40 protein-coding genes (1 of these 40 running past the window's edge) are annotated in these 57,671 nt (G+C 43.8%); 26 read left to right on the top strand and 14 right to left on the bottom strand.

Going from position 1 to position 57,671, the window contains the following annotated elements; translation table 11 throughout:
• The first annotated feature begins 185 nt into the window (after positions 1 to 185).
• Genes ACED60_RS11405 through ACED60_RS11415 form a run of 3 tightly spaced genes read left to right on the top strand, consistent with a single transcriptional unit; the run spans position 186 to position 3,271 of the window.
• Positions 186 to 734 (top strand): ECF-type riboflavin transporter substrate-binding protein, encoded by a 549-nt coding sequence (locus ACED60_RS11405; RefSeq protein ID WP_009845837.1) that lies wholly within the window; start codon positions 186 to 188, stop codon positions 732 to 734.
• A gap of 6 nt (positions 735 to 740) precedes the next feature.
• Positions 741 to 2,435 carry an ABC transporter ATP-binding protein gene (locus ACED60_RS11410; protein ID WP_371727549.1) on the top strand — a complete coding sequence of 565 codons (1,695 nt, stop codon included), beginning with the start codon at positions 741 to 743 and terminating at the stop codon, positions 2,433 to 2,435.
• On the top strand, positions 2,432 to 3,271 hold the full coding sequence (locus ACED60_RS11415) for an energy-coupling factor transporter transmembrane protein EcfT (RefSeq protein ID WP_012600180.1): 840 nt from the start codon (positions 2,432 to 2,434) through the stop codon (positions 3,269 to 3,271). Before ACED60_RS11410 ends, ACED60_RS11415 begins: the two co-directional genes overlap by 4 nt.
• A 152-nt stretch (positions 3,272 to 3,423) precedes the next feature.
• Here the strand turns inward: ACED60_RS11415 and glgB are convergent, their stop codons facing one another.
• The 3 genes from glgB to ACED60_RS11430 all read right to left on the bottom strand — a co-directional run bounded on the left by glgB (position 3,424) and on the right by ACED60_RS11430 (position 10,590).
• Positions 3,424 to 5,604: a 1,4-alpha-glucan branching protein GlgB gene (gene glgB / locus ACED60_RS11420; protein ID WP_017100917.1), complete on the bottom strand. Its 2,181-nt coding sequence runs from the start codon at positions 5,602 to 5,604 to the stop codon at positions 3,424 to 3,426.
• A gap of 175 nt (positions 5,605 to 5,779) precedes the next feature.
• The gene (gene malQ, locus ACED60_RS11425; RefSeq protein ID WP_009845841.1) at positions 5,780 to 7,960 is read right to left on the bottom strand and encodes a 4-alpha-glucanotransferase; all 2,181 of its coding nucleotides are present in this window, start codon (positions 7,958 to 7,960) and stop codon (positions 5,780 to 5,782) included.
• A 176-nt stretch (positions 7,961 to 8,136) separates the two neighbouring features.
• Complete coding sequence (locus ACED60_RS11430) at positions 8,137 to 10,590, bottom strand: glycogen/starch/alpha-glucan phosphorylase (RefSeq protein ID WP_009845842.1); 2,454 nt, start codon at positions 10,588 to 10,590, stop codon at positions 8,137 to 8,139.
• Between the two features lie 566 nt (positions 10,591 to 11,156).
• Here ACED60_RS11430 and malT point away from each other — a divergent pair.
• The 7 genes from malT to sstT all read left to right on the top strand — a co-directional run bounded on the left by malT (position 11,157) and on the right by sstT (position 20,418).
• Positions 11,157 to 13,865 (top strand): HTH-type transcriptional regulator MalT, encoded by a 2,709-nt coding sequence (gene malT / locus ACED60_RS11435; RefSeq protein WP_371727610.1) that lies wholly within the window; start codon positions 11,157 to 11,159, stop codon positions 13,863 to 13,865.
• A gap of 589 nt (positions 13,866 to 14,454) precedes the next feature.
• Entirely contained in the window at positions 14,455 to 15,375 is a 921-nt protein-coding gene (locus tag ACED60_RS11440) for a DUF368 domain-containing protein (RefSeq protein ID WP_371727550.1), read from the top strand.
• A gap of 203 nt (positions 15,376 to 15,578) precedes the next feature.
• Positions 15,579 to 16,019 carry a hypothetical protein gene (locus ACED60_RS11445; RefSeq protein WP_009845845.1) on the top strand — a complete coding sequence of 147 codons (441 nt, stop codon included), beginning with the start codon at positions 15,579 to 15,581 and terminating at the stop codon, positions 16,017 to 16,019.
• A complete protein-coding gene (locus ACED60_RS11450; protein ID WP_371727551.1) occupies positions 16,016 to 16,612 on the top strand; it encodes an SCO family protein in 597 nt (198 codons plus the stop codon). Before ACED60_RS11445 ends, ACED60_RS11450 begins: the two co-directional genes overlap by 4 nt.
• Positions 16,613 to 16,726: 114 nt before the next feature.
• Positions 16,727 to 17,185: a copper chaperone PCu(A)C gene (locus tag ACED60_RS11455; RefSeq protein ID WP_009845847.1), complete on the top strand. Its 459-nt coding sequence runs from the start codon at positions 16,727 to 16,729 to the stop codon at positions 17,183 to 17,185.
• Between the two features lie 502 nt (positions 17,186 to 17,687).
• Entirely contained in the window at positions 17,688 to 18,752 is a 1,065-nt protein-coding gene (rsgA, locus tag ACED60_RS11460; protein ID WP_371727552.1) for a ribosome small subunit-dependent GTPase A, read from the top strand.
• A 448-nt stretch (positions 18,753 to 19,200) separates the two neighbouring features.
• On the top strand, positions 19,201 to 20,418 hold the full coding sequence (sstT, locus tag ACED60_RS11465) for a serine/threonine transporter SstT (RefSeq protein WP_009845849.1): 1,218 nt from the start codon (positions 19,201 to 19,203) through the stop codon (positions 20,416 to 20,418).
• 283 nt (positions 20,419 to 20,701) lie between these two features.
• Here sstT and ACED60_RS11470 read toward each other — a convergent pair whose 3' ends face one another.
• From ACED60_RS11470 to ACED60_RS11480, 3 genes are all read right to left on the bottom strand, one after another.
• Positions 20,702 to 21,952 carry a tetratricopeptide repeat protein gene (locus ACED60_RS11470; protein WP_371727611.1) on the bottom strand — a complete coding sequence of 417 codons (1,251 nt, stop codon included), beginning with the start codon at positions 21,950 to 21,952 and terminating at the stop codon, positions 20,702 to 20,704.
• A gap of 325 nt (positions 21,953 to 22,277) precedes the next feature.
• Positions 22,278 to 23,207 (bottom strand): LysR family transcriptional regulator, encoded by a 930-nt coding sequence (locus tag ACED60_RS11475; RefSeq protein ID WP_017101554.1) that lies wholly within the window; start codon positions 23,205 to 23,207, stop codon positions 22,278 to 22,280.
• A 26-nt stretch (positions 23,208 to 23,233) separates the two neighbouring features.
• Positions 23,234 to 23,674 carry an Lrp/AsnC family transcriptional regulator gene (locus ACED60_RS11480; protein WP_009845852.1) on the bottom strand — a complete coding sequence of 147 codons (441 nt, stop codon included), beginning with the start codon at positions 23,672 to 23,674 and terminating at the stop codon, positions 23,234 to 23,236.
• Positions 23,675 to 23,815: 141 nt separating this feature from the next.
• Between ACED60_RS11480 and ACED60_RS11485 the strand changes: the two genes are divergently transcribed.
• Positions 23,816 to 24,400: a LysE family translocator gene (locus ACED60_RS11485; protein WP_009845853.1), complete on the top strand. Its 585-nt coding sequence runs from the start codon at positions 23,816 to 23,818 to the stop codon at positions 24,398 to 24,400.
• Between the two features lie 54 nt (positions 24,401 to 24,454).
• On the opposite strand, the gene ACED60_RS11490 is transcribed toward ACED60_RS11485, so the two are convergent.
• Complete coding sequence (locus ACED60_RS11490) at positions 24,455 to 24,844, bottom strand: DUF1294 domain-containing protein (protein ID WP_017101556.1); 390 nt, start codon at positions 24,842 to 24,844, stop codon at positions 24,455 to 24,457.
• 377 nt (positions 24,845 to 25,221) lie between these two features.
• On the opposite strand from ACED60_RS11490, the gene pulA reads away from it, so the two are divergent.
• The 3 genes from pulA (at position 25,222) to ACED60_RS11505 (ending at position 33,469) form a co-directional block, all read left to right on the top strand.
• Positions 25,222 to 28,935, top strand: a complete 3,714-nt coding sequence (gene pulA, locus ACED60_RS11495) for a pullulanase-type alpha-1,6-glucosidase (RefSeq protein ID WP_371727553.1) — start codon at positions 25,222 to 25,224, stop codon at positions 28,933 to 28,935.
• A gap of 256 nt (positions 28,936 to 29,191) precedes the next feature.
• Entirely contained in the window at positions 29,192 to 30,958 is a 1,767-nt protein-coding gene (locus ACED60_RS11500; protein WP_371727554.1) for an alpha-amylase family protein, read from the top strand.
• Between the two features lie 333 nt (positions 30,959 to 31,291).
• Positions 31,292 to 33,469, top strand: coding sequence for an NERD domain-containing protein (locus ACED60_RS11505; protein ID WP_371727556.1), 2,178 nt, complete (start codon positions 31,292 to 31,294; stop codon positions 33,467 to 33,469).
• A gap of 336 nt (positions 33,470 to 33,805) precedes the next feature.
• Here ACED60_RS11505 and ACED60_RS11510 read toward each other — a convergent pair whose 3' ends face one another.
• Positions 33,806 to 34,462, bottom strand: a complete 657-nt coding sequence (locus tag ACED60_RS11510) for an HNH endonuclease (RefSeq protein ID WP_102258243.1) — start codon at positions 34,460 to 34,462, stop codon at positions 33,806 to 33,808.
• Positions 34,449 to 35,699, bottom strand: a complete 1,251-nt coding sequence (locus ACED60_RS11515) for an AAA family ATPase (RefSeq protein WP_371727557.1) — start codon at positions 35,697 to 35,699, stop codon at positions 34,449 to 34,451. The genes ACED60_RS11510 and ACED60_RS11515 overlap by 14 nt, the downstream gene beginning before the upstream one ends.
• 746 nt (positions 35,700 to 36,445) lie before the next feature.
• Between ACED60_RS11515 and ACED60_RS11520 the strand changes: the two genes are divergently transcribed.
• From ACED60_RS11520 to ACED60_RS11530, 3 genes are all read left to right on the top strand, one after another.
• Entirely contained in the window at positions 36,446 to 37,312 is an 867-nt protein-coding gene (locus ACED60_RS11520) for a DMT family transporter (RefSeq protein WP_371727612.1), read from the top strand.
• On the top strand, positions 37,306 to 37,830 hold the full coding sequence (locus tag ACED60_RS11525) for a MerR family transcriptional regulator (RefSeq protein WP_371727558.1): 525 nt from the start codon (positions 37,306 to 37,308) through the stop codon (positions 37,828 to 37,830). Before ACED60_RS11520 ends, ACED60_RS11525 begins: the two co-directional genes overlap by 7 nt.
• A gap of 255 nt (positions 37,831 to 38,085) precedes the next feature.
• Positions 38,086 to 38,331, top strand: a complete 246-nt coding sequence (locus ACED60_RS11530; protein ID WP_041473027.1) for a hypothetical protein — start codon at positions 38,086 to 38,088, stop codon at positions 38,329 to 38,331.
• A 134-nt stretch (positions 38,332 to 38,465) separates the two neighbouring features.
• Here ACED60_RS11530 and ACED60_RS11535 read toward each other — a convergent pair whose 3' ends face one another.
• Positions 38,466 to 39,383 carry a LysR family transcriptional regulator gene (locus tag ACED60_RS11535; protein WP_371727559.1) on the bottom strand — a complete coding sequence of 306 codons (918 nt, stop codon included), beginning with the start codon at positions 39,381 to 39,383 and terminating at the stop codon, positions 38,466 to 38,468.
• Positions 39,384 to 39,577: 194 nt separating this feature from the next.
• Here ACED60_RS11535 and ACED60_RS11540 point away from each other — a divergent pair, with 194 nt between their 5' ends.
• The 3 genes from ACED60_RS11540 (at position 39,578) to ACED60_RS11550 (ending at position 45,667) form a co-directional block, all read left to right on the top strand.
• On the top strand, positions 39,578 to 41,209 hold the full coding sequence (locus ACED60_RS11540; RefSeq protein ID WP_371727560.1) for an alpha-glucosidase: 1,632 nt from the start codon (positions 39,578 to 39,580) through the stop codon (positions 41,207 to 41,209).
• A gap of 367 nt (positions 41,210 to 41,576) precedes the next feature.
• Positions 41,577 to 42,755, top strand: a complete 1,179-nt coding sequence (gene malE, locus ACED60_RS11545) for a maltose/maltodextrin ABC transporter substrate-binding protein MalE (RefSeq protein WP_009845865.1) — start codon at positions 41,577 to 41,579, stop codon at positions 42,753 to 42,755.
• Positions 42,756 to 42,805: 50 nt separating this feature from the next.
• Positions 42,806 to 45,667: an amylo-alpha-1,6-glucosidase gene (locus ACED60_RS11550; protein WP_371727561.1), complete on the top strand. Its 2,862-nt coding sequence runs from the start codon at positions 42,806 to 42,808 to the stop codon at positions 45,665 to 45,667.
• A 116-nt stretch (positions 45,668 to 45,783) separates the two neighbouring features.
• Here ACED60_RS11550 and ACED60_RS11555 read toward each other — a convergent pair whose 3' ends face one another.
• From ACED60_RS11555 to ACED60_RS11565, 3 genes are all read right to left on the bottom strand, one after another.
• Positions 45,784 to 46,611, bottom strand: a complete 828-nt coding sequence (locus tag ACED60_RS11555) for an alpha/beta hydrolase (RefSeq protein ID WP_371727562.1) — start codon at positions 46,609 to 46,611, stop codon at positions 45,784 to 45,786.
• A gap of 163 nt (positions 46,612 to 46,774) precedes the next feature.
• Positions 46,775 to 47,656 carry a MalM family protein gene (locus ACED60_RS11560; protein WP_371727563.1) on the bottom strand — a complete coding sequence of 294 codons (882 nt, stop codon included), beginning with the start codon at positions 47,654 to 47,656 and terminating at the stop codon, positions 46,775 to 46,777.
• Positions 47,657 to 47,734: 78 nt separating this feature from the next.
• Positions 47,735 to 49,138, bottom strand: a complete 1,404-nt coding sequence (locus ACED60_RS11565) for a carbohydrate porin (RefSeq protein WP_012600159.1) — start codon at positions 49,136 to 49,138, stop codon at positions 47,735 to 47,737.
• A gap of 432 nt (positions 49,139 to 49,570) precedes the next feature.
• Here ACED60_RS11565 and glgX point away from each other — a divergent pair, with 432 nt between their 5' ends.
• The 3 genes from glgX to ACED60_RS11580 all read left to right on the top strand — a co-directional run bounded on the left by glgX (position 49,571) and on the right by ACED60_RS11580 (position 54,447).
• Positions 49,571 to 51,544: a glycogen debranching protein GlgX gene (gene glgX / locus ACED60_RS11570; protein ID WP_371727564.1), complete on the top strand. Its 1,974-nt coding sequence runs from the start codon at positions 49,571 to 49,573 to the stop codon at positions 51,542 to 51,544.
• Positions 51,545 to 51,807: 263 nt separating this feature from the next.
• Positions 51,808 to 53,550: a diguanylate cyclase domain-containing protein gene (locus tag ACED60_RS11575; RefSeq protein ID WP_371727613.1), complete on the top strand. Its 1,743-nt coding sequence runs from the start codon at positions 51,808 to 51,810 to the stop codon at positions 53,548 to 53,550.
• A gap of 153 nt (positions 53,551 to 53,703) precedes the next feature.
• Complete coding sequence (locus tag ACED60_RS11580) at positions 53,704 to 54,447, top strand: tRNA (adenine(22)-N(1))-methyltransferase TrmK (RefSeq protein WP_371727565.1); 744 nt, start codon at positions 53,704 to 53,706, stop codon at positions 54,445 to 54,447.
• Between the two features lie 149 nt (positions 54,448 to 54,596).
• Here ACED60_RS11580 and ACED60_RS11585 read toward each other — a convergent pair whose 3' ends face one another.
• Entirely contained in the window at positions 54,597 to 55,541 is a 945-nt protein-coding gene (locus tag ACED60_RS11585; RefSeq protein WP_017100296.1) for an acyltransferase, read from the bottom strand.
• A gap of 341 nt (positions 55,542 to 55,882) precedes the next feature.
• Between ACED60_RS11585 and ACED60_RS11590 the strand changes: the two genes are divergently transcribed.
• The 3 genes from ACED60_RS11590 to ACED60_RS11600 form a co-directional block, all read left to right on the top strand.
• Complete coding sequence (locus ACED60_RS11590) at positions 55,883 to 56,686, top strand: ferredoxin--NADP reductase (protein WP_371727566.1); 804 nt, start codon at positions 55,883 to 55,885, stop codon at positions 56,684 to 56,686.
• A 62-nt stretch (positions 56,687 to 56,748) separates the two neighbouring features.
• Positions 56,749 to 57,081: a DUF1971 domain-containing protein gene (locus ACED60_RS11595; protein ID WP_371727567.1), complete on the top strand. Its 333-nt coding sequence runs from the start codon at positions 56,749 to 56,751 to the stop codon at positions 57,079 to 57,081.
• 224 nt (positions 57,082 to 57,305) lie between these two features.
• Positions 57,306 to 57,671, top strand: partial view of a 2-hydroxyacid dehydrogenase gene (locus tag ACED60_RS11600; protein ID WP_012600151.1) — the 5' end (the start) only. The gene runs 627 nt beyond the window's last position; the window shows 366 of its 993 coding nt (coding positions 1-366); it begins with the start codon at positions 57,306 to 57,308; its stop codon lies off the right edge, out of view.

The raw sequence follows: 57,671 nt of genomic DNA on the forward strand, positions 1-57,671 counted from the left end.
ATGATCTTATTCTTCGTGCCGGTTAATTAGAATGCGGGGTTCATGACGCGCTTACTTCCCTTATGGAAGGGTTCTACTGTATAATGCGCGCCTTATTTTTTATATTTGCCCAAAAAACGTTCTCATTGAGACGCATATTAATAATGGCGAATATTATGCTTTATTTTCAGTATTCGAGGTTATCTATGAACTTTTCAGCTAAAACAGTCGTCGTTATTGCTATTGGCGCGGCACTGTACGGCATTGGTGGTTTACCTATGTTTGGTGTCCCAGTGTTTGCTAACACGACATTGAAACCAGCAATGGCAGTCCTAGCACTGTTTTCTGTTTTGTTTGGCCCTATTGTTGGCTTCTTGGTTGGCTTTATCGGTCACTGGGTAACGGATTTGTTCGCAGGTTGGGGGGTATGGTTAACTTGGGTATTAGGCTCAGGTATTGTCGGTATGGTTATCGGCTTATTCCCAATGATGACTAAGAATCGCCTTCAACAAGGTGAACTACCAATGAAAGATTTTGCACTGTTCGTGGTACTTGCCCTTGCGGGTAACGTTGTGGGTTATGGTAGCTCTGCGTTCCTAGATACCATCCTATACGCAGAACCGTTTACTAAAGTCTTCACTCAACTGTCTATCATCGCTGCGGGCAACACTATTCTTATCGCAGTGGTAGGCTTCCTGATCCTAAAATCAGTCGCTAAACGTAACAAACAAAGCCGTAACCTGACCGAGGCATAAACGCTAATGACTATAGCATTTTCGAACTTCTCTTTTAGATATGAGTCGCTGGATAAACCGACGCTAAAAAATATCAATCTAAGGATAGAGAAAGGAGAGAAAATCGTCATTATTGGACCAAGTGGTAGTGGTAAATCTACGCTAGGTCAGTGTCTCAATGGTCTGATACCTCATGCAATTAAAGGTGAGGTCTCTGGTTCTTTAGAGATCAACGGCAAGAATGTCTCTGAGTTTTCAATGCACGACTATACCGAGCAAGTAGGCACAGTATTGCAAGATACTGACAGCCAATTTGTGGGGTTAAGTATCGGTGAAGATATTGCGTTCGCATTAGAAAACCAGTTGATGTCGAACATTGATATGTACCCGTTAGTTAAATCGACTGCAAAAATGGTCGACCTAGCGGATATGCTTGATCGCTCTCCTCATGACCTTTCAGGTGGTCAAAAACAGCGAGTATCATTAGCAGGTATTTTAGTCGATGATGTCGATATCTTGCTGTTTGATGAGCCTTTAGCAAGCCTTGACCCTAAAACGGGCAAAGCAACGATTGAGATCATCGACCAACTTCATAAAGAAACCAACAAGACTATCGTGATTATCGAGCATCGCCTTGAGGATGTTCTGCATCGCGATATCGATCGTGTGATCTTAATGGAGCGCGGTGAAATAGTCGCGGATATGACTCCGGATGACATCTTAGCGTCCAAGTTACTTGAGACGCACGGTATTCGTGAACCTCTCTACTTATCTGCACTTAAAGCAGCGAAAGCCCCTCTGACTAACGAAGATAAACTTTCAAACCTCAAAGCTTTGGATTACAAAAGATTCCGCCCAGCAGTTCAAGCTTGGTTTGCTGAGCGCCCAGCACCGGTAGCAGAGAAACAGTACCAGCCTTTGCTCGAAGTTCATGGCTTAACTTATTCTTACGACGGTGAAAAAAATGCACTCGAAGATGTGAGTTTCAAAATTGGTAAGGGCGAGTTTGTCTCGATTTTGGGCAAGAACGGTTCGGGTAAATCCACTATCACCAAACTCATCATGGGTGTAATAGATGCTGATTCAGGTTCTTCCTATCTAAATGGTCAAGACTTATCTGAACTTTCCATCTTTGAAAGAAGCCAAAAAGTCGGCGTGGTCATGCAAAACCCGAATCATATGATCTCACATCATATGATTTTTGATGAGATTGCTTTTGGTCTTCGTAACCGCGGTATGGCAGAACAGCTGATCACAGAAAAAGTAGAGAACGTTCTTGAGCTTTGCGGGTTAAGTAAGTTCCGCCACTGGCCCATTGAAGCTCTGAGCTATGGTCAGAAAAAGCGTGTAACGATCGCGTCTATCTTAGTGTTGGTGCCTGAACTCCTCATATTAGATGAGCCAACAGCAGGCCAAGACTACCGTAACTACACATCGATGCTGGCATTCATCCAAAAGCTTAACCGAGATTTGGGCATTACTGTTGTGATCATCTCACACGACATGCACTTGGTTCTAGAATACACCACACGTTCGATCGTAATCGCAGACAGTAAGTTAATTGCTAATGCAGCCATGACGGAAGTGTTTAGTCAGCCATCGCTTTTAGAACATGCGAACCTTTGTACTACCAGCATTTATGAACTTGCGACTATGATGAAAATCGACGACACCAACGCTTTTATGCAGTACTTCATCGACGACGAGAGAAGCTCGCTATGAATGCATCAAAAGTAAAATTTGGCATCAATTACATTGATACTAAATCACCGTTACACGCACTGAACGGCATCACTAAATTTGTACTTTTTCTTGCTTGGGTCACTGTGGTTTTAACTACGTTCGATCTGAGATTGATTGCGTTGCTTATTGTGACTGGTTTATTCCTGCTAAAGCTTACCAATGTGCCTGTGCGCGTTTATAAGCCTTTGTTATTGGGAACGGTGAGTGTATTAAGCCTAAATGCTTTGTTCATGTATCTGCTTGCTCCACAGCAAGGTACAGAGCTCATCGGCAGCGAGACTCTATTGCTGACACTGCCGGGTAACTACTCGTTGAGCCAAGAGACTCTGTTTTATTTAATCACTGTCACGCTCAAATACATGAGCATGTTCCCGATAGCGTTAATATTCGTCTTTACCACGCACCCGACCGAGTTTGCCGCAAGCCTCAACCGTATTGGCGTTCCATACAAAATCGCCTATGCGGTCAGCTTAACACTGCGTTATTTACCTGAAGTTAAAAAAGACTTCATCAATATCATGCATGCTCAACAGGCTCGTGGCGTTGAACTATCGAAGAAAGCACCTTTACTCACTCGCATCAAAAACGTAGCTAAGGTTCTAGGTCCGCTCATTTTTTCTAGCTTAGACCGTGCAGACGAGATTTCAAACGCAATGACGTTACGAGGTTTTGGCAGACATAAGTCACGGACTTGGTATAGCTATGCGCCTTTGAAACGTATCGATTATGTTTGGCTAATGGTTATCGCCTTTATCGTTGTGTTAGCGATCGTAAAGCGTGTTTTAGAACCACAATTATTCTGGTATCCATTTTAGGTTTTTCATTGAAAGCGTCGCTTAAATAACGTGCTGTATAATGTTCTACTTAACGAAATTCAAGCCGTTTTAGAGTGAAAATCGAAACAAAAAAAGGGAGCCTCAGGGCTCCCTTTGTCGTCTTTGTGATCACTTACTTACTGTGATTGTTATTAGTTTAATTTGTAAAACACCGTTGATAGTGGTGGCAAACGCAGCTCAATCGACGTGTCCAAACCTTCGCTTGCTATTGATTCAACCTGAGCAACCTGCTTCACTTCAAAACCGCTGCCTGCGTAATCAGCCGAGTCAGTATTCAGCAATAGCGAGTACTGGCCTTGGGCTGGAACACCTAAGCGGAAACGCTCATGAGGAACGGGCGTAAAGTTAGAAACAACCAATACTCGTTCACCCAACTCACTAATACGTTCATGAGCTAAGATACTTGCTTCAGCAGAATCTTGTAGACGCCATTCAAAACCTTTCGGGTCGAAATCAAGATCGTGCATTGCCGCCTCAGAGCGGTATAGATTGTTCAAATCTTTCGTTAAGCGTTGAACACCTTGATGGCGTTCATATTCCAACAAGAACCACTGCAGTTGATCATCATGATTCCATTCAGCCGTTTGACCGAATTCAGCGCCCATGAAGTTCAGCTTTTTACCCGGTTGTGCATACATGTAACCCATGTAAGCGCGTAGGTTAGCCGTTTGCTGCCACTCATCACCCGGCATCTTGTTGTGGATAGAGCCTTTACCGTAAACCACCTCATCGTGAGACAGAGACAATACGTAGTTTTCGCTGTGAGCATAAACCAACGGGAAGGTAATCGTATCGTGGTGATATTTACGGTTGATTGGATCTTCTTGAATGTAAGACAAGCTATCGTGCATCCAACCCATGTTCCACTTAAAACCGAAGCCTAAACCGCCCATAAAGGTTGGTGCTGAAACACCCGGGAAAGCCGTCGATTCTTCAGCAATTGTCATCGCATTCGGGAAGTGTTTGTACACTTCTTCGTTCATCCACTTAAGGGTCGCGATGGCGTCGTAATTTTCATTGCCGCCGTCTACATTCGGAATCCATTGATCATGGCTACGCGAGTAATCGAGGTACAACATCGAAGCAACAGCATCAACACGAATGCCATCGATATGGAATTGTTCGAACCAGTACAATGCATTTGCTACTAAGAAGCGACGAACATGCTCTTTACCTAAGTCGTAAATGTACGAGTTCCAATCTTGGTGCCAACCACGGCGTGGATCTGGATCATGGAACAAAGGCGTTCCATCAAAGTTAGCTAAGCCGTGATCATCACTTGGAAAGTGTGCAGGAACCCAGTCCAGAACAACACCTAAACCGGCTTGGTGACATTGGTCGACGAAGAATTTGAAATCATCTGGAGAACCAAAACGACTTGTTGGCGCAAACAAGCCTATTGGCTGATAACCCCAAGAGCCGTAAAACGGGTGCTCTGAAACCGGCATCAACTCTACGTGTGTGTAACCCAGATCCGTTAGATATGGGATTAGCTCTGCCGCTAGCTCACGGTAGTTTAGGAATTCACCTTCAGCATTGCGCTTCCAAGAGCCGGCATGCAATTCATAGAATGAAAGTGCTTCTTTGCGCTTTTGCGTCACCGGGCGATTCTGCCATTGAGAATCTTGCCACTGGTAGCGAGCGTGATCGTAAGTCACAGATGAAAATGATGGGTACTGCTCAGAGTAGAAACCCCATGGGTCAGCTTTATGTGGCAAGCCTTCGCCATCAGGCCCTTTTAATTCAAACTTGTATTGTGCGCCTTCTTCCAGATCAGGAATAAATAAGCCCCACATACCATAATCTAGACGCTGCATTGGGTGGCGACGACCATCCCAAGCGTTGAAGTTACCCACCAAGCTAGCCGCTGTTGCATGCGGTGCGTACACCAAGAAACGCGTGCCTGAAATCGTCTGTCCATCACGCTCTAGCGTAATAAACTGAGCTCCCATGTGATGATACATATCTTTAGGTGTATGAAGATCCTCATAACTCGCGTACAGATCATGGTATTGGTATGGATCATCGATGATCTGCTCTACTCCATTCCAATCAACCGCAAGCTTGTAGTGAGTAAAACGTAAGTCTCTTTCTTGCTTAAGAATGAAACCACTTTCACCCTCTCGCGCTAACTTAATACGAGGTTCCTTTCCAACAATCAACTCGACTTTATCTGCCCCAGGAATCCACACTCGTAATGAACCTTGTTCAGAAGGTAAGTATGGCCCTAAAAACGCAAATGGGTCTGTGAAGCAAGCCTGTGATAGTTGGGTATATATTTGTTTTTGCTTTGAAATCGAACTTAGTTCCAAAACGCTTCTCCCTAACCAAACATCCAAAAAACATAATACAAAAATGCCCGCTATTAGTGCGGGCAATATAACGACGGTTTATTCTACCAGATGAGCATTCAATATTGAGTGACCGAGGTTGTAGTTTCGTACGGCGTAAGCAAAAAACCACCTCTGTTCAAGCCACTCGACTCCATTACTTAGCTGCTTTTTCTCGTACGTCAGTTAGCTTAGAGGCGATACGATTCACGCCTTCATGAGCGAAGATTTCGTCCAAGTTCATTGATAGTTTACGACGCCAGTTAGGGTACTCATCGACCGTACCAGGGATGTTAACGGGCTTATCCATTTCTAGCCAATCTTCCAACTGAACACTCAGGAGTGTTGAGCCACCAGCCGCAACGTGCAACTGAAGCGCTTCAGCAAGATAAGAATCCATCGGTACTTGACTTGCATCACGCCCAACACCTTCTGGTAGGAAGCCATGCCATGCCACTGAGTCTAAGATACCTTGCTTGCACTCCAAGCGGTTATCGAACAAAGTTTCTAGCTGTTGTGCGTCTGGGTATAAACCAATCTCTTGACCCATTTTTAAGTCATCACAGTGCCAGAAGCCGCGAAGCGTTGGCATATCGTGAGTACACAGTGCCGCCATCGATTGTGACGCGTAGTGCTTAGGAGAAATAAAACCACCGTCATTTTCTGATGTTTCGAAGAAGAATACTTTGTAAGAATGCACGCCAGCATCAGCAAGGATGTCTACGATTTCATCCGGTACCGTCCCTAAGTCTTCACCGATAACGCTGCATTGGTAACGGTGAGATTCAAGCGCCAGAATAGACAGCATGTCTTGCACTGGGTAGTAGATGTACGCACCTTTCGTTGCGTTCTCACCCTTTGGAATCCACCACAAACGCAGCAGACCTAAAACATGGTCAATACGCAATGCACCACAGTGCTTCATGTTGGCACGAAGTAGTTTGATGTAAGCGTCGTAGCTGGTTTCTTGAAGCACTTCTGGGTTTAGTGGTGGTAGACCCCAATTCTGACCCAAAGGACCAAGAATATCCGGTGGAGCACCAATGCTCGCATCCATCACTAGGTTGCCTTCATCAGCCCATGTCTCGCTGCCAGAATCTGCAACGCCTACCGCTAAATCACGGTAAAGGCCAACCGCCATGCCTTTCTCTTCAGCAAGAGACTGTGCATCGTTGATTTGGCAATCGGCTAACCATTGTAGGTACATGTAGAGATGCACTTGATCTAGGTTATCTTTGATGTATTTCTGGGTCGCAGGGCTTTCAAATGTACGGAATTTCTCTGGGAATACAGGCCAGCCCCACATACCTGAATCTTCAGCATGCAGTTCACCGTGCAGAGCATCAAACGCCGCTTGATGCATCAGGCTTTCACCGCCCTCTTCAACGAACGCTAAGAACGCTTGTGCGCGGTCGCTGTTTTTGTCTAGATGACGAGTCTTAAATTCTGCGAATAGCAGAGGTAAGATGCTCATCTTCAGCTCAGACACTTCAGTGTAATTCACCCAGTGCGCTTCACGAGCTTTCTGTAGGCGCTGCTGGAACTCGGCGCTGCCTACCGTTTGTTGCGCTTCCGCGCTTAATGCGAACTCAGGAACTGAACTCACATCAATGTATAAGACGTTCAACCAACGACGTGAAGACGGGCTGTATGGGCTCGCACCTTCCGGGTTTGCAGGGAACAGTGAGTGAATTGGGTTTAGACCAACAAAGTCACCACCGCGAGACGCAATATCCGAAACAAGCTGTTTTAGGTCACCGAAATCACCAATACCCCAGTTGTGCTGAGTTCTTAGCGTGTACAGTTGAACACTTGGTCCCCAAAGCTTTTTGCCTTGCTCAATGGGTGACTGCTTGAAGCACGCTTTTGGCGTAATAATCAACGTCATCTCGTAAGGTTTCTTACGGCGCTTACGACTCACAATGAGCTTGTGATAACCCCATGCCAAATCACTTGGCAATGCAAACACTAAAGGGCCACCCTCGGCACGCTCGTCACGAACGACTTGAGATTGAAGATAGCCTTCAAGTACCTCTCCTTGCTCGGTTTCTAAGCGCCAGCTGAACTCACTTTCACGAGCACTCACACCCAGATTGAGTGTCACTTCTACTGGCTCACCGTCACGCAAGACAAGAACCGGGTCTAGTACATCTTTTCTGTGCTTTCTTTCTGCAGATTTAAGCAGTGCATCATCGCTGCTTGTATCGTAGCCCAATGAAGCCAATAGAGACGTAATCGTCTCTTCTGATACTTGTGCTTCATCGCCCCACGCACTAACGTAACTATCGGCAATATTTGCCATTTCTGCGACTTGTTTTAATACGGTCTGTTCTTTCATCGCTCTCTCCGAAAACGTTCTGACGCTTTCAATTTTTGTAGGGTTGTCTATTTAATTTTTACTAATCAATTAGCTTGTGACAATCAGTTTGTAAGCATTGCTATCTGAATAAGCCGTCTATTTGCTCACAAGCTAATTGAGCCAAGGCAGAAACTGCCTTGGCTACTTTGCAACTATTAACGGTTAACCGCTTCAAGTTTCCAGATGTTGTTCACGTAGTCGCGAATTGAGCGGTCTGATGTGAACTTACCAACCAATGCCGTGTTAAGAATCGCTTTCTTAGCCCAGCCTGCTTGGTCTTTGTATTGCGTACCCATGTCTTCGTGCGCTTTCACATAAGAAGCGAAGTCAGCAAGACATAGGTAAGGGTCACCACCGTCTAGTAGGCTATCAAACGTTGCACGTAGAAGACCTGGTTGACCTGGAGTGAACTCATCGCCAGTCAGTAGATCTAGAGATGCTTTCAATAGTGGGTCTGCATTGTAGTAATCGTATGGGTTGTAACCCTGAGCTTTCAGTGCAACAACACCGTCAACTTCTAGGCCGAAGATGTAGATGTTTTCATCACCAACTTCTTCACGAATCTCAACGTTTGCACCATCCATCGTACCGATAGTTAGAGCGCCGTTTAGAGCCATCTTCATGTTGCCCGTACCTGAAGCTTCTTTACCAGCTAATGAGATTTGCTGAGAAACGTCTGCCGCAGGGATGATGATTTCAGCCATGCTTACACGGTAGTCAGGAATGAATACCACTTTCAGCTTGTTACCGATGCGAGGATCGTTGTTGATCTTCTCTGCAATCTTGTTAACCGCGAAGATGATTTCTTTTGCTAGGTGGTAACCCGGTGCTGCTTTCGCTGCGAAGAAACATACGCGTGGCTCACACTCGAAACCAGGTTCGTTAAGAATACGGTGGTACAGAGACAGAATGTGTAGCAAATCTAGGTGCTGACGCTTGTATTCGTGCAGACGCTTAATTTGAACGTCGAAGATAGCGTTAGTATCTAGCTCGATACCCATATTCTCTTGAACCCAATCCGCAAGACGCTGTTTGTTTTCTTTCTTAACAGCCATAAATTCTTTTTGGAATTTCGCGTCTGTTGCAAACTTAGCGATGCCTTCTAGCTGCTCAAGTTTTGCTGGCCACTCAGAGCCAATCTTACCTGTGATTAGATTAGATAGACCTGGGTTACAGAACTTCAACCAACGACGTGGCGTGATGCCGTTCGTTACGTTAGTCAGTTTACCTGGGAAGATTTCGTTGAACTCTGGGAACAAGTCTTTCTTAACAAGTTGAGAGTGAAGTGCAGCTACACCATTTACTTTGTAAGAACCAATCACACATAGGTTTGCCATGCGAACCATGCGGTGGAAACCTTCTTGGATGATAGAAAGCTTCGCTTGTTTCTCACCGTCACCAGGCCACATCTTGCGAACTTCTTGCATGAAGCGGTGGTTGATTTCAAAAATGATTTCCATGTGACGTGGAAGAAGACGGTTGATCAGCGATTCAGACCAAGTCTCTAGCGCTTCTGGAAGTAGTGTGTGGTTCGTGTAAGCGAACGTATGTGCACTGATTTCCCATGCTTGATCCCAAGATAGACCTTTCTCGTCGATTAGGATGCGCATTAGCTCAGGAATCGCAATCGTTGGGTGCGTATCGTTCAGCTGAATCGTTTCTTGCTTAGGCAGATCTTCTAGAGAGAAACCTGCGGCTTCGTGGCGGCGTAGAATATCGCGAACTGACGCTGCTGAGTGGAAATACTGCTGCATTAGACGCAGTGTCTTACCTTTCTCGTGGTTGTCGTTCGGGTAAAGTACTTTAGTGATGTTACCTGCATCGATTAGCGAGTGTTGCGCTTCGAAGTAATCACCGTTGTTAAAGCTTGCTAGTGAGAATGGTGCAATTGCCTGACATTCCCAAAGACGCAATGGGTAAACCGTGTTTGACTCGTAACCTACGATTGGTAGATCCCAAGGCATTGCTTTTACTTCCATACCTGGAACCCAAGTACGAACTTCTTTACCGTCGATGAATTCAACTTCTACATGACCGTAAAAACCAATGTGTTGTGCTAGCTCTGGACGAGCGACTTCCCATGGGTAACCTTCAACACCACGCCATGCGTCTGGTGCTTCTTGTTGACGACCATCTTGGAAAGACTGTTTGAATAGGCCGTATTCGTAGTGAAGACCGTAGCCTACTGTTGGGTACTCTTGTGCAGCACAAGAATCCATAAAACAAGCAGCAAGACGACCAAGACCACCATTACCTAGCGATGGGTCGCGTTCTTCTTCTAGAAGGTCAGTTAGGTTTTGGCCTAGCTCTTCCATTGCATGAGTAATCTGTTCGTACAGACCCATGCTGATCAGGTTGTTACCTGTTAGACGACCAATCAAAAACTCTAATGAAAGGTAGTTAACGCTCTTCGCGTTTTTGATTTTTTCATCATTTTCAGTTTCTAGCAGATCAAATGTTGTCAATTCTGCTAGCGCACGCCCCATTGCTAGGTACCATGCGCGGCTATCTGCGTTTTCAATCGTTGTTGCGTAAGTTGCAGATAAATGCTTTTTAACGCTTTCTTGGAACGACACTTTATCGAAAGTTTTTTGCTGAGTTGGTTTCATTTCAGAAATCTCGCTTTTAATAGTTCTAATTCATCTGTGACATATCGTGCATGGTCACCATTAACTAAACATCCTCCCGTTAATACGACTAACTAGGAGTAGATGAGAGGGCGTAGGGGGCGTACCGATGTAAGGTTAGTGATCTGACTCTCATGTTCTAACTTCGAACAAAAAGTTGGAGTGACTAAGATCACAAGCTCCCGTTCGATAACTTAACGTTAATTGATGTGAGTTTTATTTAACCGGAATAAACTGATTAGCAAATCTGAGTTTGAGATCACGAAATTATTTTCCATATCTCATCTTTTACATAAATCTCAGTGTAAGACCGAACAAAGTCACATTCACAAACCACCACGCAACGTGAGCAAAGTCCCAAATTAAGGGCGTAGAAAGCTAAAAACATGCAAGACCGCAAGGTTTCTGAGGAGAATCATAGTCGGTGCCATTTTTCTTCACGTAACATAAGCACAGACTTAAGTAATTAGGCAGATGTGATTGGGCAACTCTTTTACGGTTTTAGAATCCCCAGAACATAGGCCATGGAATAGGTGAAAAACTTCGACATGTGGATCCCTTCGAAACTGACTCGTCCCGGCCGCTTACATAATGCAATCCTACGACCTAGGGTTCTCGATCTGCTCCAGAACGCAGATTGCTATAAGCTTGTATTGTTCCGCTCTCCTGCGGGCTATGGCAAGACCACTATGGCTGCACAGTGGCTATTAGATAAGCCGAATGTGGGTTGGTACAGCATCGATGATAGTGACAACGATGCCTTCCGTTTTATCAACTACCTACTCCAATCACTCAATAAAGCGACTCAAAACTCCTGTCCCAATGCCCAAAAACTGGCAGAGAAACGACAGTTTTCATCGCTGCATTCTTTATTGAGCGAAGTATTCGCCGAGATGTCGGACTATCATCATGAATGTTTTCTTGTTTTAGACGACTACCATTTAGTCAACAATGATGACATTCAAGAAGCAATGCGCTTTTTCCTCAAACACATGCCCGACAATCTTACGCTGGTTGTAACCAGTCGGGGTACACCACCCCTAGGTACGGCAAACCTGCGCGTTCGAGACTTAATGATCGAATTAGGTAATGACTCGCTGGCTTTTGATACCGAAGAGACGACGCGCTTTTTTAATCAGCGTGTTGCCGATGGTATTGATGACACAACGGCAGACAGTATTTGTACCTATGTAGAGGGTTGGCCTTCTGCACTTCAACTTATTGCGCTGCAAGCCCAACATCAAAAACGTACGCTTGCGCAGTCTGCTGAGTCCTTCTCCCACTTTAATCAAGCCCATCTTTGGGACTACTTGGTTGAAGAGGTTTTCGACCTGTTAGACAAAGAAACTCGACAGTTCTTGATGCAGTGTTCAGTGCTTGACCACTTCAACGACGAACTGGTTTGTGCGCTAACACAACGTGAAGACGCACTGGGTATGATCGAATCATTAAATCGATTCGGTTTATTCATCTACCCGCTTGAAGGCGAAAAGAACTGGTATCGTTTCCATAACCTGTTTGGTGAATTTTTGGCACATGAGCGTCAAGCTCGAATCCCTCAACAAGAAGCAGAATTGCACCGAAGTGCCGCGAAGGCGTGGATTAAACAAGACACACCACACCAAGCACTGCGCCATGCACAGCGCGCTGAAGACCCAGAGCTGATCATTCAAATACTGACAGACCACGGCTGGCCGATGTTCAACCAAGGTGAGCTGTCGTCACTAGAGATGGCGATCAAGCAACTGACCACCGATCAACTCTACAGCGAGCCAAAGCTTTCGATGCTACGTGCATGGCTTGCACAAAGTCAGCACCGTTATGACCAAGTAGGTACTTTGTTGGAAGAGGCTGAGACTCAATATCAAGCTCGAAATATTGAACTCGATACTCAGCAACAAGGCCAATACAACGCCTTACGCGCCCAAGTTGCCATTAACAGCAATGAGCCAGAGAAAGCATTGGAATTGGCAGAGCTTTCGTTGAGTCAGTTGAACACCACCGTTTATCGTAGCCGCATTGTCGCAACCTCGGTTGTGGGCGAAGTGAATCACGTAATGGGTAATCTGAGCCGTGCTCTACCAATGATGCAACAAACCGAGAAGCTGGCCCGCCAATATCAGGTTTACCATCAAGCACTGTGGGCGATTCTGCAACAAAGCGAAATCTTGATTGCTCAAGGTTATGTTCAAGCTGCATTTGAGCTACAAGACAGTGCATTCAAATTGATTGAAGAGCATCAGCTTCAATACGTGCCTCTACATGAATTTTTGCTACGTGTTCGCGCTCAGATCTTCTGGTGTTGGAACCGACTAGATGAAGCGGAAGAGTGTTGCTACAAAGGCTTAGATATCCTTGGTCACCACTCTCCGAGTAAACACCTGCACAGCTATTCTATGCTGGCTCGTATTTCATTGAGCCGCGGTGAGATTGATAAAGCGTCGAAATTTATCGACCAGATTCAGCACTTATTGCGTCAATCGACTTACCACGTAGATTGGACGGCAAATGCTTCTTTGTCTTTGATTCTTTTCTGGCAAGTAAAAGGCGATAAAGAGGCGATACGTGATTGGCTGAGTGTGGCGGTTCGACCTGAATCGGCAAGTAACCACTTCTGCCAACTTCAGTGGCGAAACATCGTTCGTGCTCACATCATCCTCGAACAATATGAAGACGCGGAAGAAGCGCTTACCTTCCTTAAGAGTGAAGCCCAGCGTTCACATCTGATTACAGACACCAACCGAAACTTGATCGTTGAAGCCGTGTTACGTACACAAATTAACGATGAAGACAGCGCACGCGTGCTACTTGAAGAAGCGCTTCATATGACTAACCAAACCGGTATGGTCGGCAACTTCTTAGTAGACGGCGGGACTATCGGACATATCTTGGATAAGTTGAGCAACAAGCCTGGCTTAGGTGACTTAGAACGCCATCGTGCTCAACAGATCATGAAAGATATCTCGACCACCCAACGCAGCCGCTCGGTTCACTTTGATGAAGACTTTGTTGAAAACTTAGTCAATCACCCAAACATTCCTGAACTTGTGCGCACGAGCCCACTCACCCAGCGTGAATGGCAAGTACTTGGTTTGATCTATTCAGGGTTCAGTAACGAGCAGATAGCTCAAGAACTCGATGTAGCAGGTACCACCATCAAGACTCACATCCGTAACCTTTACCAAAAGCTAAACATTGCTAACCGCAAAGAAGCGATCAGCACAGCGGAGAATTTACTGCAGTTGATGGGGTACTAAACGATTCGAGATTGATTCGAGATTGATTCGAGAAAAGCTTAAGCTAGTTACCTATGGTGACTGGCTTTTTTTTCGTTTGGAGCATGGGGTTTATAGCAGATAGCAGATAGCAGATAGCAGATAGCAGATCATAAAGAGCCAAACGACAGACAAAAAAATAGCCAACCGCAATAATCGCGATTGGCTCTATATATTTGTGAACAAATCATAAGTTCACTAACAACGTCAGTTGGCTAGGTGACCCTCGGCTTAAGAAGGGTCAATGTATATAATGCAGTTAGCGTGCCAACTTTAATTCAGCCGTTTTATAAGCCCTGCATCGCATAAAAACCTCTAATTCATGATGCGAATTGCAAAGTGCATTTGCATAATGCAACCAAGATGCAATATCGATAGAAAACAGGTTTCACTGCCGCCGATAATAATAAGACACCAAGCAGTTGTATTTTAAATGTAAGGCAGATGTTCACATCAACGTATTGCCTTACAATTAAAGAGGTAATAAAAGCACCTCGCCAAAGGCATATTCATACTTTTTTGACACTAAAGTTTGTATACTGCACAAAATCACTCTCAACTCTATGAAGCAATGAACTACTTAAGTACTTTTTTCAAAGGCATGGCAATGGGCGCAGCCGACGTTGTCCCTGGCGTGTCGGGCGGAACCATCGCATTCATCACTGGTATCTACGATACGCTACTAGAAAGCATTCGAAGAATTAACCCTAGCGTACTTGGACTATGGAAGCGTGAAGGTTTCAAAGCCGCGTTTAGCCACATCAATGGTTTTTTCCTAATTTCACTGTTCGCAGGCGTATTCACGAGCATTGCGACATTTGCAAAACTGATTTCTTGGTTATTAGTCACCCACCCAGTTCCACTATGGTCTTTCTTCTTTGGCCTTATCTTGGTGTCGGTTTTCCATATTCTTAAACAAGTAGAAAAGCGCGATATGATTCGATTCGTATTTTTGCTGCTTGGTGTCGCCTTCGCTTACAGCATTACCGTGCTTAAGCCGCTGCAAATGGAACCTACCAGTATCAATATTCTCATTGCAGGTGCGATTGCAATCTGTGCGATGATTTTGCCAGGTATCTCAGGGAGCTTCATTCTGCTATTAATTGGTATGTACGGCCCGGTACTTGGTGCCGTTAAAGAATTTCAGGTTGATGTACTTGCACTATTCCTTGGTGGCTGTGTGATTGGCCTGCTGACTTTCTCTCACGTACTTTCTTGGTTATTGCGCTCATTCCGCGACTTCACATTAGTATTCTTGACTGGTTTGATGAGCGGTACACTGCCGAAGATTTGGCCGTGGAAAGAAACGATCAGCTGGCGTACAAACTCTAAAGGTGAGCAAGTTCCTCTGATTCAAGAAAACTTGTCACCGTTTGATTTTGAAGCCGTCACTTCTCAACCTTCACAGCTAGTAATGGCTATTTTGATGATGCTTGTAGCGATTGCTCTGGTCCTTGGGTTAGAGAAATTTGCAGAGCGCAACGCTGACTAATCATTCAGCCAACTTCTGGAAAGCGTTTAGAACGGATAATGCTTAGAAAGACTAAGCTCACGCCCCTATGACACAGACAAAAGCGAAGCCAATGGCTTCGCTTTTTTAGTTCTACCATACGCACAAAATTACTTTTTGATACAAGCACATATTGAGGGGTATGATAACATCGCCGCTCTTATAAAATTAGATGAGAACACGACATGCACTCTGCATTAAAGGTTGCTGCTCTTGGGATCGCTCTCGTGGCAGGCTTTTATGGGCCGCAAGCAATTCAGCAATTTGAATCAGCGATGGAGCGAGCCTCTGCTGAGGTTAACTTAGATGATTACTGCATGCTTTCCACCACATCGTGTGAGCAAAATACAGTTACGATGACACTTGATCGCGAGACGGCTCAACCTCTGGCTCCCACCAAAATCAAAGTAGTGTGGGAAGGCGCAGCCTCTGACACATTAATGCTGTCGCTTACAGGTTTAGAGATGGAAATGGGCTCGGCACGTTTTCAATTAAAAAACATTGGCAATAATACCTATGAAGGTGATGTAATTTTACCTGTATGTACTTTAGACAAGATGACATGGATCGGTGAGCTCACTGATGGTGTCGATACTGTAAATCCGGCAATAAGGATGGCAAGATGAGTAGAAATTGGTCGTTAGCATTGGTTGTCGCTTTTGTCCTTGGCTTTGGCGTTAAAAGTTATCTTGATGGGCAAAACGAAGCTCAAAAACAACACGCGGCAAAACAACAATTCTCCGCGACAACCCTTTTCGGCAAAGATAACCAGCCAACGGAAATCTTTGACCAAACCGATGACAGAGTTCGTATCGTTTACTTTGGTTTCACACGTTGCCCAGATGTGTGCCCTACTTCTCTAGCAATGTTAACCGGAGCACTTAACCAGATTTCTGATGAAGCAAAAGCCAAGATTCGCCCGATGTTTGTTTCTCTCGATCCAGAACGTGATGCCGCTGAAGCCTCATACGAATACGCACAATACTTCCACCCAATGATGGAAGGATTAAGTGGCCCGTTAGATGTGACAACAACGCTTGCACACAACTACGGTGTTATTTTTAGAAAGACCAAGCTTGAAGGTTCAGAGTTGGAATACACCCTAGACCACAGCTCATATTTCTATTTTTTAAAACCCGATGGCACGCTGATTACCAAAGTGCCGCATACGTTAACGCCAGCGCCAATTGTTGAAGCTATTGACACATTAACGCGCTAACGTACCAAGTCATCAGCGACGAGAAACAACGTGTACAAAAATAAAGAACTTAACGAATAAAGTTCGAACAAAAAGTCAGGTCCCAGACCCAAACAAAAAATTAAGGACAACAACATGAAGTTAAAAGCACTTGCTCTAGCAGGCTTATTGCTCACTCCTCTTGCTCAAGCGAATAACGACATTATGGTTCATGACGCGTACGCGCGCGCAACCCCGCCTTCAGCAGTGAACAGCGCGGTATTCACGACTCTGATGAACCATAGCGATAAAGATCGCGCTATTGTTTCTGCAACAACACCAGCAGCAGGAAAGGTTGAACTTCATGATGTTATCGTTGATGGCGACGTAATGAAGATGCGTCAAGTTCAAGCGATCACCATCCCTGCAAATGGTAAAGCAGTACTTAAACCAGGTAGCTTACACATCATGTTGTTTGACTTGAAAAGCAGCCTAAAAGAAGGTGAACAAATCAAAATGACACTGACCTTCGCAAACGGTGAAACACAGACCTTTGATGCGCCAGTGAAGAAAGTGATGAGCGGTATGAAAAAGATGAATCACGATCATCATTAATCAGATTTACAACCGATGAAATAATTTAAGCCACGATGACTTCTCGCCATCGTGGCTTTTTGCTAAACTGAGCTCGCTTTTTATTCAAAGCCTGACCACATTAATAACCAAGGAGAATAGAAGATGATTGTAATGAAGACACTAAAACTGGCAGTAAAAGTAACGCGTTAACTTGTTTGGTTAATCCAACTTAAATACCGATCGACCAACTTATCGTCACTCTTTGACGACCGCACACTTTTACCCGGTTTACTATTGATCGTAAGTGATCAATTCCTGCATGCCTGTAAAGCATGACTCAATCCGGGGTCCTATCTATTTGAATTCGACCCAAACTCAAAACATTTTTGACGCTCGACGCTTTTAATCTCAGCAACTCTTTTTGGTCTCATTAACTCTTTTGATCTCATCAACAAATTGAGATCTCACAAGAAGTTAATGCTCTCATAAGACTTTAATGCACTGATAAGAAAAGAAAGCTCGCACGTCTGGGTAAATAGACATGAATTCACAAAACGCATTTTCTAATCCAATGTCACTTCAACAACTTGGATGGCAACCTGTATTCCAACAACAACTGACACTCGAAGACTATGACCAATCCGTCATTGCTCGTATTACCGCGCACCATCGCAGCGGCTATACACTAGCGTCAGAACAAGGCGAAATCGTTCTCCCTATCCATCAAAACCAACCCGCAATGACGGTTGGCGACTGGGTAATCTTGAACTCTGAACTGCAATTCGGCCGTTTATTAGACCGTCAATCACTCTTCAGCCGTAAAGCTGCAGGTAGCCGTGTCGCCGAACAATATATCTCAGCTAACATCGACACGGTTTTTATCGTGGTTTCGTTAAATAACGACTTTAATCTAAGCCGTATTGAACGCTACCTAGCGCTCGCCAATGAAGCACAGGTTGAAGCCATTATTGTACTCACCAAGAAAGACTTGTGTGATGACTACGAAGACAAAGTACAACAAGTGCAAAGCTTAGATTCTATGCTGATGATCGAAGCGGTGAATAGCCTAGACCAAGACTCAACTCAAGTCTTGTCGCCTTGGTGTAAAACGGGCAAGACTGTGGCTTTAATGGGTTCATCCGGTGTGGGTAAATCCACCTTAGTCAACTCATTACTTGGTGAGGCTGAACAAGCCACAGGTGGCATTCGTGAAGACGATAGCAAAGGCCGACACACAACCACATCACGATCGCTCCACTTGCTAACATCGGGCGGCTTACTGCTCGATACTCCAGGAATGCGAGAGCTACAACTTGCTGACTGCGCTGAAGGCGTGAGTGAAACCTTTTCTGATGTGGAAGAGTTAGCCATGCATTGCCGATTCTCTGATTGTCATCATGAATCAGAACCGGGTTGCAAGATACGCAAGGCGATTGAAAGTGGAGAATTGTCTGAGCGACGATTTGCTAACTATCGAAAGTTATTGCGAGAACAAGCCCGAAATGGCGCCTCGTTAGCGGAACAACGCGCCAGCAATAAGCAGCTTTCCAAGATGTACAAAACCGTACAATCAGAAGGCCGCAATCTTAAAAAAGCGTCTGACTAACGTTTAAGGTTTAAGGTTTAAGGTTTAAGGTTAACAGCTATAAGCTATAAGCTGTATTGAAGATAACCTAACTTAAGATAACTTTAAATTAAGACAATGAGCCCCATCGTGTTAATCACGTGGGGCTTTTTGTTTCAATTTGATAATGGTGTGGTTATTTATGCACACAATGTTCTTTCCTATAGCCGTTTACATTTCTACATTTGCAGTGTTTTGAATCTATCAAATGAGAATCAGCAGATTTATAGCTCAATCAAAATACATTTATTTAACATTTAGCTCTAAAAACACCACATAGCGCAAACAATAACCCTAAAAGTAAACTATCCCTAGACACCCTCTTAGATCCCGCTAATATGACCGCCAATTCCGCTAGTGTATAGTTGGATTTGGTACAACTTCATAAAAAGATACATCACTATAATAAATTAACAATTGCAGGTATTTTATGCAAAATCACAACATGCTCGCCCGCATCGCTCGTGGAAATCTCGTTCTACAGATCCTTGCTGGTATTGTTTTCGGTGTCGTTCTCGCCATGGTTTCTCCTTCAGCAGCTCAAGATGCAGGCCTATTAGGTAGCCTGTTTGTTGGTGCTCTGAAAGCTGTTGCCCCAATTTTAGTATTCATTCTTGTTGCAGCTTCTATCGCAAACCAAAAGAAAGGTCAGCATACTCATATGCGTCCAATCATTGTGCTTTACCTGATTGGTACGTTCTCTGCTGCACTGACTGCTGTAGTACTGAGCTTCATGTTCCCAACCACTTTGACACTGGTTGCTGGCGCTGAAGGAGCTAACCCTCCTCAAGGTATTGCAGAAGTTCTTCATACGCTTCTATTCAAGCTTGTAGACAACCCAGTTAGCGCACTAATGAATGCGAACTACATCGGTATTCTTGCTTGGGCAATCGGTCTTGGTCTTGCTCTGCACCACGCATCTGCAACAACCAAAGCGGTTTTCGAAGACCTAAGCCACAGTGTTTCACACATTGTTCGCTTCATTATTCGCCTTGCGCCATTCGGTATCTTCGGTCTTGTTTCTGCAACATTCGCAACAACAGGCTTCGATGCACTGGCAAGCTACGGTCAACTTCTAGCAGTACTACTAAGCTCAATGCTGATCATCGCACTTGTAGTTAACCCACTGCTTGTATTTATTAAAACAAAACAAAACCCATACCCACTCGTACTGCAATGTATTCGTGAATCTGGTGTAACGGCATTCTTCACTCGTTCAAGCGCTGCAAACATCCCAGTGAACATGAACCTTTGTAAGAAGCTAAAACTAGACGAAGATACTTACTCTGTATCGATTCCTCTAGGCGCAACGATCAACATGGCAGGCGCTGCAATCACCATCACTGTGTTAACGCTTGCTGCTGTACACACTATGGGTATTGAGATTGATATCTTCACTGCGATTCTACTAAGCCTTGTTGCTGCTGTATCAGCATGTGGCGCATCGGGTGTTGCTGGCGGTTCACTACTGCTTATCCCGCTAGCTTGTGGCCTATTCGGCATCTCAAACGATGTAGCGATGCAGGTTGTAGCGGTTGGTTTCATTATCGGTGTGATTCAAGATTCTGCTGAAACAGCGCTCAACAGCTCAACTGACGTAGTGTTCACTGCTGCTGTATGTAAAGCCGAGCAAAACAAAGAGCAATAAGCCTTTAGCTGCTCTGAACCTAAACAGTTCTAAGCTCTAAGCTCTAAGCTCTAAGCTCTAAAAAGCAAATCGTACATAAACAAAAAGGGAAGCAGATGCTTCCCTTTTTTTTGTTTGAGTGCTTTACCCGCCGCAGTCAATAATACCTACCGTATGACTTAGCGGCTTAATGCAGTCAGTTATAACATCTACACTCATATAACATCGTTGGATTTTTTAAATTGTAGAACTACTCGTTTCAGTCATGTACAGAATACAGGTAATAACTCATAAACACGGTTTATTAATTGCTCTTCCAGTTAGACTCGACTGCCGGTTGGCTAAAGTCCAAAGAACCGCTATTAGAGTTAGCTTGCTTATCTTGTGATGCTCGATTTACGCTTGCCTTGTCACCATCATGGTTTTCAGCCGCCTGTTGGTGATTGTTGCCATTTAAACCTTGAGCACTTGAAGCTTGAGCATTTGAGGCTTCAGTATCCAAATCCGCCTTATCGACAGCTAACTCATCACCCTCTTCGTCAGAGGCTTCTTTCACTTTCTTATGCACTGGGATATCGCGTTTGTAGAGCTTGTTGAGCGCTTTAACGATAGAGTGCTTGGTGATTGCTTCTTGCGTCAACTTGGTCATTATTGGCTTAGTCAGAGCCTGTAACCCCACAACGGCATCAACACCAAGATCCCCACCAACTTTATCTCTCAAATACCTCGCATCCGCATAGCCAAAATGAGCCGATAAGAATAACCAGATATACGCGATAGCATTGCCGTGCTCACCATGGTCAATCCACGCCTCACCGGCTTTAAACATCGCTTCTGCACAGTTTTTTTCAGCTGCCGTTTCAAACCAGTAAACCGCTTCACGATGATTAGCGACAACACCAACACCGTTCAAATAGCTCATACCCAATTTAATTTTTCCGTCTAGGCTATTCTTTTCAGCCGCTTTTCTGTACCACATGAAAGAGCTTTCTGGAGAATAATCTGGGTTCTCTCTATCTAAGCACCAATCCCCCATAAAAAGCATCGCTTCAGTGTTACCACTAGCTGCAGACTCTTCAATATAGGCGCTGCCTTTCGGAAGGTTTTTCTCAACTCCGCGACCAAACACGAGTGCTTTACCCACCTCGAATTTTGCAAGCGGATCATTATCCAGTGCTGATATCGCTAACTGCCAAAAATTGGCCTTTTCTCTTAAAATTAGGTCTTCTTTGCACTTCATACTCAGACGCACAATGCCGTACATGCCGTTGACATTGTCTAAATGGGCAGCTTTATCGTACCAATACAGAGCTTCCTTAAGATTGACTCGTTCGGCCTCTTTCGCCAAATACAAAATCGACGGCACATGCCCTGTTTCAGCCTTAAATTGACGATCTTTTTGCTCTTGGATACGTGCTTTTTCAATCGCTTTTCGGTAAGCGACAGCGCGAGCTTTACGTTCTTGTTCCAAGCGCTTTTTTCTTAGCGACAAAGAGACCAACCAAACAGCAATCAGTATTAACGAAAGAGCGGTCGCACCAATTGCGATTCCCATTGTACTCATAAAATATTTTGTCCTAACTCGGCTAATAGCACCCTACACAGGAAAGCAATCAACCTATAGCGAGCAGTATGTTTGAATGACAGGGAAAAGCGCAGTTATTAAAACGTTCCGCCCTAAAATGAATTTTGTTCAGTATCTCAGGAATACATAATGATAAAAAGCCTACGAGTATCTATCCGTCAGCACTCCATTAATGCTGTGATCCCGCTCGCTTTTTCTCTATAAGTCTTGGGCGTTACTTATCTATCTTATCTATCTTATCTATCTTATCTATCTTATCTATCTTATCTATCAGCTTATGGCCTAGACTTTCCAACTAACCTTGCTGCATCTTTTCCCAAATGGTCGGAGAGCCAATATAGTCTTGAACCGTAGTGATGAATTCTTTAACTAGCTTGGTCTGCTTACGGTGTGGGTACACAGCATAAATAGCCGTATCAACCGTCGAGATTGCATAATCTGGAAGTAACGTAACCAAGCCCAATTCTTTCATTGAGGCGTACAGGTTTGATTGATCAAGGAAGCCATAACCTAGACCATCTTTCACACAAGACACCATGGTGCGAACATCACTCACCTTATAGTTACCGCGAATCGTTAGGCTTTGGAAAGTGTTGCCATGCGGCTCTTCACTGATACGCAGATGATCAACCGTCATATCACCATTGGTATAGATAACCGCAGGTAAAGAGAGCAAATCTTGTGGCGTCTTTGGCTCACCGTGCTTTTTCACAAAGTCGTTCGATGCAACGAGCATGAAGTTACTGTCGGCAATCTTCTTGGCAATCAAGTTGGATTCAACGAGCTTACTGAAGCGAAACGCGATATCAAACTGCCCTGCAATAATATTCGCGATCTTGTCGTCTAGTGACAGCACAATCTGAACATCCGGATACTTTTTCATGAACTGAGTAATAATAGGTTGCAAGTATTGCTGACCAAAATAGATCGGCGACGTAATTCGTAACACACCTTTGGGCTCAGATTGGTACGAGTCGGCAATGCCTTGGATCTGATTAATAGTATCTTTCAGCACATAGGTTTGCGCGAGAATATCTTCCCCTGCCGACGTCAACGAGAACGAACGCGTAGAACGGTTGAGCAACTGAACACCTAAATCTTGCTCGAGTTTTTTTATTTGTTTAGAGAGTGATGAGTTGTCCATATCATGCAAGGTTGCCGCTTTGGTAAACGACCCTTGCTGAACCACATCTAAGAACAACAACAACTGATTAGTATTTGGCACTGCGCCTCTCCTACAATAAAACTCGACTAACGTTCATCTTTGGGGGTGTCCATCACAACCATAGTCGTAATCGATTGCACCTGAGCACATTCCCCAAGCACATCGGCATGAAACTTCTTATAGCCCGGTAGATCTTTTGTTTCTACCCTTAGCAAGTACTCGTTGGCACCAGTAATGTTGTGGCACTCCACCACCTCTTTTTCCATACTGACGTGCTGTTCAAACTCTAGCTGAGCCGCTTTGCTGTGGCTCGACAAGCCAATCGAAACATAAGCAATAAAGCCAACGCCCATCAGGCCATTATCCAGAACCGCGCGGTAACCTTGAATGATCCCTTTACGCTCGAGATCCTGTACTCGCCTTAAGGTCGCTGAAGCCGACAATCCTATACGTTCTGAAAGCTCAATGTTGGAGATTCTGCCGTCCAATTTAAGCTCTTGCAATATCCTTTCGTCAAATCTATCCATAAGTACTTATTATTGTGCATTAAGTGATAATTGAGGAAATAAAAGCACATAATTGCCTCACTTTCCACCTACTATGTTTCTCAACACGTGAAAGTCATGACCGGTCAGTCACTTCGTTCATTTTACTGCTGGAGAATCACAATGCCTTTAGAACAACTTAGCGCACTTGCCTTGTTTGCGTTTGTCTCGACCTTCACACCAGGTCCAAATAACATCATGCTCATGACATCAGGAGCCAATGTTGGCTTTGCTCGTACCATTCCGCACATGCTTGGCATTGCTCTGGGGTTTGCAGCCATGTTGCTATTGGTTGGCTTCGGCTTAATGGGGATTTTTAACGCCTATCCGGTCTCTCACCAAATCTTGAAATACCTGAGTCTTGCTTACCTCGTGTACCTTGCGATTAAGATAGCATTGAGCGGTAAAGCGAAAAGTACTAAGGCTTTTAAACCAATGACCTTCATTGGCGCGGCAAGTTTTCAGTGGGTGAACCCGAAAGGTTGGTCAATGGCGCTGACGGCAATTTCAGTGTATAGCAGTGGCAGTTCATGGTGGGAGCTTGCGATCATCGCCAGTATATTCACATTAGCCAATTTGCCTTCTGTGACATTCTGGACAGCGGCAGGTAAACAGCTCCAGCATTGGCTAACAACACCCGTTCGAATCAAAAGCTTCAACTATGGTATGGCAGGGTTACTTTTAGCATCGACGATTCCGATGATCTAATCGACTTACTTTATCTATTGATGGTTAGTACACCGGTGCTAACCATCCGTTTCTTTAAAAGAGCTTAATAATCTCGCTTAGCCATTGACCAAATGTCGCCTGCCCACTCGGCGTTAACGTCCAGACAAAAGCCACAACATTAAGTGACACCGTCACGAAAAATACAAATCTAAATGGTTGCTTCTGCGTTTTATGACGCAGTTTATCTTGAGCAATTAACGCCCCTAACCAACCACCAGCAACAGAAAAAATATGCAGAGTTTTCTCTGGTACACGCCAATTACCATTGATTGCCGCTCTCTTGTCCTTCGCGTACACAAAAAACGTCACTATTCCGATAACTAAATACCACACCAAGAGCGCTTTTGAACTTTCTGAAAACAACGCAGATACCGCTACCAATACCAGATAAGTAATAGCGATTTGAATAGATGAAGACAACATCAACTCCTTTGGATAATGAACAACATAGCGTCACCATTCCACATTAAAGACTCACTAAGGCTATTTGAGGCGAATGAGTACAAACTTTTTTTGATAGGAAAAACAACCTACGAGTGAAGTGCCACTAAGCTCACATAAATAAGGCGTAGTTATCACCCCTAGCGACTACTCCTATCTTCTACGCCTATGGCTAACCAACTGTATTTTATGAGCTATTGAACCAATAAAAAAGCGCGTTAACCACCACAATCCGTGATATCGACACTAGGTTTCCTATTTTTACGGATTAAAAATAACTTAATACATAAGCGTCACAAATAGTGGAGCATCGTTAAGCCTAGGATATTCATCTTCGTAAAAAATATGGATATCAAAACGTGAACGAAATAAATACCAATAAACACGAGATTCTACAAAGTGCCTTGAAGATTGCAAAAACAAAGAGCTTCAATATTGCGCAAACAAACAGCTTCAAACGTTCAGCTTTAGCCAAGGCGATATTGCCTATCGTCACCGCGACCTTGGTAGCAGGCTGTGGAAACGACACTAACAAAACAAACTCTGACAGCAATAGTCTATATAAAGCCGCTGAAAACGAAGTTGTTATTTATTACAAACGTGATGTTGCAGCGGCTCGCGCTTCTGGCTCGACCTACGACGGCTGGGGGCTTCACCTTTGGAATGGTGAAGGTTGTACGAGCACTGACTTAGTCGGCATGGGATTAGGTAACAATGGGACTGACTGGGATGTACCTTATGAATTCAAAGGCATCAATGATACCTATGGCGCCTACTACGTGTTGAAAGTCGACCCAGATGCATCCGACCCTCATAAGTGCATCAACTTCATCTTGCATAATGGCGGCGATAAGGCGTTTGGCAGCGCCAACTCGAAAATTGATCTCACCAAACTGAGTCAATCTCAATCTGTATTCGGTTTCCATGGCAGCAGCGCGCTGTACTACGAACCGATTTCAGAACGCCCAGTTAAGATTGATGGCCAGAAGGCACATTGGTTGGACTCAAACACAATCGCTTGGGAAGCTGCAGACGGTGCCGATTCTCTCAAGTTGTTCTACGCACTCGATAACAGCATCACGATAAACGATGATAAGGCGATCGTCGGTGGGCAGGCCGTTGAACTCAAAAAAGATGGCAAGCTATCCTCTGCATTAAAAGAACGCTTCCGTCATCTAGCAAGCCTACCCGCTTTATCAATTGATGTTGACGCCAGCACGCTGCGCACCATCTTGAAATCTCAGATCATTGTTGTTGCGTATAATGCGAATGACGACATTATCTCATCAACTGAAGTTCAAAAGCCCGGCGTACTTGATGCTGTATTTGCCAACGAACAGGCCGGTAACGCAATCGGAGAAACACTGGGGGCGATTGTGGAAGGCAGCACGACGACCTTCAAACTTTGGGCTCCTACTGCGCAAGATGTTGAACTCGTCCTCTACAGCGAAGACCGACAAAGTTCAAAAGTGATCCCAATGACGGAAAGCTTGGAAACAGGCATTTGGGCAACGGATTCAATTTCTAACGCCGTGAATAGTTATTACCGTTACCAAGTGAAGGTTTATCACCCAACCACTGGTAATATCGAAACTCGCCTTGTGACCGACCCATACTCACTCGGCTTGTCGAAGAATTCAGCATACTCACAAGTGATTGACCTTGATGAAGCAGCGCTGATGCCACAAGGTTGGGCTGGGTATAAGCGCCCAACGGTGAAGAAAGACGAAGACCACGTACTGTACGAATCACACCTTCGTGACTTTAGCTTCAGTGATAAGTTAGGTACAGCAAGCTTAAACGGCAAGTACCTAGCGCTAACAGAAGCCGATCGTGAGTCAGTAAAACACTTGAAAGCTCTGAAAGATGCCGGTTTAACTACGCTTCATATCTTACCTGCATTCGATATCGCTACCATCAATGAAGATGACGCGAGCCGCGTAGATATCACCGACACCGTCGGCAAACTCTGTGACGTAAAGCCAACGGCTACTTTATGTGGCACCGAAGATGAAAACAAAACCATCGAAACCGTACTCAACAGCTATAACTCTTCAACAGGCGATGCCCAAGCTCTAATGAACGATCTGCGTATGCTAGATAGTTTCAACTGGGGCTACGACCCATTTCATTACACCGTTCCAGAGGGAAGTTACGCGACAGATCCTAACGGTTCAAAACGTATTCTAGAATTCCGTCAAATGGTTAAAGCTGCGCACGAAATGGATCTTAAACTGATCATGGACGTGGTTTATAACCATACCAATGCGTCTGGCGTGAACGATAAGTCCGTACTGGATAAGATCGTCCCTGGGTATTATCACCGCCTGAATGTGAACACTGGTGGCGTGGAAAGCTCAACGTGTTGTGATAACACCGCAACTGAAAACCTAATGATGGGTAAGTTGATGGTCGACTCACTCAAGGTATGGGCTGACGACTATAAGGTTGATGGTTTTCGTTTTGACTTAATGGGCCACCAGCCAAAAAGCGTAATGGTTGAAGCATTGAAAGAAGTGCGCAAGATCGACCCAAATACCCTGTTCTATGGCGAAGGTTGGGACTTTGGCGAAGTAGCAAACAACGCTCGCTTCGAACAAGCCAACCAGATCAATATGGCAGGTACCGAAATTGGCACCTTCTCTGACCGTTTGCGTGATGCAGTGCGAGGCGGTAGCCCATTTGATGGCGGTGTCGATTCTGAAGGTAAGCACCCACTTCGTTTTAACCAAGGCTTCGGTAACGCCGCGTTTGCCAACGAAGAAACCAAGGTTGATCAAGACTCAGTCAACGGTCGTTTACACAACCAAGATCTTGTGCGCTTAGGCATGGCGGGGAACTTAGCCGAATACGTATTACTGGATTACAAAGGTGATACCAAACTGGGCAAAAACGTCGACTACAATGGCGCACCTGCCGGCTACACCAAAATGCCATCAGAGAACATCTCTTACGTTTCCAAGCACGATAACCAAACTCTTTGGGATAACAACGCTTACAAAATCGCCGAAGGTACAAGCTCTGCAGAACGTGCTCGTATGCAGTCGGTATCGCTCTCGACCGTCATGTTGGGTCAAGGCATCCCGTTCATACACATGGGTTCTGAACTGTTGCGTTCTAAATCGATGCAGCGTGATTCTTACGACTCTGGCGATTGGTACAACCGTGTGATGTTTGATGGTACTGGCAATAACTGGAATGTTGGCTTACCTCGTGAAGACAAAGATGGTGCCAATTGGGAACTCATCAAAACCATCATTGCCGACAGCACAGCCAAGCCTGCAAAAGAGGATATTGACCTCACCAAGCAGCAATTCCTAGAGTTGTTAAAAATCCGCAGCTCAAGTGAACTGTTCCGCTTAGACACAGCAGAAGAAGTCATGAAGCGTGTCGACTTCCGCAATGTGGGCAAAGATCAAATCGAAGGCCTGATCGTGATGTCTATTGATGACGGAATCTCCACAGGCAAAGACCTAGATCCAACCGCTGATGCGATTGTGGTTGTTGTAAACTCAACGAGTAAATCTCAATCATTCAAGATCACGGGAGCGACGGGCTTTACACTCCATACTATTCAGAAGAACTCTGCCGATAACATCGTGAAAGGCGCCACCTTTTCCGCTGAGACTTTCACCGTACCGCCATTAACCACCGCAGTGTTTGTGCAAACTCAAGGCGCATCACAAGGTGCTGGGTTATCGGTTGATAACTCACAAAAGGACGTATCTAAGATTCCGCCATATGGCAAAACGACCGTCTATGTACGTGGTGCAATGAACGGTTGGAACCCGACGGACGCATGGGCGATGAACTTCGTTGGTAACGGCGTTTACTCTGTCACTGGTGCTTTGGCTGCGGGTGAGTACGGCTTCAAGTTTGGTGGCTCTACTTGGGGTATCTTGGATATTGGCTGTCACTCCGTCGACTTAGCTCAGGGCTCGATCAACATTGGCAGCGAAGGCGACTGTAAGTTGAATATAACCGAAGCGGGCAACTACACATTCACACTGAATGCGATTCATCAACTCAATGACAGCGCAGAAAAAGCCGTGGTATCTGTGACGAAACAATAAGCTTCATATTCACATAATCATCACAGACGAGCCTGTTTTTTTTGGGGAAGAGCGAGGGGAGGTATTAACCTCCCCTTTTTTTGAGCAGCCGCTCACATACCACAGCAACTACGCCCCGATTTTCTTACCCAAGGAGGATAAAGCCGCATTCTGATTAAGCTAGCCTCCTAACGATAACTTCTATATCAAATATAACGTCTACCACAGCTTCAACGACAAAGCCCTACAGCTCCACTTCTCGAGATGGAATATAAGTATGTACAACAAGAAACATTCAATCTATCAAGTTTTTACCCGTTTGTTCGGCAATCAGAATACACAGAACACACCTTGGGGAACCATTGAACAAAATGGCGTGGGCAAGTTCAGTGACTTCACCAATAAAGCGCTGACAGAAATTAGAGAAATCGGCATCACTCATATTTGGTACACCGGAGTACCACATCATGCTGTGATCAACGACTACAAGCACATCGGCATCTCAGACGATCATCCAAGCGTTGTAAAAGGACGGGCTGGCTCACCTTATGCCGTCAAAGATTACTACTCCGTAAACCCAGATCTTGCTGACAATCCAGCGCAGCGTTTACAGGAATTCGAAGCCTTGATCAAAAGAAGCCATGACAATGGTTTGAAAGTCATCATTGATATCGTCCCTAACCACATTGCCCGTAATTACCAAGGCTTGAATAACCCAGAAGGCGTACGTGACTTTGCCGATCAAGATGACACGACTGTTGAGTATCATCGCAACAATAACTTCTATTACATTCCTGACAGCACATTTGAACTGCCCGAGATCGACCCTGCGTTCATTCCTCTTGGTGGCGAACAACACCCGAATTTAGCCTCACCGTTTCTTGAATCCCCAGCCAAATGGACAGGAAACGGATCGCGCTTGAGCAAACCCAACTTCGACGATTGGTATGAAACCGTAAAAATTAACTATGGCGTGCGACCAGACGGTTCAAAAGACTTCCCTGAACTACCGGACGATTACGCGATGCGTGATCACCTCGCCCACTACCATTTCTGGCAGCACGTTGATGTGCCGGATTCATGGATTAAGTTTCGAGACATCGCCTTATATTGGTTAGAAAAAGGCGTCGATGGGTTTCGCTACGATATGGCAGAAATGGTACCGGTCGAATTCTGGAGCTATCTCAATTCATCAATAAAAGTAAAGAATCAAGACGCCTTTTTAATGGCGGAAGTTTATCAACCGGATCTTTATCGTGATTACATTCGCTTGGGTAAAATGGACTACCTGTATGACAAAGTTGATCTTTACGACGGCCTAAAAGCAGTCATGCAAGGTAAGGCTTCAACGGCAATCATCCCTGAGATCCAGCATCGAATGATGGATATCGAACACCACATGATGCACTTCTTGGACAACCACGATGAGCAGCGTGTCGCGTCTCCTGAGTTTGTTGGTAACCCACACATCGCCAAACCAGCCATGTTAGTCAGTGCGCTATTAAGTAGCTCTCCCACCATGATTTACTTCGGGCAAGAAGTCGGCGAACCGGGTGCGGAGAACGCAGGTTTTGGGCAACCCTCTCGCACGTCTATATTTGACTACATCGGTGTTCCTCAACATCAAAAATGGATGAACGGAGGAAAGTTCGATGGTGGGCAGCTCAAGGATGATGAAAAGCAGCTCAGACTCTTCTACCAACAAGTGATGACGTTTTCACTGAACCATTCATCGATGACTGGAGCGTACCAAGATTTACACCAATCCAATCAGCTAAGTGATTCAGTTTATGCTTTCTTGCGTTTTGACAATCAGGAACTGGTTATCGCCGCGGCTAACTTCAGCCAAAGCAAAACGGATCACATCCAGTTGAAGGTGACGGCAGAGGTTATTCATAAACTAGGCATTGCTGACGGAAGCTATACGCTCAAAGAACATATTGAAGGCGTGCAACAACAGACGCTGTATGTGGAAAATGGTGTCGGTTACTTGAGTGCAGAATTAACCCCCCTAGCCACTTTCGCTTGGGTGTTAACCCTCTAACCGACCATTCTAAAAGTAACTGGCAATGACGGCGTTAAATACGGTACTTAACGTCGTCTTCGGATAAGTAAAATTCAAACGGTCGTTGGTTTTCAAAGCACGTTCTAAGCAGCTATGGCGGGTGGCTGTAACTTGGTTTTCCACTGTGTTCTGAGGCAATCCAGTATCTCAATTTTTCGCGTACTCATTTGACTTACTTTGGCTGATGTCTATACGTTTACAGACAAGCATTAATACAAATAACCCATTATGGTTTTAGTTTGTCGAGTATGTTTAAACAGCCCGTCGTAAAAAGTGACTCTCGTTATTAAATATAATAGAAATAGGTTTTCCATGTCAGAAAGTGCCTCTAACTACTTCGATGATTTATTTCTCCGATTAAGTAATAAGGATTTACATGATTGCCCTTACCAACTTGTTATTGAGGCTTACAATCACAAACAGATAACAAAGAAAGCAAGTAAGCATGATTTATTTTGGAATTCACACGTGATTTCTGAAGTTCCAAATTCCCTATATAAAACTGAGGAGTTCATCCTCGCACTAACCACCTATTTCTCTCAAGAAGCGGCAACAAATTTTCAAATTATCGCCAATGTGCTAGTTGAAGATCCAGAAACCATAGTAATTGCGATTCGCCGTTCTGAATTAGTCCTTAATGAAAACCACACTAAATGGGATGAAATCCATAAATTAGCGGTTCAATACCCAGATATCCTTGATGATTTGATAGCAACGAGTAAGGCATTTCAAGCTGCTTACCGAGAAAGGCTAGATTCAGTACGAAAATGTTCTGAACCATTTAAACTATTATCCTTATTCGAGTTTTTATCTTTTTCAGCCGCTTATTCCTTTAGTCACCTAGTTGAACCAGCGATTGATTACGATGGTGGTACTATCAGCGCAAGCTCTCAGGTTCGAGCACTAACTAGTCTAATTCAATGGAAACTCGTACATGCGACTGCCCGTGACTTCATTCTTAACGAGAGTGTCATTATACAATCACTCGCCAAGTACCATATCCCATTAATTTTACCTTCTGACCAAAATCGTGTTACAGCGAATACACTACTAATACAATTTGAAGAGTTAATGCGGGCACAAGTGGAACTTGACGAGTTTATTTCAAGAAGTGTTCACCCCTTCTGTTTTGATGACTCACTGTATTTCTCAGTAAAAAGTGAAAAATTACAAATGGAACACGTCAATGGGTCTAGTACCGGCAATTGGGTCCGCAATGGCAACAGAAAAATCATGCTCAGAGGCTACTGGCTCAATATGGCTTTGGATGCTTTCATTTTGTCGGGGCTAGGAGATAAACAAATTGGCTCTTTAGAGAATCATGAACAAAATCAGATAGCTTATGTAAAGGCTTTGGCCTGCAAATTAGAACTAGTAAGCGTCTATGGTCTTTCGGAGTTTGTAACGTTAGATAATGGGTTTAAGGTCGACTTATTTCAAGCGCTGTTGTCTCAAGAGTTAATGGTGGCTTTTTATATAAAGGACTACGTGGAAGCATTTTATGAAGAATATACTGAAGTACAAAACTGGGAGCAGGCTGCTGGATTAGTTGCAATGAAAGGTGCAGCTAAAGGACAAAATCGATTTCCAATTACTTGGTCCTTATGGAATGAAAAAGTTAGGAGTATTTTAGGCTGGACCGTATCTAATGACTTTCCTAGAGGAAATATAAACGCTGCTGAAGCTATTTTGGCGTTTTGGCAGCTTGATATGAAAAAATTCAGCAAGCAGTTAATTGATGGCCTTCCAATTTATCATCAACAGATCTCCGAGCACCCTATTATAAAAATTGGTAATCACTGTATTTTACTACCTTGGTTAATGTCTACCCAGATTACGTCGCTTAACTCAGTCAATAACTTGCGCCGATTTGGTAACCAAAGAAAGTCATTGAAAGATGAAACTACACGAATCGAGAATCAATTAGGGGATGCTTTTGAGAAAAAAGGATTTACTGTCGTGAGAAATTTCACGGCTGGTAATCCATTAGGTTCGGACGCTGGAGAAATTGACCTGATTTGTGCCCTTGATAACATCGTCATTGTTATCGAAGTTAAATCAACCTTTTACCGAACAACGAAGAAAGAAGTGTTTTATCATCGTGATAAAACTTTGAGAAAAGCTGGTATTCAGATCAGAAAGAAAGTCGATGCAGTCAAGACCGAACTGAAAATCAACACAACCTTTAAACACAAGTTACAAGTAACAACTGATTCACCGCAGTTTGTTGGTTGGATAGCGGATACATCAACTGAGTTCGATCATGAACTTTTTAATGGTTTTACGAAGGTTTCGATTGAAGAGTTATTAATTGCATTAGCAGACAACGCCCAGTATTTATGTAACCAAGAACAGACGCTGTCGTCGTCAATTGAGCCAGGTGAACAAGGTGAATTTCGTTCAGTGGAAAGTTCGTTGTACGACAATGGATTTAGCGGTGATGAATTTCTTAGGGTCATAGAACAATCACTCGTTTGGCGCAATGAATAGTGGGGTCGTAGCCACAAATCAGTGCGAGTCTTTGTAACTACTATTTGCTGGGTAACGCAATACGCCTTAGTGGAGGCTTGAAGCGTATCCTGTAAAAGTTGCACGTGCGGTTCTTAAAGGGGCGGCGCTTGGTAACAGATGCCACCCACTCGAAAGGAACGTTACATTTGGCATTTTTGAGAATCGAAAGTGCCCCAAAATTGGTTAGATTAAATACTCTACTCATTCCGGGGGCGTGCGTTTTCCCTATCAAATCTAATCCGAACAATGAGGTTGGGGCTATACTCACTTCGGTCGTGTGTAGGTTGACAATCGTATACTTAGAATCCGCCTCAGTTATACGGTGCGTATTCCGACAACATCCACTATTGAATTCAGTACAAATGAATATGCTTTATCTTCCCCTAACTCTTCTACAAGCTCTTTATAAATTGCCTTTTTGAGTATTGGATTATGCTCGTTTTCATAGCTATCCATAAGTTGGCGTATTGCATCTATTCTTTCTAGTCGCTGTTCTACAAGGTCCATTCTATTTAATTCAATGACTTTCTCCGTCAACTTCCCTCTGTTTTGACCTGGCTTTCCAAATACGTAGGGGCCCGCAGCATATAGGTGGTCACTCGGTTCATCATTAAACGGGTTTAAAAATGGCAGATTTTGGTCGTATTCGTCACTTTTATTCATGTTGCAAACAGGGCATGCAAGCCCTAAATTTTGCCATTCGAACGTTAAATCTGGGTACTTATCTTTAGCCTTAGGTTTAATATGTTCTATATGCTCATATGATACGTGACTCACTTTACTCTCACAGTACATGCATTTATTTTTAGCTTCCTGCTTGAGAAGACCTTTCACATCTGAATGGTTATAACGATTTGAAACAGATGAAGGAACCTTTTCATCGCGCTGAATAAAACCAAGTAATTCATTAGTCCAGTTTGTAGCATTGTCTACCAGAACTTGTGGCTTAGACCCCTTATTAAGCTTTATCATTTAGACTCTCCACAACTAGAGTGATTGCTTTGGGCATAAATTCTTGCAGTTCTTTCTCTTCTAGTTCCTGTCTCATTCGTTGAAACAAGCCCTCATCGACGCCTTGTTCAGAGTATTTTTTTACAACTTCTTTTATTTCATCTTCGACCCAAACAGGCACTGTTACAGGAACCCCAAGAACCTCTCTTAAAACTTTTGCCGCATTGCCACTTTTATCAATCATGTCAAGCTTTCGAGAAAATACCCGATTTTCATTATTGTATGCAAGAGCGTACACTTGGGATTTTTTAGAAGATCCAATAATAAATGGACTATGAGTAGCAATAACGAATTGGGCCTTAGGAAAAGCTTTGCTTAAATTTGGAATTAACTCTCTTTGCATGGAAGGGTGTAAGTGATTTTCTGGCTCGTCGATCGTGATTACAAAGTTCTCTTTATTTTGAGAAAACATGTATATTTGCCACGCTACACCAATTATTGATGCCACACCACCTGAAGCAGCATCAATAGAAAACTCACCAGACTCCGTTACTAAAACCACTTCTGGGATTCTTATTTCTAAGTGTTTAAACCCTAAGGTTGCAGGTAACATTATTTTCAAGATTTCCTGAAACCCTTCGAATAATTCTGCATATTCCTTATTGGCAACGACATGACTATTGCCGTACCCGAAGGTAGCAAGCCCAATTAGAGACTCTTTAAGTAAATAATTCGGACTTATATTTTTAAGCCATTCACCCGTATTGTTGAATTTATCGACAACGTTAGCATTATACTCATTAAAGTAATCTTCTTTTTTCTTAGGCTTAGTTGGAATTGACTCAACTTCTTTATAGCTAAACACTGGTCTATGAGAAGGTACGTGCATTCCTTGAATAGGCTGTTGCTCAGAGAAATTTAAATCGTAAGTTGAACCTGCTTCCTTAGGAACCGAAACTTTAGATACGCTTAAGTTTGAATATTGTACCTTGCCGATTTCAATCCATGATTCTTGTTCTTCCTCTTTAGAAAAAAAAGAATCCCATTTGCCGGTTAAAAAACGCATTAGGCCAGATTCTTGATCTTTGGCTGGAGTAGAAAGTAAACGAGTATTCCACCCAAAAGTCTTGCCTAAAACGCCAAGGATCGTCGTTTTTCCGGCACCATTTGAGCCTGTAATGATTGTTACTTTTTCATCAAGATCTATTTCTATTCTTTCGAATTGACGCCAATGGTTTATTTCTACTTTCTTAAACATTACTACTGATTTCCATCTAGAGAGATAACAGCTTATTAAACAGCATTCTGTTTATCACGCAGAGTGCTTGCCTCGCTTATCCTCTTACTATACTCCAGAAATCGCTTTTTAATCAATTAGTTGGATGGCATCAAGTGCGCAATTTTGAGTACTTTCTTCTGGCAAAAGCGAGCATTGCGCTTAACGCTGTGCTCGATTATCTTATGCCTACCAAAATTTACTCTTAGATTCATAGAGATAGAAAAATTGACCTGGGATAACCGTGTGCGTATTTCGGTGATTGCGAACGCTTGTTACCGATGTTTTTCAAGCTATCTACAAGCGAAAAAGAAGAGATGACAATGGTATTACAAGGCAAATGTATTGTTCATAACTAGCGCAATTAAGTTAGTGTGACATTTAACGCTAAATGTGCGTGTCATATTTGTACTTTCTAAGCGACTTTCGATACAAAAAGTTATCCGTATATTTCTAATTTAGGTGATTACTCTAAGAAGGTTCTGTCCAAAACCTTGTTAGGCTAAATTTTAATCAGCGTTGCTTTCTAGCTCAAATACCCCTTTCATCTTTCAAAGGGATAACTTTTTGTCGCTGACGACTCCTATCACTTGACCTGTCTACAGGTGACGACTTTAGAATGATTAGCCTTATACTTATCATGACTAAAGAGGCACATTCCGTTGTACCAATTACGAGACTTACAGCGGTCAAAAATATATCAGCTCTTCGACCACCTACCATCGACAATGAAAGGGATCACTCTTGCCCTAATATCTACAGCACTGTTTACGATAGTTGGGGTATTTGTTCGACAGCTCAGTGCAAACTATGACACCTTTCAGATCCTGTTCTTTCGCCAGTTCATCTTTATGTTGTTGCTCATGCCTGCGATTGGCAAAAACATCGATGTGCTATTTAGACCCAACAAAATATCGCTTCACCTACTAAGAATAATGGGCGCATTTACCGCTCTATACTTTGGTTTTATTTCAGTAAGCAATATTCCATTTGCTGACGTAACAGCACTCGGTTTCTTGCAGGTACTTTTTGTGGCTCTAATCGCTCATTTCGTATTGGCAGAGCAGATCACCCGCAGTCGAATTTTCACGATTGTGGTTGGATTTATCGGGGTAATGACGGTTGTTCGACCGACCTTTGCTGCAAGCCATAGCCTTTATGTTTTATCTGGCGTGATTGCCTCACTAGGCGCGTCGGTAGCGGTAGTGTGTGTTAGGAAAGTGGCACAGAGCGAACCAAAGATAACATTGATGGCATACCAAGCTCTGGCAATTGGTTTGATTACATTAATACCAACCCTTTACTTATGGCGTACGCCAACTGTTGAAGACTTTATGTTACTGCTGTTAGTTGGCATCATCTCTTCGTTTGCTCAGTATGTTGGTATCTCTGCATACAAATGGACGCAAGCCAACATCATTGCCAATGTTGAGTATGTAAAGATTATCTATTCGCTTATCATTGGCTTAGTTGTCTTTTCTGAAATTCCTGATTTATGGTCAATGATTGGCGCACTGATTATTCTTATTAGTGCATTGATTCCATTGATTTGGTCTCACTATCAAACAACCAAAGAGGATAGCCCTAAGTGTTGAGCATCAAACAATTTTGTGAGCAACTTGAGGTATCTCGAACAACGGTTCTCTACTACGAGCGAAAGGGGCTAATCACTCCAGCAGCTAGAGCATCTAACGGTTATCGCCAATATGGAGAGCGAGAACTTGAAAGGTTTAGATCAATACTTGCCTATCGCTCCTATGGTATTCCCGTCAGTGAGATTGGGGGCCTGCTACACCAATCTCAGGATGAAAACAGAGATGTGGTACTAAGACAGCAGTTCGCTGCCCTCGATCAAGAAATTCAAAAGTTGCGCCAGCAGCAACAGTCCATAATGGCGTTACTCAAAGAGCCTGAACTTCTTAATCAAGGCCTACTCACCAAAGAGCGTTGGACAGAAATACTTAAAGAGTCAGGAATGGATGAACAGGGTATGATCAATTGGCACAAACGCTTTGAGCAGATGGAGCCACTAGGACATCTCAAATTCCTTCAATCTTTAAATATCGATGAAGATGAAATTGAGCAGATAAGGGCGTGGTCACGAAAGCCATGAGGTGTTGATATAAATCGCCACACTTCACTGACTCAATGCGATTAGTAAATACGTTATTGCCCACCTTTGAACGAATTGTACTGGTTAACTCATTTTCATCCATTTCTGATGCAAACAGCTCCCGATTACATTCCACTGGTTTACTGTTTTCGATTCGCTTTTTATGGTTAAAATGCCTTATGGTACAAACAAGAAAATTATCGATGCTTGCGGGCTTTGCCACAGGTATTCCCCATTTACACGAAAAGACTGATTATGAATTTTGATATCAATGCACTGAAACACCACCAACTAGTTGAAGATGGTCAATTAGAAGGGTGTTACCTTCATCAGCCAGCACAGGGCAGCCAGCAAGACGATGACGCTGTTTTAGTAGAGCGCCAAGCACTAGAAAAATTGGGGTATAAGGTGGTACAGGTTCAAGCTAAAGGTGGGGCAACAACCTTTGCTGAAGCTATGCAAAAGTTTGCGAAGAAAACAGGTCACCAGACCAAAGAGTAGGCAAATGGCTAGTGCGGCTTACAACGTTCAGAATCAATAGATTAGCCGCCCTGAGCAGCACTCGATGATACTAATCGCCTTAACGCCACAGCGCGTCCCTACTTTCTCCGCATTTCTAGCTTCTAGCTTCTAGCTTAATCAAAGTTGGCTTTTTGTAAGATCTCAATGAACGTCTTGATCTTGAGGTCTTCCGCTCCCTGTTTCGCGTAGAGGCCAACGTTTCCTAACTTAGAGTCATCAATCAGTAAGGTTTCGAAGCCTTTGTCTTTCATCCAGTCACACATTTTATGACTGTATGGCATGACAGCATTAGACATTCTCAACATATCTAAACTCGCAAAAAGAGAGTCAACGTCATAGACATCTCGCCCAACCACCTCAATATCACGCCCGCCAGGCTGTGAATTTACGTGATCAGACAGTACAGAGTTATGTCGAGAGTGATCGGGGGTCACTTGGAGTATTGGAAACGCTAATGTCTCACGCCTTAACAAACTCGGGTCTAAGTGTTTCTTCGTTAACAATGGATGTTTAGCTCGAACAAACACCGCTTCTTTGTCTTGAAAGAGTGGGTAAAACGTTACTTTGCATCGCTCATGCAGCCCATAGATTTCATGGCCAACAAACAAGTCGATATCGCCTTGAACCAAGTGGTGCATCAAAGACAAGTTGTTACCGAACTCTAAATGTAGCGAGCCCATTTGTTCTTGTTGCTTGTATTCCTCAACCGCCTTGCAAACAAATTGTTCCCACCAAGCTTCCCCAGTGCCGAGCTTCAATTTACCGGATTGGCGCTGCTGCATGTCGGTAAAGCGGTGCATTAACGACAGATGCTTTTCTTGCTGTTCTTGTGCAAACTCCCGAAACAACAACCCGTACTCGGTAAGCTCAACGCCTTTTGACTTACGAGTAAAAATAGCCACACCAACATCACTCTCTAATTTCTTGATCGCAGCGGTCAAGGAGGGCTGGCTAATATTCAGCTTTTCCGCGGCACCTTTAATACTGCCAGTATGCGCAACCATCAGAAAGTATCGGTATAGCTTGTTCATAGGATTCTCTTAGTTTGCATTCGATCACAAAATGCGAGGTTAGAAATTCAACAAATTAAACCACTGAACACAGTGCGCAGCGGATAGAGCTCATGATATAGGATTTTTCTATAGAGAGCATTAGTAATGCTATTTCCCAGTGTAAGATGAAATCACTATAGTAAGGTCAATTAACTTATTAAGTGGACATTGAGATGGAACAGAAATGGTGGCATGACGCAGTGGTCTACCAAATTTACCCGCGTAGCTTTTTAGACTCGAATAATGACGGTATCGGTGACCTAAATGGAATCATCAGCAAACTCGATTACCTTAAAGAACTGGGCATTAATGTCATTTGGCTCTCTCCTGTTTATCAATCTCCAATGGACGATAACGGCTACGACATCTCCGACTACCAAGCGATAGCTGAAGAGTTTGGCACGATGGAAGAGATGAAACGCCTGATGGATGAAGCGAAAGAGCGTGACATTAAGATTGTTATGGATTTAGTGGTAAATCATACGTCAGATGAGCACCGTTGGTTCGAGCAAGCACGCTCTTCAAAAGACAATCCGTATAGAGACTATTACATTTGGCGCGATGCAAAACCGGATGGCAGCGCACCGGATGACCAAGGTTCTATCTTTGGCGGAAGTGCTTGGCAGTGGGATGAACTCACACAACAATATTACTTCCATCTATTCTCGAAACGTCAGCCAGATTTGAACTGGGAAAACCCGAAGGTTCAAGAAGAAGTTCATACTATGATGAACTGGTGGATTGACCTTGGCATCGGCGGCTTCCGCTTAGATGTGATTGATCTTATTGGTAAAGAGATCGATAAAGGAATCACTGGTAACGGACCAAGGCTGCACAAGCTATTACAACAAATGAATCAGGCGACCTTTGGTAACAAGGATTTGTTAACCGTAGGAGAAACTTGGGGCGCAACACCAGAAATAGCCAAGCTATACAGCGGACAAGGTAGAAATGAACTTTCTATGGTATTCCAATTTGAGCACATTACCCTGACATGGGAAAACGGTGACAAATGGAACCCTATTCCGCTTGATCTTCGAGAGTTCAAAAATGTGCTGACCAAGTGGCAGCTAGAGCTGGCCGATGGTGGTTGGAATTCCCTTTTTTGGAACAACCACGATTTGCCACGTTTGGTTTCAAAATACGGTGATGACAAACATTTCCGAGTTGAGTCAGCAAAAATGCTGGCGACGTGTTTGCACTTCTTGAAAGGCACACCTTACATCTATCAAGGTGAAGAGATTGGCATGACCAATGTCGCTTTTGACAATCTAGACCAATATAAAGATATTGAAACGCACAATTTCTATAAAGTAAAAACGGAATCGGGTGTCACTCATGAACACATGATGGACGCCATTCACGAGAACAGCCGTGACAACGCTAGAACACCAATGCACTGGAACAACCAACCAAATGCAGGCTTCTCTGACGGAATACCTTGGATTGAGCTGAATCCAAACTACCCAGAGATCAACGTCGAAAGTGCGTTGGCTGATCCAAGTTCCATATTTTATCACTACAAGACATTGATAGAGTTACGAAAAGCTCACCCAGCGATTGTCTACGGTTCATTCATTCCTGTTTTTGAAGAACACGACAAGGTTTTCGCCTACGTACGTGAGTTGGATGGTGAAAAGCTGTTTATAGTTTGTAACTTCTCAAACGACAACCTGACACTGGATATGCCTGAACAATACCAAACTCAGACGCTTGATTGTCTGATCAATAACTATCAAACGGTCACTGAGTTGTCAGCCAAGCTTGAACTGGCACCGTATGAATCATTTGCTGTAAAACTGTAATCATACGTTAAATTCAACACACCAAAGGCAAGGTTCTCCTTGCCTTTTTTATTGCCCAAAGCCATCGATTCTCTCCAACATTTCACATCTTAACCTAAGCAACCTAACGCTTAGTTTTGGATGGCTTTCATCACCCAAAAATAGTTTGAGCCCGCCTTCACATTTCTCTATACGCGCCACTTCACAAAACTATGGCGATCGCCTGTAAAACAGCACTGTATCGGCGTTGCTATAGCTTTTTACTATATCAAAGGTGCGTTTACCTATTTCTCAAAGGCTAAATTAGTCGATATTATTTTCAGCAGATAATAAGAACTGATAGAAGTGATTATCGTTATGGATAACCTTCTGAATATGGAATGAAATTATGAAACCTCTATTGAAAACACTGTCTATTTGTACCCTTGCTGCTCTTTTCAATGCACCGGCTTTTGCTATGGAAGAAGGTGAAATCACAATCTGGATCAATGGCGATAAAAGTTATGCCGGTCTTGCTGAAATTGGTAAACAATTCGAAGAAGATACTGGTGTAAAAATTAACGTTCAGTACCCAGACTCACTGGAAGCTAAATTCCAACAACACGCAGCAACAGGCGGCGGCCCTGACATCATTTTCTGGGCACACGACCGTTTTGGTGGCTACGCAGAATCAGGGCTACTTCACGAACTTAATCCAAGTAAAGAATTCAAAGAAAAGCTTGTCGACTTCAGTTGGGATGCGGTGACAGTCAACGGTAAAGTTGTGGGCTACCCTCTAGCAATCGAAGCACCTTCTCTAATCTACAACAAAGACCTACTTCCAAACCCACCAAAAACATGGGAAGAGCTTGCTGACATTCAGAAAGAGATGGCTAAGCAAAACAAAAAAGCCATCATGTGGGATGTGAAAAATGCGTACTTCACATGGCCGATGATCTCTGCTGGTGGTGCCTTCGCGTTTGAAAAAACAGCAACAGGCTATGACGCTAAAAGCACAGGTGTTAACAATGCAGCGGGTGTTCGCGGCCTTCAATTCTTAGTTGATATGGTAAACCAAGGGGTAGTTAACCCGAATATGGATTACTCCGTAGCAGAAGCAGAATTCACCAACGGCAATGTGGCAATGACCATTAATGGCCCTTGGTCTTGGGGTAACTTAGACAAGCTTGGTGTTAATTATGGCGTTGCGGAGCTGCCGACATTAAATGGCGGTAAAGGTAACCCATTTGTTGGGATCCTAAGTGCGGGTATCAATGCTGCGAGTCCAAATACTGATCTTGCTGTCGAGTTCTTAGAGAACTACCTATTCCAAGACGACGCTCTGAAAACCATGAATGATGACAAGCCTCTTGGCGCGGTGACACTAAAATCATTCCAAAAAATTCTTGAGAGCGATGATCGCATCAAATCAACCATGACGAATGCTGAAAACGGCGAAATCATGCCAAACATTCCGCAAATGACGGCTTACTGGTTCGCTGAAGGTGCGGCTATCGATAACGCAATGCAGGGTAAGCAAACCGTTAGAGAAGCGCTAGACACAGCAGCAAAACAAATTACCAAATAAGCTTTCTTCATATTAATAACCCTTTCCTCATATTAATATCCTATTGTCCTTTGGCACAGCGCATGCTGTGCCTTTTTTGTTTTGGAAATCAACTCGCTATGCAAATCCCTACTCTTTACCTAAAAGGTACGTTCAATGGTTGGGGGTTAGACACCCCATTGTTCAAAGAACAAGACGGCTCCTACAGAGCAAACCTATGTTTATCTACCGACCTTTATCGCTTCAAAATTTCGGATTCAGATGGCACCAAGCAATGGACACTTTCAGGGCATGAAAGTGAAGCCACTCTCTGCGAATTGGAACAAGCAATGCCGCTTATCAATACACAAGGCATTGGCAATGATCTACTGCTCTCTCCCGCTGTCGCTGGTCAATACTCCTTGAAGGTGCAATTTGGCTCTTCGACGCCAACGATCACCGTAACCAAGGGGGAATACAATGATCTATCAACACCTCAACGTGAGCCTATTGATACTCACCTGATTGAGGCTGAGATTGAGGAGACGCTACCTCACTGGCAACACCCTGAATTTGCAATGCCACATGACCAACTGTTCCAAGAACTCACCATCTCAGAGACACAGTCATTTCCGTTTGTGTTCGGGGATAATGTCGATGGTTACTATCATGGAGCAACCTATAGCTATGTAAACGGTGGCAAATATCGTCACCACCAAGGTTGGATACTGGGAACCTTCGCTAGCTATATCGACGGCAAGTTCAATAATAAGTTAGAGGCTGAACGTGCCAGCCTGACGCCTTATGGTATTGAACATCATTATGATCATAGCCGAGAGTCGTTGAGCCTGATTCAAGGTTCCAGACTGGTATCACTCACTGTGTCGTCAAACAAACCGAGTGCTTTGAGCCTAATTCCAGAACTCAACATACCGACCACTCACTCTAAAGTTCATACCTCAGACTCAAACATCGTCATAGAACTCAGCCCTCAAGTTTGCCCAGACGGCTGCCCAAGGTTTGTCGCCATCGCAAGCAATCATGCAGTACATGCACGAGAGATCTCGCTAGACGCTCACCCTGAACTTCGCGACCTAGTTCAGCTCTCAGAGAGCAATACAAAACTCATGCTCACGACGTCAGATAAACAAACTGAACTTGTCGTCTACCTCGGCTTTGCTGAAACTCTTGAAACCGCTAGCTCATTGGTTAATCAAGCGATCAAAAATAACGAACACGTTCTTCACCAACAGCGGATTTATGAGTTCTTAACCAATAATTATTTGTGGACCAACGACCTTGAATACAACCAAGCCGTCATGTGGTCGCGCCTTGCAAGCCGAACCTTTGTGAGTCATGAGTTCGGCACGGGCATTTGGGCTGGATTACCTTGGTTTAAGGACTGTTGGGGGCGCGACACCTTTATCGCCTTGTCGGGCACAAGCTTGGTCAATGGGCTGTTTAGTGAAGCAAAAGAGATCATTGAAAACTTTGCTTCCATGCAGATGCTCGACGAAAATTCCGCGAATTACGGGCGAATTCCGAATCGAGTGACGAGTAAAACGAACATCATTTATAACACCACCGATGGCACTCCTTGGATGATTCGTGAAGCCCTTGAGTACATCAACTACTCTGGCGATGTGGCGTTCGCTAAGGCCATTTACCCTACTCTCAAGCGTTTCATCACGGGTGTCGAAAAACACTACTTGAATGAAGATAGCTTGAATGAAGATTATTTGAATAAAGATAGTCTGATGGCACATCGCCACCCTGATACGTGGATGGATGCAAAAATTGATGGGATGACACCTTGGTCTCCTCGCGGCCCTAAAGCCAATGACATCCAAGCTTTGTGGTTTGAAAGCTTAAACTGCGCTATTCAACTCGCTATTCTGGTGGGCGACTCTGAATCAGAAAAGAGCTGGGCAATCCAAGCTGGAAAAGTGAAAGAGAGTTTCGCCACCAAGTTTTGGGATGATACAAACCATCGCCTAGCCGACCATTTATCGCAAGGTGATGTGCCTGATTATAGCGTGCGTCCGAATCAGTTGATGACGATTTCAATTCCTCAGAAAAGTCCGCTGAATCAGAATGAAAGAGAGCAATACATCGTCAAGAACGCGGTAGAAACGCTATTGTTCCCATGGGGGATCTGCTCCTTACAACAAGAGCATGTCGATTTTCATCCTTATCACGACAATCAAGCCATGTACCACAAGGACGCGGCTTATCACAACGGGACGATCTGGGGGTGGAATGCGGGCTTTACTATTACGGCGCTCAACAAGTTTAAGCAGCAAGATCTCAGTTACCAGCTATCCAAAAACTTGGCAAAACAGATCCTTACACAAGGCTGTAGAGGGACAATGAGTGAAAATTTGGATGCTTTCCAAGAAAGTGACCGCGACCTTGTAGAATCAGGAACGTTTGCTCAAGCCTGGTCTGTTTCAGAATACGCTCGTAACGCGCAACAGGACTATTTGGGATATTGCCCACGCTTATTGGACAATCAGATACACCTAACACCAAACTTCCCAAGTTGTTGGAGCGAATTAGTGGCTTCGTTGCCTTTTGGTCAAGGAAACCAGCTACGACTGTCATTTGAATCCAAAAATGGGATTTCTCATTACAAGATTCAGTCAAATCTAGAAGATACGGTAAGTCCCGAAATCACGTTGGTGCTTACGCTAGACATAAACCATGAGTCTGTTGCCGTAATCTCGACACCATTAACACAATCGTTGAAGATCATGATCGACAGTCACCAACAACAGGTCACGGTCAACGACAAACAAGCGCAGTTTGAGATTCAACCAAAGCCAAATAACGCCATCTTACGCGATTTACAATTTGCCAAGCCCGACTTTGCAAGGCAACACAACAGCTTGATGAGCAAGGACTACCTGTTGAACAAGCGCAATAAGCAAAAATTGTCAGCAGCCAAGGACTAGCTTTGCTGATACTAAGCCTATCGCTTTATAGACGTATAAAGTGATACGGCTATAAAGCGATAAAAAAGCAGGCCTAATACACCGGTTACGAAGACAAAACGGAGTTAGGCCTTCTTTTATTGTCTAAAAATAAAGTCGATGAAATCCGGGAATCGCAACGACCAAGCCAGTTCATTGTGTTGATGACCTTGCCCTTCTTGATAAAACAGCGTCACGTTCGGCTTTTGAGTGAGTAACGTGTTCATTGCCCTTGAACCACTCAGATAAACGTCAGCAAAATCTACGTTTGCCTCTTCACGAGCTTCATTCGTTCCCATATCCATATATATTTTCGTTGGAGACAGAAAGCTAAACTCTTTCATATACTCGAAGTATGAGGATTTATTGAACCAAAATGCCGGAGAGAAAACCCCAAGCACGGCAAAGGTATTCTGGTACAGTGAGCCACCATATAAGCTAATTAGCCCGCCCATTGAACTGCCAGCAAGGTACGTAAACTCTCGGTTCGGCTTTGTTCTGTATGTTTGGTCTATATAAGGCTTCAATGTATGACAGATAAACGCCATGTACTCGTCCCCTTCACCACCAAATTTAAGTAGCTCATCACCAACACCCAACTCTTTTATCTCTTGGTTAGCGCGCCAAGGCGAATACTCATTGTAACGCTCCATGCCATTAAGCTCATGACTGCTGTCGATGGCGACAACAATTACCCCTGATAACTTACCGAGCCTTTGCATCTCATCGAGTGTCGTTTGTGCGTCCCAACACATCCCATACGTCGCTGTAGACTTCTCAAAGACATTCTGCCCATCATGCATGTATAAGACAGGATAAGCGTGCTCTGTTTGGTGATACCCCGCAGGAAGGTAAATGCGGAGCGTTCGAGTTCGATTCAACTGTGGAATAAAGAACTCATCGATAATAATCAATTCAGATTGCATAACGACCTCTAAACTTGAAGTGTCTATAAATTCAGATATAAAAAACGCCCCTTTAAAGGAGCGTTCTATCTTTATCTCTATCTCTATATCTATCTAAGCGACTAAGATACTGGGCTGCTAAGCCATTAAGCCAACTAATCTATTAAGCTAACAAGCTAACAAGCTATTTTGCGTTGACGGCTCGCACAAAAGCTTCTTGTGCACCTTCAACATTAAGCGCCTTCGCTTCATCTAACAAACCTAAAGCTTTGGGTATATCACCTGACTTCACCGCATTTTGTATAGCAGACAAGTAGAAGTCTTTTGTCTCTTGCTGCACACGTATCTGCGTGTCTGCTTTCTTCGGTACAACAGCTGTTGCAGTCGCTGCCATAGCGGCAGGGGCAGCAACGACTGGCGCTACGGCAGGTTTAGCACGGTAAGGGCGAAGTTTTAAAGTTTTAATTTCTAACTCTAAACGACCACCTAATTGATTCGTGTATACCGGATCGGTGACCATAGGCATCACCTCACCAAATTCTTTCGCTCTCACCTTTGCTGGGTGATCAACTTTCACCTTATTGCCAAGCTCATCAGCAGGCGTGTAGATAACAATATAAGGTGTCTTGCTCGCATCAATACGCAAGCGCTCAATGTAACTCGTGCGAGTAAAAGCGTCGGATGCCTGAACCTTAAAGTCTTCAAACTTCAATGTTTGCACTGGCTTAAAGTTTTCATCTAGAAGCATGGCTTCTGGAGCAAAAACTGAATCATCGATCATCAAGCTCGATAGCTTAACGACCATCTCCCCTGAGCGCTCGCTGAACTTGAACGCTGCAAAGTGGCTATTACCTGTTGTAAATGTACCGACAGGTGATCCCAAGTCGATATCAAACTTTAAATCTTCATTATCATTCAATTGTGCGTATGGGTACTGCGAAAAATCGCTGCAGCATACTTCTGCATTAGTGGGTGCATCGAGTTTAGTTTGAACCTGAGCATCGGAAGCACAACCGCTTAGCAAGGCACCTAGTACCACGGCTAACATAGAGCTTTTATTTGTCATTGTAATCTCTCTCACTATTGGTTGTTGTTGGGGGAAACGGAAAAAGGCAGCCAATGGCTGCCTTATACTTTAAACGGTTTAGAACCAAATTTCAGTGTGTACACCGAATACAAATTCGTCTTTACCGTTATCGATACCAATTTGTTTAGCACTTGCTTCATCATCAGCTTTAATGTAGCTAATGTAAGGCTTAACTTGTGGACGACCGAAGTAGTCAGAGTTCGCTGTAAATGCAGTTGCAATTTCTAGGTTAAGAATATCGCTCTCTACAGCATCACCAGTGCGATTCCAGTAACCTTCATCACCTTCTTCATGTGCATAAGAAGCCGTAGCTTCTAAGCGAATGTTGTCGTTCAGTTTGTAAGAAGGACGAGCAGCAACCATGTAACGAGTCAAACCGTCAGCACCAAACAATTGGTCAAGAGCTGTAAAGTACACTGCTTCCGTACCTAATTGCCATTTTTCAGAGATGTTAAGCACACCGTAAGAAGTCAAGAATAGTGATTCTTCTTTATCACCGCCACCAGACCAACCACCGAAGTTAACACCACGGTTTTTCATTACGCCAGAGCCGTAAGCAATTACGTTTTGAGTCCAACCGTCTAGGCCATAGTAACTTGTATTAAGCGTTACAGCTGCACCGATACCGTCTTCGTTCTCACCGCCATTGATGTTTTGCTGACCATATTTAAAGTCAAAGTCTAGGCTGCCGATACCCGCATCCACGCCGTAGTAGTACAAGTCAATAGAAGAGAGTGTCTGTCTTTCTTTTGCACCATCTTTCTTGACTTTACATTTACTAGGATCTGTCGATGTAGTGCCATCATCTTGTTTACAGTCAATCGCGTAAGAATCTGCAGAACCTGCATCAGGATCAGCCATCACATAAGCGATACCAGCAGTATGTCCTGCAAGCTTAGTTTGAATACCTGCACCAATACCAGATGATTGTTTCCAAAACTCACCAGATAAAAGGCCAGCTGCACGGTTTAGGTAACGTTGACCACCCCAAATAGAAGTGTCTTCACCTAAAATGCCGCCGAGCTCAACAAAAGCTTCTTTTACTTCGAACTGAGAATCATCATTCTTCTTTTGTCCGCCTTCAGAAGAATAAGCGTATGAGTTACCGTTACCATATTCAGTACGAAGAACGTAGTCGGCCCACACACCATTTTGGTACTCAGAGTGCTTCTTAATTACAAATTCAACTTGGTTAGTACTCTTACCGTGAGTACCCGCTGTTTTGTAATCTGGCTTACCGAATTCAGTGTCTACTGTTTTACCGTCGACAACACGAACGTTAGAAGACATGTAACCGTGAACTTCCCAGCCGTCAGTGATAACGTCAGTAGGGTTTTTCACCTCTACTTCCATTGAAGAGTCACCACTTGTTACATCAAGTGCAACATCATTTTCTGCGAACGCTGAACCAGCGACAAGTGCAGAAGCCACTGCAGCAGCAATCAAACTTACTTTTTTCATTCTTAACTCCATTAAGGACGATTTATTTTAGGTTTTATATTTTTGCTCTCTTGCGACAACCAAAGGCAGTAATGGTGGGCGTAAGATAGAGAGGTTTAGGGTTTCCCCTGATTCGTTTCAACGGAACCAATATTAAGAGGGGATGACAAGTTTGACTTCCTCCACCCCGAACTAAATTAAGGGGGATGAGAAGGGAGTAGAGTTTATACAGAATGGTATTTTAAAGGGTTGGATCACTTAATCTAGGAGGAGTAGACAGCACACAGATCTAATTATTCAGCATAAGTGAGATCTACTTCAAATATATAATTTGAACTTCATCGATGAATTATTTTTCAACAAAATTTATTCTATGAAGTTGCTTGACCTTAATGGGACAAAGCCTTTTACTAATAGTTCACTGATGTTGATAAACGAACAAGAAATCAAGCAATGACTAGAACGCTCGCTCGCCCTTATCCACTAGGCGCAACGCTAGGTAACACTGGCTGTAACTTCTCAATTTATTCCCCTGACTGTAAATCCCTTTCTCTCGCTCTTTTTGACGAGAACGATGAGTTCACCACTTATAAATTGGAAAATGAATACGCTGATATCAGGTATGTATTTGTTGATGGTATTAAAGCGGGACAAAAATACGGTTTCATTGCTGAAACTGATAATGGCCCGATCTTACTTTCCGACCCTTACGCTAAAGCAATAAGCGAACCGCTCGATTACGCAACGCCATATACCAATGAAAAAAGCTTTTCGATGGCGAAGTGTCTCGTAGTTGATGACACGTTCGATTGGCAAGATGTCGAAAAGCCGCGTATTAGCCGCGAAGAGACCGTTCTTTTCGAAACCCATGTTAAAGGCCTATCTCAACTTCACCCAGAAGTCGCGACCAATACAAAAGGCCGTTATTTGGGGTTAGTTAGTCCCGAAATGCTTGCATTCTATAAACAGCAAAACATCAATTCTCTACAACTTTTACCTATTGCTGCATGTATGCATGAACCCCACCTATTGGATATGGGGAAAGTGAATTACTGGGGTTACAATCCATATTTGTTTATGGTGCCAGACCCACGCTACGCCGAGAAAGACGCCGTAAGTGAACTCAAAACCGCGATTCGAGAACTGCACCGCAACGGTATCGAAGTCATTCTCGACGTCGTCTACAACCACACAGCAGAAGGCGGTGAAGGTGGTACAACCTTCAACCTAAAAGCACTGGATAGCCGCTACTACATTAAGCATGGCTGTCATTACGCGAACTTCACTGGTTGTGGTAACACGGTCGACCTCACCCACCAACCAGCACTTAACTTAGTCATGGATACACTGCGCTACTGGGTTAGTGAGTTCCAAGTCGACGGCTTCCGTTTTGATTTGGCAGCAACACTGGGGCGCGAAGGCGATAACTACAATCCTGAGGCTGCTTTCTTCAAAGCCGTCGCCCAAGATCCGGTATTGAAAGAAGCCAAGTTAATTGCAGAACCATGGGACATCGGGCCAAATGGCTACCAAGTTGGCAATTTTCCGTTGGGGTGGAATGAATGTAACGACAAACTGCGAGATATCACTCGTAGCTTCTGGCGTGGTGATCAAGGCTACTTGAAAGAGTTTGCGACTCGCTTAATGGGCTCTCGTGACATCTACAGTGCCGCACACTGGCCGTACAAATTAACCGTCAACTACATCACTTATCATGACGGCTTCACCATGCAAGATCTTGTTTCTTATAAACATAAGCACAATGAAGAAAATGGTGAGAGCAACCGCGATGGACACGGTGATAACCGCTCTGAAAACTATGGTGTAGAAGGCAATACAGAAAACCTTTTGGTTATCGCAACACGCGAAAAGCAAAAGCGTAACTTCATGGCTAGCCTGTTATTTGCATTCGGTATTCCGCATATTTTGACGGCCGATGTGTTATCTCATTCTCAAAAGGGCAACAACAACGCGTACTGCCAAGACAGCGTCACTAGCTGGCTCAACTGGGAAGATTCCGAGCGTAAGGCTTATTTCAAGGCTTGGTTGTCTGAGATGATCTCCGCACGTCAGCAATACATGGTGCCGTTTATCAAGGCGTTCAGTGGCGATAAACGTAACTCTAACCGTATATTCTGGAGCCGTGTTGATGGCACAATCATGGAACATGATGATTGGAACCGTTTAAGCTCTGTAGCCTTACATTTAGGCATCGGCAAAGATGGCGACGAGTTGATTTATCTGATCAACCAAACCAACGCACCGGCTCGATTTTCTTTACCGAGTGACCGTCAGCAAAACTGGGTAACCATCTGTGATACCAACTTGCGAAACGTGAAACCGGGTCATGCCGAAGGTGAAATGCTGTTATCTCCCGTTTCAATGGCAATTTTGCACTATTCGCCAAACAAGACTGATTCGGTTTAGGTTTAGGTTTAGGTTAAAAGCCAAATCAGCTTAATAGAACACGCGAAGCCATAGAAGCCAGTTATGTTTATGACTGGCTTTTTTATTAGCTGAACGTCACAAACTCAATTTTTTATATGGAACATTTTGCATTGATGTGATTACGAAAACTGTTTAGTATGCCGTACTATAAAAATGAATCTATAACGTCTTTGGATATCATGGCTTTACCTAAAACATTAATTCGGCTTTTTAAACCATACATTATTTTATTAACTGGAGGGATGCTCTATCTTGCTGCAGCTCAACTTGAAAAAGTAGAAACGACAGCAAAAGAACAATCACTATCAAATATTCGTATCGCAAGTTCCATCATCAATTCCAACATCGAAGCCACATTCGGCAAACTCTATTTTTTGGAAACCAGTTTAAGCTTATCTACATCAGGCCCCGTCGGTGAACAAAAATTCAGGGACATCAGTGACAATATTCTTAAGAGAACACCTAACTTCTCCGATATTGTTCAATACCAGCCTCAATCCCAACAATATATTTCAACTCGTGGCCTGCCTCTTTCTAATGAGCAGATCAATGCCATCCAGTGGAATCCAATAGATAGTGTTGTAGAAGGTTTTTACATCTCTTCTATCTATCAAAAACCCGATGGTCGTTGGGTTTTCGCGATCAAACACACGACGGAAAAGTTGAACAAAGAAATATGGATTGAGTTTGACCTTTTGCATACCACACAAGGCCTGAGAGACTTAAAGACATTAGACCGTGGCTATGTATTTGTGGTTGATAGAGCAACCGAACGACTGGTTTTCCATCCTGATCCGAAACGCATTGGCTCCAAATCCATCAGCTATCATGCAGGCATCAGCCACCAACTCTCTCAAGGTGAGACCGTCGGCCAACACGAATACTACTATCAAGATAATTTCAAAATAACGGTATTTGATGCTGACAACAGCTTAAACTGGGTATTCGTCTCGGGCACTGATCGTCACGACATACTCACCAGCTCACACCAATTTACGCTAACTGGCGTGGTACTCGGGTCACTGCTTCTATTATGGATTGGCGCACACTACCTAGCTCACCGCTTGAACATATCGTTATCTCAACTGAATAAAGTTGATGATCTCGCCAGCTTTAAACGAGAGTTAAAAGCCATATTCAATAGCTTTACCTATCAAAAAGGCATTCAATTCTGCCTTTATCAAGCAGAGAGCCATTCATTCAGTACTATCGATTATCATGGAAACAAATCAAAGGTACATTCTGACAAAGCCCTTGCTGAGCGATTTGCTCCCGAAAGCATGGCTTATCGAAGCAGCAAATACGCGGATCCATTGGCACGTAAACTCAAAATACTCCAACGCCACTACTGTATCCCTTTGCACTCTCGTAACCAGCTAATCGCGGTGATTTACGTCAAGGCGCCCTTGCCGATCAGTCAAAGTATTTTACGCATGATCAAAGATTACACGGAAGTCTCGTTGTCTAACTTACTGCTCCACCATCAATTGAGCAGTAAAGATCTCATGACTCAGTTAGACAACAAAAGTAGTTTTAACATCGCGATCGACAACTACGCATGCGAACCCGATACCTATGTAGCTCTGCTCGATATCGATAACTTTGACCACGTAAATCGAGCTTACGGTGAAGCGATTGGCGACAAGATGATAAAGCTCGCCGCAGAAGCGATGCGTTCTTACTTCCCTAAGCCAAAAGGGCTTTGCCTTGCTCGAGTTGGGGATAAGGAGTTCGCCGTTTTATTCAAAGCGAATGATGCGAAGGATGCCAAGCACCAATTGGAACAATGTCGAGTCAGCATCGCCGAGAAAACCATTGTCACTCCGGATATCACATTGTCACTCAGTATCAGCGTCGGGTTTTCGCAAATAGACGGCGAAACAGACTCTGCTTTAGCCCTTGCGGAACAAGCAAAACTTATCGCACTACAACTTGGAAAGAATCGAGTAGAAGGTCACATTAGAGGCGTAGCCAAAGCGTCGTAGACATTAGCTAACACGCTCGTATCACACCGATTGGTACGATACCGATAACGAAAAAGCACCTAGGATTAATCCCCTAGGTGCTTTTGTTTTTATGGAAAGTCATTACAATGCGCGTTCGATACAACAATACCCTTTTTTAACGATACGAGCCTTATGAAGCTAAGTAACCGACTGCAAACTCTCCACTCCCTTGTCAGTAATGACTACCAACATATTTGGGACTGTTGTTGTGATCACGGCTTCTTGGGTGTTCAGCTATTATCTGACCACAAAGCACCGCAGATTCATTTTGTCGATATTGTCCCTTCTCTGATGAATGAACTGGAGGGCAAGTTAACGCGTTACTTTCCCCAAGATAATTCAGACCAACAAGCGGTTACCAGCCAATGGCAAGTCTACTGCTTGGATGTCGCAGCGATTCCATTGGAAAAGCACACAGGCAGACATCTGGTCATTATTGCGGGTGTGGGAGGCGATCTAACACAAAAGCTCGTCGACGATATTCATTGCAAGCATCCAGACAAAGCGATCGATTTTTTGCTTTGCCCGGTTCATCAGCAGTTCGAATTAAGAAATCATTTAAAGGCGCTCAATTTCGGCCTAATTGATGAAGTGTTAATTGAAGAGAACCGTCGTTACTACGAGATTTTATTGGTCAGCAATAACCAAGGTGAAAGCGACAAAAATCTAGATGAAAACGGCAATAACCGAACGGTAACTGAGATATCAAGCGTCGGCGACAAGATCTGGACTCCGAACTGTGAACAACAGAAGCAAGTATCACAGCAATACAAAGCCAAAACATTGCAGCACTACTTGCGCATCCATCAAGGACAAGAGAAGCAAGGCAAAACCAGTCAGGTTAAGCACATCATTGAAGCTTACCAAGCGATTTAACTTCCTCACTCTTTGACCATCCTTGTTTTAGCGCTTTAAAACATAGTGAGCACTGACTGCACTGTTTGAGTAGACAAAGCCCAATCAATAGAAAAGCCGACAGTTCAATGAACTATCGGCTTTTTTGATGCTATCGATTTGGTATGAGCTTACTGTTCTTGTTTCTTATAAGCCACATCAGGTTCATCAGTCGTTTCAACCTCACAGGGCGTATCAACCCCATAAACCGTATCAAGATAGTCGTCTTTCTCTTTCCACGTACTATTCAACCAACTGTGGAAACGACGTTTAAACGCTTTATCTTCAAAATAATTGCCGTTCACGTTCTCATCCATTGGGTGCAGTTTAATACGCACCACCACCTTGGTCATTTTACCCTTCAGCATGTCTTCAAATGGAGAAGCCTGATTTTCTGGATAAGCCAAAGTGACATCTACAATACCATCCAAGATTGGGCCCATTGCCGATAGAGCAAACGCCACACCACCTGTTTTCGGTTTAAGTAGATGTCGATAAGGTGTTTTCGCTGTCGCCAGTTTCTCGTGGTTTGCACGAGTTCCTTCCACAAAATTTACCAAGGTTGTCGGTGCCCATTTGAACTTAGTACATGCCTTATTAATTGCATCAAAGTCATCATTGCGACGCTCAGGGTTACGAATCAAAAACTCACGTGAGTGACGTCTCATGAAAGGCATATCCAAGCCCCAACAAGCCAAACCAACAAAAGGAACGTACAGCAATTCATGCTTAAGGAAGAACTTAGTCATTGGCATCTTGTCTTTCAAGATCGAAGACAAAATCACGATATCCGCCCAACTGAGGTGATTCGACATCATCAAGTACCATTGCTTAGTCGAGATGTCTTCCCCGCCCTCAACTTGCCACTCGATATCGTTATTCACATTCAACATCCAAAGATTGAGCGAAGCCCAACACCAAAATGTGAAATTCGCTAAACGAGTACATGACTTTTGAACAATAGAGATTGGAAGAATCAGTTTGATGAGGCCAAAAAAGCTCACGGTAAACGCAGTCATTGCGGTATTGATGGTCACGAACAACACGTTCAAGGCCATACGAAGATTATCAAGCATAAAACACGGCTATATTGAGATCGAAAGCCGCCATTATACTCATCTATAAAATATTCTCTTTAGTTATTGGTGAATACATTAAGGGTCAAACCACGGAACTAATTTTGGTCTGTGCCCACAAATCAATCTCTCCCCTTAATCTGAAAGTGCCACATCAAAAAACAACAAAGATGTCATTTAGACACAATAGTGCAAAGTCTATTTGACATCATTCAAGTTCATTTCCACCGAATGATCAGTATTGATAAGCATTCTCATTATTGGCATGGTACATGCAACTCCAAAAAGTAAGATAGTTGAGTATCCTTAATGAGATAACTTCTCTAAATAAAGGTGATGATATGACAGATATTCCTCATGGCTTAGTAACCGGAAAAGTCGTACACAAGACCGAATGGACGGAGCAACTGTTCTCTCTTCAAGTCAGTGCGCCAGTCTCGCCCTACCAAGCAGGGCAGTTCACTAAGCTGGGATTACGTAACAGTGAAGGCGAGTTTGTTAGACGTGCTTATTCCATGGTGAATGCGCCAGAGCACGAACACGGTCATCAGTCGCTTGAGTTTTTAATTGTTAAGGATCAAAACGGGCAGCTTTCACCTCAACTTCATGAGTTGAAGGTAGGCGATGACATCTTTGTCGGCAAAGACCCAAGCGGCTTTATGACCTTAGATGAGATCCCAGAGATCGCCGACGATCTATGGATGCTTTCAACCGGGACTGCCGTTGGGCCTTTTATCTCAATGCTCGAAAGCATGCAGATACAGCAGCAAAACGGCTCAGATGTCGAAAAAGTAATGTCATTCAAAAACCTTGTACTGGTTCATGCCGTAAGAACAGAACAAGACCTGACTTATCGAGACCGTATCGCTCAACTCGTTAATCACTTCCAAGGGAAACTACAATATGTGCCAATTATTTCTAGAGAATCAGTCACCGGAACTTTGCGCGGACGAATCCCAAGCTTGTTACTTGGAGGCAACCTTGAGCAAACCACGTCTGTCGCTTTCAATAAAACCCGCAGTTTTTTCTACCTTTGTGGCAATCCGCAAATGGTTCGCGACACAAGTGAAGCACTAACCAGCTTAGGTTTCGAGAAGCACTTACGCCGAAAGCCCGGCCAATTCAGCAGTGAAAACTACTGGTAATCACGGTCACCAATTCAATCGAAGCTAAAGCTTGTATTCAAAATACAGACAAGAGGTTTTATATGAGTCATTTACGTATTCCGTCACACTGGAAAATTCAACGTTCAACGCCATTTTTCACCAAAGACAACATACCGGCTGCATTGCTTAATCACCACAACACCGCAGAAGGTGTATTCGGCCAGATCTGCGTAATGGAAGGCACCGTCACCTACTATGGTTTTGCTGATGCAAACGCGACAGAACCAGAAAACGTTATCACAATCCAAGCCGGGCAATTTGCCACCAGCCCACCTCAATATTGGCATCGAGTAGAGCTGAGTGACGACGCTCAATTCAACATTAACTTCTGGTCTGAGAAAGAGACTAAGAAGATGTTCAACACCCGAAAGTAAGGTTCATTCAATATTGATGAACTTATAAGCAAGCTACTTCGTAATGTGATTTTTAATGTTCAAGAAGTGAAGATAAAACACAAAATAACCATAGTAATTACAATGACTAATGGTGATAGACAAGACAAAAAAACTCTAGCACACTGAACAAAGTTATTAGTTTTAGCCCGATTTTAGATTAATAAAACAGACGGGTTATTTATATTTAGGTAAGAGAGGAAGCCATGCTCAACATTGCTTTTTTTAGCTCAAAATCATACGACGAAAAATCATTTGAACTTGCAAAAGGCGAACTCAACGCCGAGTTCCATTTTCACGATTTTCGACTCACTACAACAACAGCAAAAATGGCGCACGACAACGAAGTCGTTTGTGCGTTTGTAAACGACGACCTATCGCGAGATGTGCTAGAAATTCTAGCGAAAGGCGGCACTAAGCTGATTGCGATGCGCTGTGCAGGTTTTGATAAAGTCGATTTAGATGCAGCCAAAGAGTTTGGTCTGCAAGTGGTTCGCGTTCCTGCTTATTCACCAGAATCGGTAGCAGAACACACGGTCGGCATGATGATGTGTTTGAACCGTAAACTACAC

The organism is Vibrio sp. 1F279, from assembly GCF_041439815.1.
Taxonomy (GTDB): domain Bacteria; phylum Pseudomonadota; class Gammaproteobacteria; order Enterobacterales; family Vibrionaceae; genus Vibrio; species Vibrio tasmaniensis_A.

Bases quoted from the DNA above. Each gene is read 5' to 3' on its own strand.
- ACED60_RS11405 (WP_009845837.1), top strand. From the start codon at position 186: ATGAACTTTTCAGCTAAAACAGTCGTCGTTATTGCTATTGGCGCGGCA.
- ACED60_RS11410 (WP_371727549.1), top strand. From the start codon at position 741: ATGACTATAGCATTTTCGAACTTCTCTTTTAGATATGAGTCGCTGGAT.
- ACED60_RS11415 (WP_012600180.1), top strand. From the start codon at position 2,432: ATGAATGCATCAAAAGTAAAATTTGGCATCAATTACATTGATACTAAA.
- malQ (WP_009845841.1), bottom strand. From the start codon at position 7,960: ATGAAAGAACAGACCGTATTAAAACAAGTCGCAGAAATGGCAAATATT.
- ACED60_RS11430 (WP_009845842.1), bottom strand. From the start codon at position 10,590: ATGAAACCAACTCAGCAAAAAACTTTCGATAAAGTGTCGTTCCAAGAA.
- malT (WP_371727610.1), top strand. From the start codon at position 11,157: ATGTGGATCCCTTCGAAACTGACTCGTCCCGGCCGCTTACATAATGCA.
- ACED60_RS11440 (WP_371727550.1), top strand. From the start codon at position 14,455: ATGAACTACTTAAGTACTTTTTTCAAAGGCATGGCAATGGGCGCAGCC.
- ACED60_RS11445 (WP_009845845.1), top strand. From the start codon at position 15,579: ATGCACTCTGCATTAAAGGTTGCTGCTCTTGGGATCGCTCTCGTGGCA.
- ACED60_RS11450 (WP_371727551.1), top strand. From the start codon at position 16,016: ATGAGTAGAAATTGGTCGTTAGCATTGGTTGTCGCTTTTGTCCTTGGC.
- ACED60_RS11455 (WP_009845847.1), top strand. From the start codon at position 16,727: ATGAAGTTAAAAGCACTTGCTCTAGCAGGCTTATTGCTCACTCCTCTT.
- rsgA (WP_371727552.1), top strand. From the start codon at position 17,688: ATGAATTCACAAAACGCATTTTCTAATCCAATGTCACTTCAACAACTT.
- sstT (WP_009845849.1), top strand. From the start codon at position 19,201: ATGCAAAATCACAACATGCTCGCCCGCATCGCTCGTGGAAATCTCGTT.
- ACED60_RS11470 (WP_371727611.1), bottom strand. From the start codon at position 21,952: ATGGGAATCGCAATTGGTGCGACCGCTCTTTCGTTAATACTGATTGCT.
- ACED60_RS11480 (WP_009845852.1), bottom strand. From the start codon at position 23,674: ATGGATAGATTTGACGAAAGGATATTGCAAGAGCTTAAATTGGACGGC.
- ACED60_RS11485 (WP_009845853.1), top strand. From the start codon at position 23,816: ATGCCTTTAGAACAACTTAGCGCACTTGCCTTGTTTGCGTTTGTCTCG.
- ACED60_RS11490 (WP_017101556.1), bottom strand. From the start codon at position 24,844: ATGTTGTCTTCATCTATTCAAATCGCTATTACTTATCTGGTATTGGTA.
- ACED60_RS11500 (WP_371727554.1), top strand. From the start codon at position 29,192: ATGTACAACAAGAAACATTCAATCTATCAAGTTTTTACCCGTTTGTTC.
- ACED60_RS11505 (WP_371727556.1), top strand. From the start codon at position 31,292: ATGTCAGAAAGTGCCTCTAACTACTTCGATGATTTATTTCTCCGATTA.
- ACED60_RS11510 (WP_102258243.1), bottom strand. From the start codon at position 34,462: ATGATAAAGCTTAATAAGGGGTCTAAGCCACAAGTTCTGGTAGACAAT.
- ACED60_RS11515 (WP_371727557.1), bottom strand. From the start codon at position 35,699: ATGTTTAAGAAAGTAGAAATAAACCATTGGCGTCAATTCGAAAGAATA.
- ACED60_RS11520 (WP_371727612.1), top strand. From the start codon at position 36,446: ATGAAAGGGATCACTCTTGCCCTAATATCTACAGCACTGTTTACGATA.
- ACED60_RS11530 (WP_041473027.1), top strand. From the start codon at position 38,086: ATGAATTTTGATATCAATGCACTGAAACACCACCAACTAGTTGAAGAT.
- ACED60_RS11535 (WP_371727559.1), bottom strand. From the start codon at position 39,383: ATGAACAAGCTATACCGATACTTTCTGATGGTTGCGCATACTGGCAGT.
- ACED60_RS11540 (WP_371727560.1), top strand. From the start codon at position 39,578: ATGGAACAGAAATGGTGGCATGACGCAGTGGTCTACCAAATTTACCCG.
- malE (WP_009845865.1), top strand. From the start codon at position 41,577: ATGAAACCTCTATTGAAAACACTGTCTATTTGTACCCTTGCTGCTCTT.
- ACED60_RS11555 (WP_371727562.1), bottom strand. From the start codon at position 46,611: ATGCAATCTGAATTGATTATTATCGATGAGTTCTTTATTCCACAGTTG.
- ACED60_RS11560 (WP_371727563.1), bottom strand. From the start codon at position 47,656: ATGACAAATAAAAGCTCTATGTTAGCCGTGGTACTAGGTGCCTTGCTA.
- ACED60_RS11565 (WP_012600159.1), bottom strand. From the start codon at position 49,138: ATGAAAAAAGTAAGTTTGATTGCTGCTGCAGTGGCTTCTGCACTTGTC.
- glgX (WP_371727564.1), top strand. From the start codon at position 49,571: ATGACTAGAACGCTCGCTCGCCCTTATCCACTAGGCGCAACGCTAGGT.
- ACED60_RS11575 (WP_371727613.1), top strand. From the start codon at position 51,808: ATGCTCTATCTTGCTGCAGCTCAACTTGAAAAAGTAGAAACGACAGCA.
- ACED60_RS11580 (WP_371727565.1), top strand. From the start codon at position 53,704: ATGAAGCTAAGTAACCGACTGCAAACTCTCCACTCCCTTGTCAGTAAT.
- ACED60_RS11585 (WP_017100296.1), bottom strand. From the start codon at position 55,541: ATGCTTGATAATCTTCGTATGGCCTTGAACGTGTTGTTCGTGACCATC.
- ACED60_RS11590 (WP_371727566.1), top strand. From the start codon at position 55,883: ATGACAGATATTCCTCATGGCTTAGTAACCGGAAAAGTCGTACACAAG.
- ACED60_RS11595 (WP_371727567.1), top strand. From the start codon at position 56,749: ATGAGTCATTTACGTATTCCGTCACACTGGAAAATTCAACGTTCAACG.